At 68.4% G+C, this 56,267-nt stretch carries 48 protein-coding genes and 4 tRNA genes (1 of these 52 running past the window's edge); 29 read left to right on the top strand and 23 right to left on the bottom strand.

Features of this window, described 5'->3' with window-relative positions; all coding sequences use genetic code 11:
• A protein-coding gene (locus CVH10_RS12395) for an NADPH:quinone reductase (protein ID WP_106488844.1) crosses the window boundary here: on the top strand, nt 1-21 show its 3' portion. 957 nt of this gene lie to the left of the window's left edge; 21 of the gene's 978 nt are visible here — the last part of the coding sequence; the start codon falls outside the window, past its left edge; its stop codon occupies nt 19-21.
• 103 nt (nt 22-124) lie between these two features.
• Here the strand turns inward: CVH10_RS12395 and CVH10_RS12390 are convergent, their stop codons facing one another.
• Complete coding sequence (locus CVH10_RS12390) at nt 125-1,042, bottom strand: MurR/RpiR family transcriptional regulator (protein WP_106488843.1); 918 nt, start codon at nt 1,040-1,042, stop codon at nt 125-127.
• A gap of 152 nt (nt 1,043-1,194) precedes the next feature.
• Between CVH10_RS12390 and CVH10_RS12385 the strand changes: the two genes are divergently transcribed.
• The 3 genes from CVH10_RS12385 to CVH10_RS12375 all read left to right on the top strand — a co-directional run bounded on the left by CVH10_RS12385 (nt 1,195) and on the right by CVH10_RS12375 (nt 5,125).
• Nucleotides 1,195-2,523 carry an aspartate aminotransferase family protein gene (locus tag CVH10_RS12385; protein ID WP_106488842.1) on the top strand — a complete coding sequence of 443 codons (1,329 nt, stop codon included), beginning with the start codon at nt 1,195-1,197 and terminating at the stop codon, nt 2,521-2,523.
• 28 nt (nt 2,524-2,551) lie between these two features.
• A complete protein-coding gene (locus CVH10_RS12380) occupies nt 2,552-3,136 on the top strand; it encodes a carboxymuconolactone decarboxylase family protein (RefSeq protein WP_106488841.1) in 585 nt (194 codons plus the stop codon).
• 111 nt (nt 3,137-3,247) lie between these two features.
• Nucleotides 3,248-5,125: an SLC13 family permease gene (locus CVH10_RS12375; RefSeq protein WP_106488840.1), complete on the top strand. Its 1,878-nt coding sequence runs from the start codon at nt 3,248-3,250 to the stop codon at nt 5,123-5,125.
• 218 nt (nt 5,126-5,343) lie between these two features.
• Here CVH10_RS12375 and CVH10_RS12370 read toward each other — a convergent pair whose 3' ends face one another.
• The 4 genes from CVH10_RS12370 to betI all read right to left on the bottom strand — a co-directional run bounded on the left by CVH10_RS12370 (nt 5,344) and on the right by betI (nt 12,141).
• Nucleotides 5,344-7,791 (bottom strand): acyl-CoA dehydrogenase, encoded by a 2,448-nt coding sequence (locus CVH10_RS12370; protein ID WP_106488839.1) that lies wholly within the window; start codon nt 7,789-7,791, stop codon nt 5,344-5,346.
• 277 nt (nt 7,792-8,068) lie between these two features.
• A complete protein-coding gene (betA, locus tag CVH10_RS12365; RefSeq protein WP_106488838.1) occupies nt 8,069-9,760 on the bottom strand; it encodes a choline dehydrogenase in 1,692 nt (563 codons plus the stop codon).
• A 272-nt stretch (nt 9,761-10,032) separates the two neighbouring features.
• Nucleotides 10,033-11,499, bottom strand: coding sequence for a betaine-aldehyde dehydrogenase (betB, locus tag CVH10_RS12360; RefSeq protein ID WP_106488837.1), 1,467 nt, complete (start codon nt 11,497-11,499; stop codon nt 10,033-10,035).
• A 12-nt stretch (nt 11,500-11,511) separates the two neighbouring features.
• Nucleotides 11,512-12,141: a transcriptional regulator BetI gene (gene betI, locus CVH10_RS12355; RefSeq protein ID WP_181244406.1), complete on the bottom strand. Its 630-nt coding sequence runs from the start codon at nt 12,139-12,141 to the stop codon at nt 11,512-11,514.
• Between the two features lie 161 nt (nt 12,142-12,302).
• On the opposite strand from betI, the gene CVH10_RS12350 reads away from it, so the two are divergent.
• The 3 genes from CVH10_RS12350 to CVH10_RS12340 all read left to right on the top strand — a co-directional run bounded on the left by CVH10_RS12350 (nt 12,303) and on the right by CVH10_RS12340 (nt 13,621).
• Nucleotides 12,303-13,241, top strand: a complete 939-nt coding sequence (locus CVH10_RS12350) for a choline ABC transporter substrate-binding protein (RefSeq protein WP_106488836.1) — start codon at nt 12,303-12,305, stop codon at nt 13,239-13,241.
• A gap of 92 nt (nt 13,242-13,333) precedes the next feature.
• A tRNA-Met gene (locus CVH10_RS12345) sits at nt 13,334-13,410 on the top strand.
• 135 nt (nt 13,411-13,545) lie between these two features.
• Nucleotides 13,546-13,621: transfer RNA gene (locus tag CVH10_RS12340), tRNA-Asn, on the top strand.
• A 195-nt stretch (nt 13,622-13,816) separates the two neighbouring features.
• Here the strand turns inward: CVH10_RS12340 and CVH10_RS12335 are convergent.
• Nucleotides 13,817-15,871, bottom strand: coding sequence for a carboxy terminal-processing peptidase (locus CVH10_RS12335; protein WP_035597076.1), 2,055 nt, complete (start codon nt 15,869-15,871; stop codon nt 13,817-13,819).
• A gap of 137 nt (nt 15,872-16,008) precedes the next feature.
• Here CVH10_RS12335 and CVH10_RS12330 point away from each other — a divergent pair, with 137 nt between their 5' ends.
• Nucleotides 16,009-17,307, top strand: coding sequence for a M18 family aminopeptidase (locus CVH10_RS12330; protein ID WP_106488835.1), 1,299 nt, complete (start codon nt 16,009-16,011; stop codon nt 17,305-17,307).
• A 108-nt stretch (nt 17,308-17,415) separates the two neighbouring features.
• Here CVH10_RS12330 and CVH10_RS12325 read toward each other — a convergent pair.
• From CVH10_RS12325 to CVH10_RS12285, 9 genes are all read right to left on the bottom strand, one after another.
• Nucleotides 17,416-17,492: transfer RNA gene (locus tag CVH10_RS12325), tRNA-Met, on the bottom strand.
• A gap of 56 nt (nt 17,493-17,548) precedes the next feature.
• Entirely contained in the window at nt 17,549-18,640 is a 1,092-nt protein-coding gene (ychF, locus tag CVH10_RS12320) for a redox-regulated ATPase YchF (protein WP_035597802.1), read from the bottom strand.
• A 94-nt stretch (nt 18,641-18,734) separates the two neighbouring features.
• Nucleotides 18,735-19,319 carry an aminoacyl-tRNA hydrolase gene (gene pth / locus CVH10_RS12315; protein ID WP_035597805.1) on the bottom strand — a complete coding sequence of 195 codons (585 nt, stop codon included), beginning with the start codon at nt 19,317-19,319 and terminating at the stop codon, nt 18,735-18,737.
• A gap of 154 nt (nt 19,320-19,473) precedes the next feature.
• On the bottom strand, nt 19,474-20,142 hold the full coding sequence (locus tag CVH10_RS12310; RefSeq protein WP_035597807.1) for a 50S ribosomal protein L25/general stress protein Ctc: 669 nt from the start codon (nt 20,140-20,142) through the stop codon (nt 19,474-19,476).
• A 121-nt stretch (nt 20,143-20,263) separates the two neighbouring features.
• A complete protein-coding gene (locus tag CVH10_RS12305) occupies nt 20,264-21,205 on the bottom strand; it encodes a ribose-phosphate pyrophosphokinase (RefSeq protein ID WP_173834965.1) in 942 nt (313 codons plus the stop codon).
• A 61-nt stretch (nt 21,206-21,266) separates the two neighbouring features.
• Nucleotides 21,267-21,341 (bottom strand) — tRNA-Gln (locus tag CVH10_RS12300).
• A 50-nt stretch (nt 21,342-21,391) separates the two neighbouring features.
• Nucleotides 21,392-22,249, bottom strand: a complete 858-nt coding sequence (gene ispE, locus CVH10_RS12295) for a 4-(cytidine 5'-diphospho)-2-C-methyl-D-erythritol kinase (protein ID WP_035597813.1) — start codon at nt 22,247-22,249, stop codon at nt 21,392-21,394.
• The gene (lolB, locus tag CVH10_RS12290) at nt 22,242-22,862 is read right to left on the bottom strand and encodes a lipoprotein insertase outer membrane protein LolB (protein WP_035597815.1); all 621 of its coding nucleotides are present in this window, start codon (nt 22,860-22,862) and stop codon (nt 22,242-22,244) included. Before lolB ends, ispE begins: the two co-directional genes overlap by 8 nt.
• A gap of 29 nt (nt 22,863-22,891) precedes the next feature.
• Complete coding sequence (locus tag CVH10_RS12285; protein ID WP_106488834.1) at nt 22,892-24,634, bottom strand: tetratricopeptide repeat protein; 1,743 nt, start codon at nt 24,632-24,634, stop codon at nt 22,892-22,894.
• Nucleotides 24,635-24,870: 236 nt separating this feature from the next.
• Between CVH10_RS12285 and hemA the strand changes: the two genes are divergently transcribed.
• From hemA to CVH10_RS12260, 5 genes are all read left to right on the top strand, one after another.
• Nucleotides 24,871-26,139 carry a glutamyl-tRNA reductase gene (gene hemA, locus CVH10_RS12280; RefSeq protein WP_035597820.1) on the top strand — a complete coding sequence of 423 codons (1,269 nt, stop codon included), beginning with the start codon at nt 24,871-24,873 and terminating at the stop codon, nt 26,137-26,139.
• Nucleotides 26,140-26,149: 10 nt separating this feature from the next.
• Nucleotides 26,150-27,241 (top strand): peptide chain release factor 1, encoded by a 1,092-nt coding sequence (prfA, locus tag CVH10_RS12275; RefSeq protein ID WP_035597824.1) that lies wholly within the window; start codon nt 26,150-26,152, stop codon nt 27,239-27,241.
• The gene (gene prmC / locus CVH10_RS12270) at nt 27,241-28,083 is read left to right on the top strand and encodes a peptide chain release factor N(5)-glutamine methyltransferase (RefSeq protein WP_106488833.1); all 843 of its coding nucleotides are present in this window, start codon (nt 27,241-27,243) and stop codon (nt 28,081-28,083) included. The genes prfA and prmC overlap by 1 nt, the downstream gene beginning before the upstream one ends.
• A gap of 230 nt (nt 28,084-28,313) precedes the next feature.
• Entirely contained in the window at nt 28,314-28,814 is a 501-nt protein-coding gene (locus CVH10_RS12265; RefSeq protein WP_016854482.1) for an Lrp/AsnC ligand binding domain-containing protein, read from the top strand.
• A gap of 5 nt (nt 28,815-28,819) precedes the next feature.
• Entirely contained in the window at nt 28,820-29,566 is a 747-nt protein-coding gene (locus CVH10_RS12260; RefSeq protein WP_106488832.1) for a molybdopterin-synthase adenylyltransferase MoeB, read from the top strand.
• A 57-nt stretch (nt 29,567-29,623) separates the two neighbouring features.
• Here CVH10_RS12260 and CVH10_RS12255 read toward each other — a convergent pair whose 3' ends face one another.
• A complete protein-coding gene (locus tag CVH10_RS12255) occupies nt 29,624-30,235 on the bottom strand; it encodes a helix-turn-helix domain-containing protein (protein WP_369335794.1) in 612 nt (203 codons plus the stop codon).
• 156 nt (nt 30,236-30,391) lie between these two features.
• Here CVH10_RS12255 and tdh point away from each other — a divergent pair, with 156 nt between their 5' ends.
• The 12 genes from tdh to CVH10_RS12200 all read left to right on the top strand — a co-directional run bounded on the left by tdh (nt 30,392) and on the right by CVH10_RS12200 (nt 43,282).
• Nucleotides 30,392-31,417: an L-threonine 3-dehydrogenase gene (gene tdh, locus CVH10_RS12250; RefSeq protein ID WP_106488831.1), complete on the top strand. Its 1,026-nt coding sequence runs from the start codon at nt 30,392-30,394 to the stop codon at nt 31,415-31,417.
• 99 nt (nt 31,418-31,516) lie between these two features.
• Nucleotides 31,517-32,722, top strand: coding sequence for a glycine C-acetyltransferase (gene kbl, locus CVH10_RS12245; protein ID WP_106488830.1), 1,206 nt, complete (start codon nt 31,517-31,519; stop codon nt 32,720-32,722).
• Between the two features lie 79 nt (nt 32,723-32,801).
• Nucleotides 32,802-33,086 carry a hypothetical protein gene (locus tag CVH10_RS25330; RefSeq protein WP_146142932.1) on the top strand — a complete coding sequence of 95 codons (285 nt, stop codon included), beginning with the start codon at nt 32,802-32,804 and terminating at the stop codon, nt 33,084-33,086.
• A gap of 112 nt (nt 33,087-33,198) precedes the next feature.
• Nucleotides 33,199-34,488 carry an FAD-binding oxidoreductase gene (locus CVH10_RS12240; protein ID WP_106488829.1) on the top strand — a complete coding sequence of 430 codons (1,290 nt, stop codon included), beginning with the start codon at nt 33,199-33,201 and terminating at the stop codon, nt 34,486-34,488.
• 31 nt (nt 34,489-34,519) lie between these two features.
• The gene (locus CVH10_RS12235) at nt 34,520-35,644 is read left to right on the top strand and encodes an ABC transporter ATP-binding protein (protein WP_106488828.1); all 1,125 of its coding nucleotides are present in this window, start codon (nt 34,520-34,522) and stop codon (nt 35,642-35,644) included.
• A 10-nt stretch (nt 35,645-35,654) separates the two neighbouring features.
• Nucleotides 35,655-36,578, top strand: coding sequence for an ABC transporter permease (locus tag CVH10_RS12230; RefSeq protein ID WP_035597840.1), 924 nt, complete (start codon nt 35,655-35,657; stop codon nt 36,576-36,578).
• The gene (locus CVH10_RS12225; RefSeq protein ID WP_035597845.1) at nt 36,575-37,372 is read left to right on the top strand and encodes an ABC transporter permease; all 798 of its coding nucleotides are present in this window, start codon (nt 36,575-36,577) and stop codon (nt 37,370-37,372) included. The genes CVH10_RS12230 and CVH10_RS12225 overlap by 4 nt, the downstream gene beginning before the upstream one ends.
• Nucleotides 37,373-37,410: 38 nt before the next feature.
• The gene (locus CVH10_RS12220; RefSeq protein ID WP_035597848.1) at nt 37,411-38,475 is read left to right on the top strand and encodes a PotD/PotF family extracellular solute-binding protein; all 1,065 of its coding nucleotides are present in this window, start codon (nt 37,411-37,413) and stop codon (nt 38,473-38,475) included.
• A gap of 55 nt (nt 38,476-38,530) precedes the next feature.
• Nucleotides 38,531-39,895 carry a glutamine synthetase family protein gene (locus CVH10_RS12215; RefSeq protein ID WP_035597851.1) on the top strand — a complete coding sequence of 455 codons (1,365 nt, stop codon included), beginning with the start codon at nt 38,531-38,533 and terminating at the stop codon, nt 39,893-39,895.
• A 60-nt stretch (nt 39,896-39,955) separates the two neighbouring features.
• Entirely contained in the window at nt 39,956-41,029 is a 1,074-nt protein-coding gene (locus CVH10_RS12210; RefSeq protein WP_106488827.1) for a PotD/PotF family extracellular solute-binding protein, read from the top strand.
• Nucleotides 41,030-41,197: 168 nt separating this feature from the next.
• Nucleotides 41,198-42,490 carry an FAD-binding oxidoreductase gene (locus CVH10_RS12205; protein ID WP_046079806.1) on the top strand — a complete coding sequence of 431 codons (1,293 nt, stop codon included), beginning with the start codon at nt 41,198-41,200 and terminating at the stop codon, nt 42,488-42,490.
• Between the two features lie 243 nt (nt 42,491-42,733).
• Nucleotides 42,734-43,282 (top strand): glycine zipper 2TM domain-containing protein, encoded by a 549-nt coding sequence (locus tag CVH10_RS12200; protein ID WP_035597858.1) that lies wholly within the window; start codon nt 42,734-42,736, stop codon nt 43,280-43,282.
• A 127-nt stretch (nt 43,283-43,409) separates the two neighbouring features.
• On the opposite strand, the gene CVH10_RS12195 is transcribed toward CVH10_RS12200, so the two are convergent.
• Genes CVH10_RS12195 through CVH10_RS12175 form a run of 5 tightly spaced genes read right to left on the bottom strand, consistent with a single transcriptional unit; the run spans nt 43,410 to nt 49,440 of the window.
• Nucleotides 43,410-43,655 (bottom strand): formate dehydrogenase subunit delta, encoded by a 246-nt coding sequence (locus CVH10_RS12195; protein WP_035597861.1) that lies wholly within the window; start codon nt 43,653-43,655, stop codon nt 43,410-43,412.
• A 10-nt stretch (nt 43,656-43,665) separates the two neighbouring features.
• The gene (fdhD, locus tag CVH10_RS12190; protein WP_035597864.1) at nt 43,666-44,520 is read right to left on the bottom strand and encodes a formate dehydrogenase accessory sulfurtransferase FdhD; all 855 of its coding nucleotides are present in this window, start codon (nt 44,518-44,520) and stop codon (nt 43,666-43,668) included.
• Nucleotides 44,517-47,396 carry a formate dehydrogenase subunit alpha gene (gene fdhF / locus CVH10_RS12185; protein WP_035597867.1) on the bottom strand — a complete coding sequence of 960 codons (2,880 nt, stop codon included), beginning with the start codon at nt 47,394-47,396 and terminating at the stop codon, nt 44,517-44,519. The genes fdhD and fdhF overlap by 4 nt, the downstream gene beginning before the upstream one ends.
• Nucleotides 47,393-48,949, bottom strand: a complete 1,557-nt coding sequence (locus CVH10_RS12180; protein WP_106488826.1) for an NADH-quinone oxidoreductase subunit NuoF — start codon at nt 48,947-48,949, stop codon at nt 47,393-47,395. The genes fdhF and CVH10_RS12180 overlap by 4 nt, the downstream gene beginning before the upstream one ends.
• Nucleotides 48,946-49,440, bottom strand: a complete 495-nt coding sequence (locus CVH10_RS12175) for a formate dehydrogenase subunit gamma (protein WP_035597873.1) — start codon at nt 49,438-49,440, stop codon at nt 48,946-48,948. The genes CVH10_RS12180 and CVH10_RS12175 overlap by 4 nt, the downstream gene beginning before the upstream one ends.
• Before the next feature lie 133 nt (nt 49,441-49,573).
• Here CVH10_RS12175 and CVH10_RS12170 point away from each other — a divergent pair, with 133 nt between their 5' ends.
• Entirely contained in the window at nt 49,574-50,635 is a 1,062-nt protein-coding gene (locus CVH10_RS12170) for a substrate-binding domain-containing protein (RefSeq protein WP_035597874.1), read from the top strand.
• Between the two features lie 50 nt (nt 50,636-50,685).
• On the opposite strand, the gene CVH10_RS12165 is transcribed toward CVH10_RS12170, so the two are convergent.
• Complete coding sequence (locus tag CVH10_RS12165) at nt 50,686-52,164, bottom strand: Na+/H+ antiporter NhaC family protein (RefSeq protein WP_035597875.1); 1,479 nt, start codon at nt 52,162-52,164, stop codon at nt 50,686-50,688.
• 145 nt (nt 52,165-52,309) lie between these two features.
• Nucleotides 52,310-53,686 carry a glutamine synthetase family protein gene (locus CVH10_RS12160; RefSeq protein WP_106488825.1) on the bottom strand — a complete coding sequence of 459 codons (1,377 nt, stop codon included), beginning with the start codon at nt 53,684-53,686 and terminating at the stop codon, nt 52,310-52,312.
• A gap of 27 nt (nt 53,687-53,713) precedes the next feature.
• Between CVH10_RS12160 and CVH10_RS25325 the strand changes: the two genes are divergently transcribed.
• Genes CVH10_RS25325 through CVH10_RS12150 form a run of 3 tightly spaced genes read left to right on the top strand, consistent with a single transcriptional unit; the run spans nt 53,714 to nt 56,145 of the window.
• Nucleotides 53,714-53,908, top strand: coding sequence for a hypothetical protein (locus CVH10_RS25325; RefSeq protein ID WP_146142931.1), 195 nt, complete (start codon nt 53,714-53,716; stop codon nt 53,906-53,908).
• A 34-nt stretch (nt 53,909-53,942) separates the two neighbouring features.
• Nucleotides 53,943-54,716, top strand: coding sequence for a gamma-glutamyl-gamma-aminobutyrate hydrolase family protein (locus CVH10_RS12155; RefSeq protein ID WP_106488824.1), 774 nt, complete (start codon nt 53,943-53,945; stop codon nt 54,714-54,716).
• Nucleotides 54,717-54,747: 31 nt separating this feature from the next.
• Complete coding sequence (locus CVH10_RS12150; protein ID WP_106488823.1) at nt 54,748-56,145, top strand: aspartate aminotransferase family protein; 1,398 nt, start codon at nt 54,748-54,750, stop codon at nt 56,143-56,145.
• Nucleotides 56,146-56,267: the final 122 nt, after the last annotated feature.

Here is a 56,267-nt window from a genome sequence, read left to right as displayed (position 1 = left end):
TCGACCGTGCTGATTCCGTAGCGTCTGCGCTTCTGACGACGGCCCCGCGTCTTGCCGGACGCGGGGCCGTCGTCGTTCTGGGGAGAGCGTGCGGGGAGAGCGTGCGAGGAAAGCGTCCGGGGCGCTACAGCGCGTCGCCGAGCTCGTCGATCATCCGCTCGCGGCGCTCGAGCGAGGCCAGCCCGGCCTCGCCCAGCAGGCCTGCTGCCTCGCTCAGCAGCCCTTCGGTCAGCAGCATGAAGGCGCACATGGCGTTGCTGAAGAACAGGCTGTGGTTGGGCACCGCGAAGCGCTCGTCGGCGGCGCGAGCCAGCGGCGAGCTGGCGGCATCGGTCAGCGCGATCACCGGTACGCCCTGGCGGGCCGCCACCTGGGCGGCGGTCAGCACGCTCGGCGTGTAGGGGAAGGCGCTCATCACCACCAGCACGTCGTTGTCGTCGAGTTGGGCCAGGGCGTCCGCGATGCCGTGGCCGGCGGCGTCCAGCGTGGCCGCATCGGGTCGCAGCATGCCGAGCCCGTAGGCCATGAACGAGGCCAGTGAGGCGAACTGGCGGCGGCCATGGATTCTCACCCGTCGGGCATCCGCCAGCCGTCGTGCGGCACGGGTCAAGGCCTCGCCGTCCATCCCCGCCACCAGATCGCCGAGGTTGGCGCTCTCCTGGCGGCCCAGCCGGGTCAGCCGGCCGAGGGCGTCGTCGTCCTGCTCGCCCTCCAGCAGCCGCGAGACCTGCTCGCTGTAGAAGTGGGCGCCCTCGGTGACGTGGCGGCGGAACACCGCCTGCAGGCCGGCGAAGCCGTCGAAGCCGAGACGCTGGGCCAGCCGCGAGAGCGTCGAGGGGCTGACGCCGAGGCGCTCCGCCAGATCGCTGATCGACGACATCGCGGCCTGCTGGGGCATGCCGACCAGCGCCGAGAGCACCTGCCGCGAGCGCCGGCCCAGGCGCAGCTGGGCGTCTCCCGCCTCGAGGTCGGCGAGCAGACGCTCGAGGTCGTCGAGGGTCGCGAGGCGTGCGTCCGGTCGAGAAGGTGAGGTGGCGGTCATGAAGGGCGTGGGCTCCGGTCGCGGGGAAGAACGGCAGGGCATTGTAGCGGCCGCGGCACCTGACGTCAGGGCGGTGACGGCACTTGTTGCAAATATCTTTGCTATTAAACAGAATGGCAAATGTGTTTGCGATATGGCCCGAGGAGGGTCGCATGAGCCACGTCTTCCATCGTCACCTCTCCCACGCCTATCCCACTGCCGTCGGCGGCGACGGGGCCTATCTGATCGACGCCGAGGGACGGCGGTACCTGGACGCCTGCGGCGGCGCCGCGGTCTCCTGCCTGGGGCACAGTGACGCCGAGGTGATCGAGGCGGTGCGCGAGCAGGTGGGCCAGCTGGCCTACGCCCACAGCGCCTTCTTCACCACCGAGCCGATGGAGGCGCTGGCCGACTTCCTGATCGAGCGCGCGCCGGAGGGGCTGTCCTCGGTCTATTTCGTTTCGGGCGGCTCCGAGGCGGTGGAGGCGGCACTGAAGCTGGCCCGCCAGTACGTCATCGAGCGCGGCGAGCCCGAGCGCCGTCACCTGATCGCGCGGCGCCAGAGCTACCACGGCAACACCCTCGGGGCGCTGGCCACCGGCGGCAATGCCTGGCGGCGGCGGCAGTTCGAGCCGCTGCTGGTGGGAGTCAGTCACGTCAGCCCCTGCTATGCCTACCGCGGCCAGGCCGAGGGCGAGACGCCGGAGGCCTACGGCGAGCGGCTGGCGCGGGAGCTGGAGGACGAGATCCAGCGCCTGGGGCCGGAGACGGTGATGGCCTTCGTCGCCGAGCCGGTGGTGGGCGCGACGCTCGGCGCGGTGCCCGCCGTGCCGGGCTATTTCCGGCGCGTGCGCGAGATCTGTGATCGCCACGGCATCCTCTTGATCCTCGACGAGGTGATGTGCGGCATGGGCCGTACCGGCAGCCTGTTCGCCGCCGAGCAGGAGGGCGTGGCGCCGGACCTGGTGACCATCGCCAAGGGGCTGGGCGCGGGCTACCAGCCGATCGGCGCGACCCTGGTCAGCGAGCGCATCCGTTCGGCCATCGCCGAGGGCTCGGGCTTCTTCCAGCACGGCCACACCTATATCGGCCATGCCACCGCCTGCGCCGCGGCCCTGGCCGTGCAGCGCGCCATCGAGTCCCGCGACCTGCTGCCCCGCGTGCGGCAATTGGGCGACGGTCTCCAGCGGCGTCTCGAGGCCCGCTTCGGCGACCATCCCCGCGTCGGCGACATTCGTGGCCGGGGGCTGTTCCGCGGGCTCGAGCTGGTCTCCGATCGGGCCGACAAGACCCCGTTCGATCCCGAGCGCCAGCTGCACGCCGCCATCAAGCGCACGGCCATGGATCACGGCCTGATGTGCTATCCGATGGGTGGCACTCTCGACGGCCGTCGGGGCGACCATATCCTGCTGGCGCCGCCCTTCATCCTCGAGGACGGCCAGCTCGACGAGATCGTCGACAAGCTCGACGCGACCCTCCGGTCCGTCCTTGGGCCTTCTTGATCAGGACCTCATGAAACAGGAGCTCGACATGTCGATCACTTCGCGTCTGCCGGCGCTCGATGACGCCACCGCCTCGCCCGAGCAGCGCCGCGTGCTGGACGCCATTCTCGGCGGCCCGCGCGGCAACCTCGACGGCCCCTTCCTGGCCTGGATTCACAGCCCGGCGCTGGCCGACCACGCCCAGCGCCTGGGCGCCTTCTGTCGCTACGGCACGCGGCTCGAGCTGCGGCTCACCGAACTGGCGATCCTGTTCACCGCGTCCTGGTGGCAGTCCCAGGCGGAGTGGCAGATCCACGAGCCGATCGCCCGGGAGGCCGGCGTCTCCGCCTCGCTGATCGAGGCGCTGCGGGAAGGCCTGACAGAGGATCAGGAACCGGACTGCGAGCGCGACGACGAGGCGCTGGTGGTGCGCCTGGGGCGCTCGCTCTACACCACCCGGCGCGTCAGTGAGGCGCTCTACGCCGAGGCGGTGGAGGCCCTCGGCGAGCCGGCGGTGGTCGAACTGGTCGGCGTGTTCGGCTACTACGCCCTGGTGGCCATGACCCTCAACGTCTTCGAGGTGCGACGCGGCGACGGGCCGTTGCCGTTTCCCGAGCCGCCGACGCCGGGCTGAAGGGGCGGGCGTCTCACCGCTCGCTGGTATCCGCACGCGTTAGCGACGATGCTGAAGACAGCGCGTTGCGAGCCTCGACGCGCCTGTTCCAGCACAGGGAGGTGAGCCGTCATGGCCGACAGCACCCAGGTCTTTCTCCTGCTTGGCGCGACCCTGGCGGCCTTCGTCTGGGGCCGCTTCCGCTACGACCTGGTGGCGCTGGCGGCGCTGCTGGCGGCGGTGGGGCTGGGCCTGGTGCCCGCCGAGGGCGCCTTCGCCGGCTTCGGCCATCCGGCGGTGATCACCGTGGCCGCGGTGCTGGTACTCAGCCGCGGCTTCGAACGCTCGGGGCTGGTCGACCTGATCGCCGAGCAGGCGCTGCGCGTCGGCGACCGGATCATGCTGCAGACCCTGGTGCTGTCCGGCACCGTGCTGGTGCTCTCCGGCATCATGAACAACGTCGGCGCCCTGGCGCTGATGCTGCCGGTGGCGCTGCGTCTGGCACGAGAGCACGATACCCCGCCGTCGCTGCTGCTGATGCCGCTGGCCTTCGGCTCGCTGCTCGGCGGGCTGACCACCCTGATCGGCACGCCGCCCAACATCATCATTTCCGCCTATCGTCGCTCGCTGACCGGCGAGGGCTTCGGCATGTTCGACTTCTTCCCCGTCGGCGCCAGCGTGGCGCTGGCGGGTCTCGTCGTGATCGTGCTGGCCGGCCGCTACCTGGTGCCCCAGCGGGCCGGCCAGGCGTCGATGGACGCGATGTTCGACACCGCCCACTACCTGGTCGAGCTGCGCGTGCCGGAGGACGGCAAGGCGGTGGGCTGGTCGCTGCGCGACCTTCACCAGGCCGTCGAAGAGCCGATCCCGGTGCTGGCGGTGGTGCGCGACGAGCGGCGCCATCCCGGCCATACCTTCCTCGGCGCGCTGCGTGAACATGACATCCTGCTGGTGGAGGCCGGCCCCGAGGAAATGGCGCTGCTCGAGGACAAGGCCGGACTGGCGGTGGGCGCCGAAGCGGAGCGGGAGGCCGAAGACGCCGAGGAGAGCGGTCGAGCCGACAGGGAAGGCGAGGAAGGAGGGAACGGCGAGGACGGAAAGGGTGGCAAGAGCAAGACGCATGACAAGGCCACGACCGACACCGAGGGCCTGCAGCTGGTGGAGGCGGTGGTACGCAACGACTCGCTGATGCAGGGCCGCACGGTCGGCCAGCTGCGCCTGCTCAACCAGTTCGGCCTGCATCTGGTGGCGGTGGCCCGTGACGGCGGCCGGCTCAGGCAGCGGCTGCGGGACATCCGCTTCCGCGCCGGCGACGTGCTGCTGCTGCAGGGTGGCGAGGAGGAAATCGGCGAGAGCCTGACGACCCTGGGCTGCCTGCCTCTTGCCAGCCGCGACCTGGCCCTGGGCCAGCCGCGTCGGCTGGCGCTGTCGGTGGCGATCTTCGCCGCGGCGATCGTGGCGATGCTGTTCGACTGGCTGCCCGCCGCGGTGGCGCTGAGCGGCGCCGCCCTGGCCTCGCTGCTGGCCGGTGTGCTGAGCCTGCGCGAGGCCTATCAGGCCATCGACGGGCCGGTGATCGTGTTGCTCGGCGCGATGATCCCGGTGGGCCAGGCGCTGGAGACCAGCGGCGGGGCGGCGCTCATCGCCGAGACGCTGCTGGCGCTGGGCGGCGACTGGCCGGTGGCGATGACGCTGGCGGGGCTGTTCGCGCTCGGCCTGCTGCTCTCCAACGTGATCAACAACGCCGCGGCGGCGCTGCTGATGGCGCCCATCGCGGCGAGCCTGGCCGAAGGCTTCGAGGCCTCGGTGGACCCCTTCCTGATGGCGGTGGCGGTCAGCGCCTCCTGCGCCTTCCTGACGCCGATCGGGCATCAGTCCAACACCCTGGTGATGGGCCCCGGCGGCTATCGCTTCGGCGACTACTGGCGGCTGGGCCTGCCGCTGTCGCTGGCCGTGATGGCGGTGGCGATCCCGTTGATCCTGATCATCTGGCCGCTTACTCCTTCCTGACGCGTGTTGTTGGTGGCCATGGGCAGGCGCGAGGGGAAGGTCAAAGAGAGGGTCCGATGCCATGGATGGCATCGGTAGCGTACAGGGAGGTATTCACAGCGCCCTCTCGGTGACCTGCCCCGATGCCCACAGAAACCGGCAGGCAAGGCAAAGTGCGATGAATCAAAAAAGACGCCCCGGCGGATGCCGGGGCGTGGTCGTGGGCGAGCGAGAGGGCGTCAGGCCGGATGGTGGCGCAGCACCTTGCTCTTGTCGGTGACGAAGGCGTCGTAGTCGAAGTCGTCGACGGTGAGCATGTCCAGCACCTCGGCCTCGCGCTGGCGCATGAAGGTGGCATCGTCCTCGCTGATCAGGCCGGCGGCGAGGGCGGCATCGACCTGCTGCTCGGGATGCAGCGCCTCGGCCGGGATCTCGCCCTTGGCGTGGGCCTTGCCGACGGTGCGATACAGCGCCTCGGCGCGCTCCTGGGTGGCCAGCAGGGCGTTGTAGCGGGCCAGCGGGTTGTCCTGGGGACCGTCGTCGGCGTCCCAGGTGTTGGTCAGCAGGCGCTGGCGCAGGATGCTGTCGCGGGTCACGGCCTGGGCGATGGTGCGCGTCAGGTCGTCGGTCGGGCGCGCCCAGCGGCGGCCGCGGGGCATCACCACGATGCGCAGCATGCGGCCCAGGGCGCGGTTCGGCAGGTTGTCGAACAGCTCATCGAAGGCCTGCTCGGCGCGGCCCAGCAGGAAGCGGGCGGCGTAGTGGAGCAGGGCATCTTCCTGCTCGACCTTCTCGCCCTCGTGCCACTGCTTGAGCATCAGGCTGGCCAGATAGAGGTTGGACAGCACGTCGCCGAGGCGCGCGGAGAGCATTTCGCGCTGCTTGAGCTTCGAGCCGAGGCTCGCCATGGCGGCATCGGCGGTCAGCGAGAAGCCGGCGGAGAGCCGTGCGATCTCCTTGGCGTAGGGGGCGGCGACGTCGTCGAAGGGCGAGTCCGGCTGGCCGATGCCAAGGCCCTGGGTCAGGGCGCGGGCGGCGTTGCCGAGGATAAGGCCGGCATGGCCGAAGAAGGCCGTATCGAAGGCCTTGACGTCGTCGGCGTCCTTGGCGGCCAGTTCCTCCAGCACGTAGGGATGGCAGCGGATCGCCCCCTGGCCGAAGATCATCAGGTTGCGGGTCATGATGTTGGCGCCCTCGACGGTGATCGCCACCGGGTTGGCGCTGTAGCCGATGCCGAGGTAGTTGCGCGGCCCGAGGGTCACCGCCTTGCCGCCGTGGATGTCCATGGCGTCGGCCAGGATCACGCGCTGGAACTCGGTGAGCTGGCTCTTGAGGATCGCCGAGGGCACCGCCGGCTTCTCGCCGTGGTCGATGGTGTTGGCGGTCTGGTAGACCGCGGCCTGGGCGATGTAGCCGAGCGCCGCCATGCGGGCCAGCGGCTCCTGGACGCCCTCCATCTCGGCCACCGGGACGTTGAACTGGCGGCGGATGCGGGCGAAGCCGCCGCTCCAGCCCAGGGCGTAGCGCGCGGTGCCGGTGGCGCCGGAGGGCAGGGTGATGCAGCGGCCCACCGACAGGCACTCGACCAGCATGCGCCAGCCCTGGCCGATCATGGCCTCGCCGCCGATGATGGTGGACAGCGGCACGAAGACGTTCTCGCCCTTGATCGGGCCGTTGAGGAAGGGACTGCCGATGGGATGGTGGCGGCGGCCGATCTGCATGCCTTCGGTATCGCGCGGCACCAGCGCCAGGGTGATGCCGCGGTCTTCCTCCTCGCCGAGCAGGTGGTCGGGATCGAACAGGCGGAAGGCCAGGCCGACCACGCTGGCGATCGGCGCCAGGGTGATCCAGCGCTTCTCGAAGGTCAGCTCCAGGCCCAGCACCGTCTCGCCGTCGATCTCGCGGCGCACCACGGTGCCGACGTCGGGCAGCGAGGTGGCATCACTGCCGGCGCGGGGGCCGGTCAGGCCGAAGCAGGGGATCTCGCGACCGTCGGCCAGCCGCGGCAGGTAGTGATTCTTCTGCTCCTCGGTGCCGTACTTGAGCAGCAGCTCGCCCGGGCCGAGGGAGTTGGGTACGCCGACGGTGACCATCAGCGTCTCGTTGACCGAGAGTTTCTGCAGCACCATCGACTGGGCCTTGGCGGAGAAGCCGAGGCCGCCGTATTCCTGCGGGATGATCATGCCGAAGAAGCGCTCGCGCTTGAGGTAGTCCCACAGCTCCTGGGGCAGGTCGGCGCGCTCGCGGGCGATGTCCCAGTCGTTGCACATGCCGGCGGCCACGCCGCACTGGTGATCGAGGAAGGCGCGTTCCGAGTCGGACAGGCCGTCGTCGCGATAGTCGAGCAGCCGCTGCCAGTCGGGGCGGCCGGTGAACAGCTCGCCGTCCCAGGCCACGCTGCCGGCCTCCAGGGCGGTGCGCTCGGTGGCCGAGACCTTCGGCGCGACGCGCTTGAACATGGCGAACAGCTTCGGCGTCAGCCAGCGGCGGCGTAGCGCCGGCAGGCCGCAGGCGGCGATCGCCGCGGTGGCGACCAGCAGCAGCACGCCGATCACCGTGGCGCCGGTGGCCAGGCCGACGAGGCCGAGCAGGCCGGTGACGCCGAGGGCGGGCAGGGCGCCGGCCTCCCGGCGCATCACGATGAGCAGGCCGGCAACGGCCAGCAGCAGCAGGATCAGGGTCAGCATGGTGGACGGCTCCGTGATATTTAAACACTTGTTTGAATGTATTCAGCCTAGCCCATCAGATGCCTCGCAGCCAATACCCTATCGACCAACGCAGTACTCGTTCGATCCAGGGCTACGGAGGCAAGCCGACGAGGCGTTCCTTCGCCATGGGGGAGGAGCATGTCGCCGAACGGGCTGGCCAAGGATGGCCAGCACCGGACCTGCCCTATTCTTTGTGATTGCCAATGCAAGACGCCCCGCTCGAAGGCGGGGCGTCTCGGTGCTGTCGGTGGCGCGATCAGGCCGTGCGGCGCTGTGGCTCCTGCTGGGCGGGGGCGCCGTTGGCCACGTAGTAGGGCGCGTCGCTCTTCGGCAGGGCCTCGCGGCCGCGGATCTTGTCGGCCATCTTCTCGGCCAGCATGATCGTCGGCGCGTTGAGGTTGCCGGTGGGAATGACCGGGAACAGCGAGGCGTCGACCACGCGCAGCGCCTCCACGCCGTGCACCCGGCCGGCGCCGTCGACCACCGCGTCGTCGCCGTCGCCCATGCGGCAGCTGCCGCAGGGGTGGTAGGCGGTCTCGGCGTGTTCGCGGACGAAGGCATCGAGTTCGGCATCGGTCTGCACGTCCGGCCCCGGGGAGATCTCGCGGCCGCGGTATTCGTCCATGGCCGGCTGCTCGATGATCTCGCGGGTCAGGCGGATGGCGTCGCGGAACTCCTGCCAGTCCTTCTCGGTGGACATGTAGTTGAACAGGATCGAGGGCGCGGCCTTGGGGTCGAGAGAGGTCAATCGCACCCGGCCCTCGCTCTCCGAGCGCATGGAGCCGACGTGGGCCTGAAAGCCGTGGGCCTGCACCGCGCTCTTGCCGTTGTAGCTGATGGCGATCGGCAGGAAGTGGTACTGCAGGTTCGGCCATTCCTCCTCGTCGCGGGTGCGGATGAAGCCGGCGGCCTCGAACTGGTTGCTGGCGCCCACGCCGGTGCCGAACAGCATCCACTCGGCGCCGATCTTCGGCTGGTTGTACCACTTCAGCGCCGGATACAGCGAAATTGGCTTCTTGCACTCGTACTGGATGTACATCTCCAGGTGGTCCTGGAGGTGCTGGCCGACGTTCTCGTTGACCTGCACCGGGGTGATGCCGAGTTCATCGAGCAGGTCCTGCGGGCCGATGCCGGAGCGCTGCAGGATCTGCGGCGAGGCGATGGCGCCGGCGCACAGCAGCACCTCGCGACGCGCCTTGACCTGCTGGGACTGGCCGCCGCGCTCGTAGCGCACGCCGGTGGCGCGCTTGCCGTCGAAGGTGATGACGTCGGTGGTGGCGCGGGTCTCGATGGTCAGGTTGGGGCGCGGCTTGGCCAGATCGAGGTAGCCCCGGGCGGTGGAGGCGCGGCGCCCGTTCGGCGTGACGAAGCGGTCCATGGGGCCGAAGCCTTCCTGCTGATAGCCGTTGACGTCCTCGGTGGCCGGATAGCCGGCCTGCTGGCCCGCCTCGATGAAGGCATGATACAGCGGGTTGTTGCCGTCCTTCGGCGTGGTCACGCTGACCGGGCCGTCGCCGCCGTGGTAGTCGTCGGGACCGATGTCGCGGGTCTCGGCCTTGCGGAAGTAGGGCAGGCAGTCGGCGTAGGTCCAGTCCTCCAGGCCGGCGCGTTTGGCCCAGTTGTCGTAGTCCAGGGCGTTGCCGCGGATGTAGCACATGCCGTTGATCAGCGAGGAGCCGCCCAGGCCCTTGCCGCGGCCGCACTCCATGCGTCGGCCGTCCATGTGCGGTTCGGGGTCGGTCTCGAAGGCCCAGTTGTAGCGCTTGCCCTGCAGCGGATAGGCCAGCGCCGCCGGCATCTGGGTGCGGAAGTCGAAGCGGTGGTCCTTGCCGCCGGCCTCGAGCAGCAGCACGCTGACGCCCGGGTCCTCGGTCAGGCGGGTGGCCAGGACGTTGCCGGCCGAGCCGGCGCCGATGATGACGTAATCGAACTCACGGGACTGCGACATGGAGCCTCCCTGAAACAGTCAAAAGGGTCTCGTGGCGAGGCGTCGGGTCTCGCCGATCAGGCCAGGCGCGTGTAGAGAGGGCGCGCCTGAGAAAGCGGTCGTGCAGCGGCACCGGCGAGATGAGCGTCGGGGATGAGGCGTAGCGAGGGTCTTTTGACCATGGACGGCAAAAGTCGCGCCCATGGATGGGTTCACAGCGCCCTCGCGATGGCCCGGCATTCCGGGGCTCGTCGCCGAATCAGCTCATCTCGCTCGGCGGTCCAGAGCAGGCCTTAGAACACCGATTCGAAGGCGCCCATCTCGACCTGCACCGACTTGGTCTGGGTGTAGTGGGCCAGGGTCTCGACGCCGTTCTCGCGGCCGACGCCGGACTGCTTGTAGCCACCCACCGGCATCTCGGCGGGGGAGTCGCCCCAGGTGTTCACCCAGCAGATGCCGGCTTCCAGTCGATGGATGACCCGATGGGCGCGGTTCAGTCCCTCGGTGAACACGCCGGCGGCCAGGCCGTAGTCGGTGTCGTTGGCGCGGCGGATCACTTCTTCCTCGTCGTCGAAGGCGAGGATCGACATCACCGGGCCGAAGATCTCCTCGCGGACGATGCGCATCTCGTCGTGGCAGTCGGTGAACACCGTGGGCGCGGCCCAGGCACCCTTCGCCCAGTCGCCCTGGCTCCAGGCCTCGCCGCCGGCCAGGACGCGGGCGCCTTCCTGCTTGCCCAGCGCGATGTAGGACAGCACCTTCTCCTGGTGCTCGAAGCTCACCAGCGGGCCGAAGTTCACCGTCGGGTCCTGCGGGTCGCCGGCCTTGATACGGGCCACGCGCTCGGCGATCTTGCCCTCGAAGGCCTCCTTGACGGCGCTGGCCACGAACACCCGGGTGCCGTTGGTGCAGACCTGCCCGCTGGAGTAGAAGTTGGCCATCATGGCGGCGTCGGCGGCGCGGTCCAGGTCGGCGTCGTCGAACACGATCAGCGGCGACTTGCCGCCCAGCTCCATGGTCACGTCCTTGAGGCTGGACGCGGCGGAGGCGGACATCACCTTCTTGCCGGTGCCCACCTCGCCGGTGAAGGAGACCTTGTCGATGTCGCCGTGGCCGGTGATCAGCTGGCCGACCCGGGCGTCGCCGTGGACCACGTTGAACACGCCGTCGGGCAGGCCGGCCTCGGTGAAGATCTCGGCCAGCACCATGGCGGTCAGCGGGGTGACCTCGCTGGGCTTGAAGACCACGGCGTTGCCGGCGGCCAGCGCCGGGGCGGACTTCCAGCAGGCGATCTGGATCGGGTAGTTCCAGGCGCCGATGCTGCCGATCACGCCCAGCGGCTCGCGACGGGTATAGACGAATGAGCTCTCGCGCAGCGGGATCTGGCTGCCCTCGATGGCCGGGGCCAGGCCGGCGTAGTACTCGAGCGCGTCGGCGCCGGTGACGATGTCGACCTCGCGGGTCTCGCTCACCGGCTTGCCGGTGTTGCGGCTCTCCAGCTCGGCGATCTCGTCGTTGCGCTCGCGAAGCAGCGCCACGGCGCGCTGCATCACCCGGCCGCGCTCCATGCCGCTCATGGCGGCCCAGTCGCGCTGTCCGCGGCGGGCGGCGGCGACGGCGGCGTCCACGTCGGCCTCGCTGGCCTGCTGGACCTCGGCCAGGATGCTGCCGTCATAGGGGTTGATGACCGGGAAGGTCTCGCCGGAGGAGGCCTCCACCCGGCGGCCGTCGATGTACAGGGATTCGATTGCGTGGGTCATGGAAGCCTCCAGTCAGGACTCGAGTGACAGGGATTCGGAAGAGGGTGCGCCGAGGCCGTGGGCCTTGAGCAGCTGCTCCAGGTAGTCGCGGGCCAGGTGCCGGGCGTGGTCGCTGTCCAGGCCCTCGGGGGCGAGAGCCCCGCGCAGCCACAGGCCGTCGATCATGGCGGCCAGGGCGCGGGCCGCGTCGCGGGCCTTGTCCTTGGGCAGCAGGCGCCGGAACTCGTGGCTGAGGTTGGCGTACAGGCGCCGGTCGTTGACCGTCTGCAGCCGCGCCAGGGCAGGGCGATGCATGCTGCTGGCCCAGAAGGCCAGCCAGGTCTTGGCCACCGGGCCGGAGACCTGGGTGCGATCGAAGTTGCCGTCGATGATCGCCGCCAGGTGGGCCTCCGGGGCATCGGTGGTCAGCGCCTTGCGTCGGCGTGATACCGCCTCGCCCAGATCGTTGAGGATCTGGCGCATGGTCGCTTCGAGCAGGCCGTCCTTGCCGCCGAAGTAGTGACTGATGATGCCGGCCGAGACGCCTGCATGGCGGGCGATGCGCGCCACGGTGGCGTCGGCCAGGCCGACTTCGTCGATGGCCGCCATGGTGGCCGTGATCAGCTGCTGGCGACGAATGGGTTCCATTCCGACCTTGGGCACTGCGTTGACTCCTCTCCCGAGAGCATCTTGCTACCATGCCACCCGACATGGTTAAGATAGCGACAGCTTGCCATTTTTTTATTGAACGTTCAATCAATAAAAATAGGCAGGCACGATGTTTCCTCGAATCATACGCGTGATCCACGCAAGGGAGCGATGCAATGAACAAGATGACCATGGGCCTGGCCACCACCGCGCTGGCGCTTTCCGCCTCGCCGCTGATGGCCGCCGAAGAGGGCTGCCAGCCCGTCCGCTTCGCCGAAGTGGGTTGGACCGACATCACCGCGACCACGGCCCTGACCACCGAGGTGATCGAGGCGCTCGGCTACGATACCCGGATCGATACCGTCTCGGTGCCCATCGCCTATTCCGGCATGAAGAACGGCGATTTCGATGTCTTTCTCGGCAACTGGATGCCGTCCATGGCGTCGATCAGCGACCCCTACGTCGAGCGGGGCCAGGTCGACCGCTTGGGCGCCAACCTGGAGGGGGCCAAGTACACCCTGGCGGTGCCTCAGTACGTTCATGACGCCGGCGTCACCTCGGTGGCCGACCTGAACGACCACGCCGACCGCTTCGAGGCCACGCTGCACGGCATCGAGGCCGGCAACGACGGCAACCTGCTGATCCAGGACATGATCGACGACGATGCCTTCGGCCTGGGCGACTGGCGGCTGGTGGACTCCAGCGAGGCGGGCATGCTGGCCGAGCTGCGTGCGCGTGAGCCCAACGAGCAGTGGATGGTGTTCCTCGGCTGGGAGCCGCATCCCATGAACACCAACTTCGACATCGCCTATCTGGAAGGCGCCGACGACTACTTCGGCCCCAACCTGGGCGGTGCCACCGTGTACACCAATACCCGTGCCGGCTACGCCGAGGCCTGCCCCAACGTCGGGGCACTGCTGAACAATCTCTCCTTCACCCTGGAGATGGAGAACCAGCTGATGGGCGAGATCATGGACGAGGGCACCGATCCGCGCGATGCCGCCCGGGACTATCTCCAGGCGCATCCCGACGTGCTCGAGGGCTGGCTCGATGGCGTGACCACCGCCGACGGCGAGCCGGGGCTGCCGGCGGTCGAGAAGGCGCTGTCCCTCTGATGCTGCCTGTCGCATGGCGGGCTTGCCTTGGGGCGGGCCGCCGTGCATAATCTGCATCCGTCGTCGGGGGCATCCATTCCGAGACGAAAAATGGCTACGTAGCTCAGCTGGTTAGAGCACATCACTCATAATGATGGGGTCCCCTGTTCGAATCAGGGCGTAGCCACCAGGACAGCATGAGACGCCCGCCCGGCACATCGCCCGGCGGGCGTCTTGCTTTCCGGAGGTGCGAGCGGCGAGTGACGGTTTTGGCCCTTGACGTTCACAAGCGGATCCGTATACTACGCACCGTGCTCGAGGCCATTCCCCGATAGCTCAGTTGGTAGAGCAAATGACTGTTAATCATTGGGTCACAGGTTCGAGTCCTGTTCGGGGAGCCAATGCTTGTTATCCAGCCGTCTCCGCTGACTCCCTGAATTCCCCGTTCTGACGTCTTTCCCGATGTCATCGTGATGCTACCGGCCTCCTGCCGGCATTCGTCGTGTCTGTCCGTTTCGTTCGCGTGATGTGTTCCGTGCCAAACGGCGACGCCGGGCGCAGGGCCCGGCGTCGTGCGTGGCGAGGGTGGGAAGGGCTCAGTCGCCGTAGTCGGCGAGCCGCAGGCCGTGGTCGAGACGGGCGTAGTCGAGCAGGATCTCGGCGCTCTCCATCACCTGGGCGCGATCGATCGGCTCGGCCTGTTCGGTATCCTCGTCGCGGGCGTCCGTCCACTCCTCCAGCGGCTCCAGGCCCAGGGCCTCACGGCGCTGGTTCTCCAGGGCCAGCTGTTCGGCCTCCTGGGCCTCGGCCTCGCGCTGACGCTGTTCGCGATTGAGGCTGACGCTGGTGTGCTGCTCGCGCAGCCGCTCGGCGAGCTCGGCCTCGCGCTCCAGGTAGTGGAAGTTGGGGTGCAGGTCGGCACGCTGTTGATGCCGTTGGCGAAGGGTCTCCAGATAGCGCTCCGGCTGGCCGTAGCGGCGGTACTGGACCTTGCGCACCTGATCCCAGGCCAGGGCGTTGTCGAGGCTGCTCTCGCCGATGAGCTCCGGGTCGATCAGGCTCGGGAAGCTGATGTCGGGCGTGACGCCGCGATGCTGGGTGCTCTCGCCGGAGATGCGGTAGAACTTGGCGCGGGTCAGCTTGAGCTGGCCGTGGTTGAGTTCGTCGAGGGTCTGCACGGTGCCCTTGCCGAAGGTGTCGCCGCCGACCACCAGGCCGCGCCCGTAATCCTGAATGGCGCCGGCGAAGATTTCCGAGGCCGAGGCCGAGAGCCGGTTGACCAGCACCGCCAGCGGACCGTCGTAGAGGGTGCCGCTGTCGGTATCGCCGTAGAGGCTGATGCGGCCCTGGGCGTCGCGCACCTGAACGGTGGGGCCGCGATCGATGAACAGGCCGATCAGCGAGTTGGCCTCCTGAAGGGCGCCGCCCCCGTTGTTGCGCAGGTCGAGCACGATGCCTTCCACGTTCTCGTCCTTGAGCCGTTCGACTTCCTTGGCCACGTCGCGGGTGGTGCTGCGGTAGTCCGGCTCGCCGGCCTGCCAGGCATCGAAGTCGACGTAGAAGGCCGGCACCTCGATGACGCCCAGGCGATGCATGCCGTCCTCGCGCTCGACCTCGATGACCTCGCTCTGGGCGGCCTGGTCCTCGAGCTTGACGGTGTCGCGGGTGATCTCGACCACCTTGGAACGGGTGGTATCGACGGCCTGGGCGGGCACCACGTCGAGGCGCACCACCGAGCCCTTGGGGCCGCGGATCATGTCGACCACGTCGTCGAGGCGCATGCCGACCACGTTGACCACCTCCTCGTCTTCCTGGCCGACGCCGATGATGCGATCGGCGGGCTTGAGCACGCCGGCTTTCTCGGCGGGGCCGCCGGGCACCAGGCTCGCGACCTTGACGTACTCGCCATCGGCCTGGAGCAGGGCGCCGATGCCTTCCAGGGACAGGCGCATCTGGATGTCGAAGGACTCGCTCTGGCGCGGCGACAGGTACTCGCTGTGCGGGTCGATGCTGCCGGTCACGGCGGCCATCATCAGGCCGAAGACGTCCTCGGCGTTGGCCTGGCGCAGGCGGTTCAGCTGGTTCTCGTAGCGATCGTGGAGGGTTTCTTCGACCTCTTCCGGGCTCTGGTCGCTGAGCGACAGCGTCAGGGCGGCATTCTGCAGGCGCTTCTGCCACAGCTCGTCCAGCGATGCGGTGCGGCGGGGCCAGGGGGCGTCCTTGCGATCCAGGACCATCCGCTGGTTGCCGTCGAAGTCGAAGTCGAGGCCTGCATCGACGCGCTCGAGCAGCCACTCCAGGCGTGCTTCGGCGCGCTCGTGGTAGCGCTGGTAGAGCGCGTAGGGGCGGTCGAGATCGCCGTCGAGGACGGCATCGTCCATGGCGGTCGACAGGTCCGCGAACTCGTCGACGTCATCGGCGAGCAGGTAGGCCCGCTGGCCGTCGAGCAGTTCCAGATAGCGCTCGAAGGCCTGCTTCGACCACTCGTCGTCGAAGCGGATATCCGCGTAGTGGCCGTAGCGCAGCGATTCGGCCACCTCCACGGCGGCCTCGCGCTGGGCGTCGGTGGCGGTGATCGCCGCCTGGGCCGGGACGCTGCCCAGCAGCAGGGCCAGGGCCGCGGCACGACCCAGGGTCACAAACAGGCTCATCGATGAAGCACTCCCGGATTCATGTACACTCTAGCGTCCAGACCGTGATTCGGCTCACGAGTTGCACGGACAGAACCGCCATTGTAGCAGCTCGGTCGAGTCCCATGCCCCCAAGATGCGACACCGAGAGGAGTCCCATGCCCCAGGATGCCCCGCTCGAGCGACTGCTCGACTTCCTGCGCCGTTCGCCCACGCCCTGGCACGCCACGGCCAACATGGCCGAGCGCCTCGAGGCCGAAGGCTTCCGGCGCCTCGACGAGACACAGGCCTGGCAGCTGACGCCCGGCGAGCGGGTCTACGTGACGCGCAACGAATCCTCGATCATTGCCCTGCAGCTGCCGAGCGAACCGCTCACGGCGCTGCGCATGATCGGCGCCCACACCGACAGTCCCGGACTGCGCCTCAAGCCTCATGCGCCGCAGACCGCCGCCGGCTGGCTGCAGCTCGGCGTCGAGGTGTACGGCGGGGCGCTGCTGGCGCCCTGGTACGACCGCGATCTGGGGCTCGCCGGCCGGGTTCACGTGCGTCATCCCGACGGCCGCCTGGAAGGCGTGCTGCTCAACGTCGATCGCGCCGTGGCGATCATTCCGAGCCTGGCGATCCACCTTGACCGCGAGGCCAACAGCGGCCGGGCGATCAATGCCCAGACCCAGATGGCGCCGGTCTTCCTTCAGGGCGGCGAGTCGGCCGATCTGGATCGTCTGCTGCGAACCTGGCTGGCGGCCGAACATGACCTCGGCGATGTGGAGATCGTCGACTTCGAGCTCGGCTTCCACGACATGCAGCCGCCGGCCCGGGTCGGCGTGGAAGGCGAGCTGATCGCCTCGGCGCGGCTCGACAACCTGCTGTCGTGCTTCATCGGCCTTGAGGCCCTCCTCGATTCAGACGGGACGCAGGGGGCGGTGCTGGTGGCCAACGATCACGAGGAAGTGGGCAGCGCCAGCGCCTGCGGCGCCCAGGGGCCCTTCCTGGGCGACGTGCTGCGGCGGGTCAGTGCCCAGCTGGGTGACGGCAGCGAGGAAGAATTCATCCGTCTGATTCAGGCCTCGCGGATGATCTCCTGCGACAATGCCCACGCCTTGCACCCGAACTTCCTCGACAAGCACGACGCCGCTCACGGTCCGGCGCTCAACGAGGGGCCGGTGATCAAGGTCAACGCCAATCAGCGCTACGCCACCAACAGCGCCACCGCGGCGCTGTTCCGCACGCTGTGCCAGGAGGCCGAGGTGCCGGTGCAGACCTTCGTGACCCGTGCCGACATGGGCTGCGGCAGCACCATTGGTCCGATCACCGCCACCGAGCTCGGCGTGCCGACCCTGGACGTGGGCGTGCCCCAGTGGGCCATGCACTCGATCCGCGAGACCGCGGGCGCCAGGGATGTGGCGCACCTGACCCGGGTGCTGACCGCCTTCCTGAATCGCCGCGAGCTGCCCTGAGGCCCCGTGACCGCCGGCGCCTTCGGGCGCCGGTGGGAGGGTGGTCGGCCAAGCCGGCTCACCAACGAAAAAAGCCCGCCTGGCGAACCAGGCGGGCTTTTCGATATCTGGTGGCTACGCCCTGACTCGAACAGGGGACCCCATCATTATGAGTGATGTGCTCTAACCAACTGAGCTACGTAGCCGGACAACGAGGGCATATAATACGGATAAGGCCCCGTATCGTCAACTATTTTTTGTCTCAGACGTTGAAGCGGAAGTGCACCACGTCGCCGTCCTTGAGCACGTAGTCCTTGCCTTCCAGGCGCCACTTACCGGCGTCCTTGGCGCCCTGCTCGCCGCCCAGCGAGACGAAGTCGTCGTAGGCGATCACTTCGGCGCGGATGAAGCCCTTCTGGAAGTCGGTGTGGATCACGCCGGCGCCCTCGGGGGCGGTGGCACCGATCTTGACGGTCCAGGCGCGGACTTCCTTCACGCCGGCGGTGAAGTAGGTCTGCAGGCCCAGCAGTTCGTAGCCGGCGCGAATCACGCGGTCCAGGCCGGGCTCTTCCATGCCCATCTCGTCGAGGAACATGGCGCGCTCCTCGTCGTCGAGCTCGGCGATCTCGGCCTCGATCTGGTTGCACACTGGGACCACGACGGCGCCTTCCTCGGCGGCGATCTGCTTGACCACCTCGAGGTAGGGGTTGTCGTCGAAGCCGTCCTCGTTGACGTTGGCGATGTACATGGTCGGCTTGAGGGTCAGGAAGCCGAAGCTCTTGAGCTGCTGCTTCTCGTCGTCGTCGAGGCCGAAGCTGCGCAGCGGCTGGCCCTCGGCCAGGTGCGGCTGGATGCGGTCGAGGATCGCCTTGGTGGCGATGGCTTCCTTGTCGCCGCCCTTGACCACGCGCACCAGGCGCTGGATGGCGCGGTCGACGGTGTCCAGGTCGGCCAGGGCCAGCTCGAGGTTGATGGTCTCGATGTCGGCGCGCGGATCGACCTCGTTGGCCACGTGGATGACGTTGTCGTTATCGAAGCAGCGCACCACGTGGGCGATGGCCTGGGTCTCGCGGATGTTGGCCAGGAACTGGTTGCCGAGGCCCTCGCCCTTGGAGGCGCCCGCCACCAGTCCGGCGATGTCGACGAACTCCATGGTGGTGGGGATGGTCTTCTCGGGCTTCACGATCTCCGCCAGCCGGTCGAGGCGCGGGTCCGGCATCGGCACGATGCCGACGTTGGGCTCGATGGTGCAGAAGGGGAAGTTCTCGGCGTCGATGCCCGACTTGGTCAGGGCATTGAAGAGGGTGGACTTGCCGACGTTGGGCAGGCCGACGATACCGCAGTTGAAACCCATGGGATCTTCCTGGAAAGAGAGTTCGAGGCGTGTGATTGGCCAGTATTCTACGAGATAACGGTGCGGCTGTAAGCCGGCACCCTTCGGGCAATGCCTAGGGCTTGAAGCTGTGCAGCCGCTGCATGGCCTTCGTCCAGTCGCCGCTCACGGCCTGGGGCAGGGTGGCCAGGCACTCGTCGATGGCGGCATCGATGGCGCCGCGCTCGGCCTTGCCGGGGCGCCCCAGCACGTAGTTGGTCACCTGGCGGGCGTCGCCGGGGTGGCCGATGCCGATGCGCAGGCGATGGAAGCCCTTGTCGTTGCCCAGGGCCTGGATGATGTCGCGCAGTCCGTTGTGGCCGCCGTGGCCGCCGCCGGTCTTGTAGCGGGCGGTGCCGGGATCCAGGTCGAGCTCGTCGTGGGCCACCAGCAGCTCGTCGGGGGCGAGCTTGAAGAACTTCGCCATCGCCGCCACGGCGCCGCCGCTGCGATTCATGAAGGTGGTGGGCTCGAGCAGGTGCAGCTCCTGCCCGTCGAGATGGATGCGGGCGTAGCGGCCGAGGAACTTCTTCTCCGCGCGCAGTTCGCCGCCGGCCCGTCGCAGCAGGGCCTCCAGCAGCCAGGCCCCGGCGTTGTGGCGGGTGGCCTCGTACTCGGCGCCGGGGTTGGCCAGTCCGATGATGGCTTTGACCTGACTCATCTTCACTGCCTCCAAACAGTCATCCGGAACGGTGTGGCGCGGCTCCGCGTGGGGCTTGCAGCGGCTGGCGGGCCACAAAAAAAATCAAGCGCCGGAGCGCTTGATCGGAAGGACGCGGGCCGCGCCGATGGCGCGGCCCTGAACAGTGCCGGACTTACTCGGCGCTGTCCTCGCCTTCGGCGGACTCGCCCTTGTCGGCCTGGCCTTCTTCGGCCTCTTCGCCTTCCTCGGCCTCGCTGCTGACCTTGGCGGCGGTGATGCTCAGGATGGCCTGGTCATGGTCTTCGCCGTGAGACAGCTCGACCGAGGTGACGCCGGCCGGCAGGCTCAGGTCGGAGAGGTGCAGGGTGGTACCCAGGGCGACGTCGGCGACGTCGATTTCCAGGTAGTCCGGCAGGTCCTTCGGCAGGCAGCTCACTTCGACCTCGTTGGCCAGGACGTGCAGTTCGCCGTCCTGGTCCTTGATGCTCGGCGCGGTCTCGGCGTTCACCACGTGCAGCGGCACGCGCATGGTGATGGCGTGAGTCGCGTCGACGCGCATGAAGTCGGCGTGGGTCACCAGCGGCTTGTACGGGTGACGCTGCAGGTCGCGGACCACGACCTGGTGCGGCTTGCCGTCCAGCTCGAGGTTGATCACGGACGCGAAGAACGCCTCGTCCTCGAGCGCCTTGTAGAAGGCGGTCTTGTCGACGGCGATCGGCTGCGGGGCCTGCTCACCACCGTAGATGATGGCCGGCACCTGCTCGTTCGCACGACGCAGGCGGCGGCTCGCACCTTTCCCCAGGTCGTTGCGGACGTTGGCTGTGAGAGTGTATTCGGACATGATGTTGCCTCTTGATAGAAAGTGAGGAAACCACCGGTGCCCGCGACCAGGCTGACGGTGGTTCCCATCGCCCCGGCGAACCGGGGAGCGTTATCCGCGCGATGCGCTGACGACGGTGTCGTCAGTGGAACATGGCGCTGACGGATTCCTCGTTGCTGACCCGGCGGATCGCCTCGGCGATGAGGCCGGCCACGCTCAGCTGGCGGATCTTGCCGCTGCGGCGTGCGGTTTCGGTCAGCGGGATGGTGTCGGTGACGACCAGTTCGTCGAGCACCGAGCCGGTGATGTTGTCGACGGCCGGGCCGGACAGGATCGGGTGAGTGGCGTAGGCCACCACGCGGCGGGCGCCGTGTTCCTTGAGCGCCTCGCCGGCCTTGCACAGGGTGCCGGCGGTATCGATCATGTCGTCGACCACCACGCAGGTGCGGTCCTGGATATCGCCGATGATGTGCATCACCTGGGCCTGGTTGGCCTGGGGGCGACGCTTGTCGATGATCGCCAGGTCGGCGTTGAGCTGCTTGGCGATGGCACGGGCGCGAACCACGCCGCCCACGTCGGGCGAGACCACCACCAGGTCGTCGTAGTTCTGGCGCTCGATGTCGTCGAGCAGGATCGGCGAGCCGTAGACGTTGTCCACCGGCACGTCGAAGAAGCCCTGGATCTGGTCGGCATGGAGATCCATGGTCATGACGCGGTCGACGCCGGCCTTGACCATGATGTCGGCGACCAGCTTGGCCGAGATCGGCACGCGGGCGGAGCGGACGCGACGGTCCTGACGGGCATAGCCGAAGTAGGGCACCACGGCGGTGACACGCGTGGCGGAGGCCCGGCGCAGGGCGTCCACCATCAGCACCATTTCCATCAGGTTGTCGTTGGTCGGGGCACAGGTGGGCTGCAGGACGAAAACGTCCTTGCCGCGCACGTTCTCGTTGATCTCGACCGCAACTTCGCCGTCACTGAACTGGCCGACCGTTGCGTTGCCGAGCCGGGTATCCAGGCTCTCGGCAACCTTCTGGGCGAGTTCGGGATTGGCGTTCCCGGCGAAAACCATCAATTTAGACACGCGCAGCCACCTTTGCAGTGTTGGGTCATCAGGGTTTGGGTCGGATGTTCGGGAAGGGATATGGCTGGGGTAGCAGGATTCGAACCTGCGCATGCCGATACCAAAAACCGGTGCCTTACCGCTTGGCTATACCCCAGCAACCTTTGCCGTACCGGATCGATGCATGATGCTGCCATGGCCTGGCGATCATCGATCCAGTGCATCATGGAGAGGAGAGCGATTCAGCCCTTGGGCCTTGAAGGATGTCCAGCGGCCGGAGATGTCGTCCAGCAGCGCCGTGGCATCGGCTTCATGGTCCAAACGGGCGAATACACAGGCGCCGGTGCCGGTCAGCATGGCCGGTGCCCTGTCGCTCAACCAGTCGAGCGCACCCGCGACCTCGGGATACAGTTCCCGGACCGTGAGCTCGCAGTCGTTGCGCCAGCTCGCCGTTCCCCCCTGAAGTGCGCGCGCCATAGTAATGGGAGGCGTGCCTCGTGTCAATTCCGGCGCCTGGAACACGGCCGGCGTGGAGACGCTCACGCCGGGATGGACGACCACGAACCAGGGGGTGTCGAGCGCCACCGGCGTCAGGCGTTCGCCGATGCCCTCGGCCCAGGCGGCATGGCCGCGCACGAACACCGGGACATCGGCGCCCAGGCGCAGCCCCAGTTCGGCCAGCACCTCTATAGAGAGGTGGAGCCCCCACAGACGGTTCAGACCGAGCAGGGCGGTGGCGGCATCGCTGCTGCCGCCGCCGAGGCCGCCGCCCATGGGCAGGCGCTTGTCGAGGTGGATGTCGGCGCCCTGGCGGCTGCCGGTGGCCTCGCGCAGCGCCGCGGCGGCGCGCAGGATCAGGTTGTCCGCCGGCGCGACGCCGGACAGCGTCGGCGTCAGGCGCAGCTCGCCGTCGTCGCGCGGGGCCAGGGTCAGGGTGTCGCCGTGGTCGAGGAACTGGAACAGCGTCTGCAGCTCGTGGTAGCCATCGGGGCGCCGGCCGGTGATATGCAGCATCCGGTTGAGCTTGGCCGGCGCCGGCAGGATCAGGCGGCCGGCGTCAGACATCGGTGGTCTCCGGCTGCCAGCGAGTCACCACCAGGGTGACGTTGAGGTCGCCGTACTGCATCTTCATGCGGCGCGGCAGCCACAGGTCCTCGACGCGCATCCAGTCCTGATAGTCGATGGTCCAGCCGTCCTGCTCCAGACGCTCCGGAAAGCCGCGCGCATCGCGGCTCATCCGATGGGGGCTGTCGTCGGCGGGCAGGCCACGCACCCAGTCGCCGAGCGCGGCCACCGGCAGCGACCAGCCGAGCTGCTGGTTCATCAGTGCCTCGGGGCTCTCGGCCTCGAAGCGGCCTTCGCCGGTGGTCAACGACACGCGACCCTCGCGGCCTTCCAGCACGCTGCGGCCGCTGCCGAAGGGGCCGCTGAGCAGCATGCGGAAATGGTAGGGGGTCTGGTTCCAGTCGAGATTGGCGCTGGTGCTGTCCTCGGGGGTGCGCAGGCCGGCCTTGCCGGTCAGCTCCCAGGTCTGCATGGCCTCGAGGCGCACTTTCTGGGCCTGCCAGTCATCGGCGGCACGAGGCGCCTCGGGTGCCTGGCCTCGGGTAGCGCAGCCGCCGATCAGCAGCAGGGTGAGGGCCAGGCTTGGCAGCAGGGAGCGGATGGGGCGTCGCATGATCGGGATTCCTTCTCCGTCGCGGGGCGTCAGGGGGCGAGCGCGGGCAGGCGCTCGAGCAGCTCGTCGATTCGGGGGCGCGGCGAGAAGCGTTCCACGGCGGTGGCGGTCAGTGCCCGGGCCCGCTCGCGTTCGCCGGCCATCCACAGCACCTCGATCAGGTGGGCGGCGATCTCCTGGTCGGGCATGGCGGCCCAGGCGCGTTCCAGCCACGGCAGGGCGGCCTCGATGTTGCCGAGGCGATAGGCGACCCAGCCGCGGCTGTCGAGGATCGCCGGGTTGTTCGGCTCGAGCTCCAAGGCGCGATCGATCAGTCGGCGGGCTTCCTTCAGTCGTCCTTCTATATTCTCGTCGGCCAGGGTGTAGCCCAGGGCGTTGAGGGCGTTGGCGTTGTCCGGGTCGCGCTCGAAGATGGCGCGCAGGTCGCGTTCCATGGCCACCAGGTCGCCGTCGGCATAGGCCCGCATGGCACGCTGGTAACGCAGCCGGGCGTCGTCGGGATGGCTCGCGAGGTAGCTGTCGAGCAGGGCGTCGGCCTGGGCGTGGGCGCCGGCCTCGTCGAGCAGCTCGACCTCCAGGCCGGTGAGCGGGGAGGCCTCGCCGGGATGCGCCAGGCGTTCGTTGCGCAGGAAGGTGCGCGCGTCGACCAGCCGGTCGTCCTCGATCAGCATGCGGGCGGCGCTGAGCCGGGCGAGCAGGAAGCTGTCGCCCTCGGGGACCTGGCGGTAATAGAGGAGGGCGTTGTCCACCTCGCCCTGCTGTTCGGCAATGCTGCCGAGCAGCAGGAAGGCCAGCACGGGCGTGTCGTCGTCCTCGAGCATCGGCAGCAGCAGGCGCCGGGCCGGCTGCGGATGCGCCTCCTCGAGATAGAGGCGCGCCAGGGCCAGGCGCAGCGATGGCCGATCGCCGCGGTCCTCGAGCAGCGCATCGGTGCTGGCCTCGGCGGCGTCGAGCCGGCCGAGGCGGATCTGGGCCCGGGCCAGCAGCAGCTGCAGGCGTGCGTCGTCCGGTGATATCTCGAGGCCGCGCCGGGCGGCGGCCGCGGCGCGTTCGGGGGCGTCCATCTCCAGTGCCAGGGCGGCATCGATGCGTTGGACGGCAGGCTCCTGCGGATATTCGGCGCTCAGCCGATCGAGGCGGTGCCGGGCCGAGATCGTCTGGCCCGCGCTGGCCTCCAGCAGCGCCAGGCTCAGTGCGCGGTCGACCGAGGCGCCCGTCGCTGCGCTGTCTTGTCGCAGGCGTTGCAGCAGCGGCTCGGCCGGTGTGCCGGCGTCCAGGGCGCCTTCCACGAAACGCAGCAGCTCGGCGTCCTCATTCCCGTCCAGCAGCGCCAGGCGTTGTTCCAGGGCGCTGGTCCAGTCGCCCCGCTGCACGGCCAGGCTGGAGAGCAGCCGGGCCGGGGCGTCGCTCGCGGGATCCAGCGAGCGCCAGCGGCGGGCGGCTTCCTCGAGCAGCGCCGGGTCGTCGTCGAAGCGGGCCGCCAGGGTGGCGCGCTCGGCGAGCTCGGGAGCCTGATAGCGTTCGGCGGTGGCCAGGTAGCCGCGGGTGGCGCGACGATAGTCGCCGCGCTGGCCGGCGATCTCCGCCACCAGCAGCGTCGACAGGCCTTCGGCGTCGAGACCCCGGGTGACCGGTGGGGCATCGGCCAATGGATCCTGCGGCGGCGGGGCCGACACGGCGGACAGGCTCTGGCAGCCGCCGAGCGCCAGGGCCAGGCCGATGACGGCGAGGGGGCGGCGACGGAACAGCGTCGTGGGGAATCCTCGGGGCATGCCGGTCTCGTGGTGTCGGGCGAGTCGTCAGCATAACGGCTTGATCGCGTGGGGCAAAGGCGCAATGGAAGAGGGGGCGCGGCGCGCCGATGGTCTGCGTCGATGCCCCCGATAGTGCCGGCGGGCGCCGTGCGGCCATGGGCTGTGATAGAATGTGGCGCCGTGGAGTGGCAGGCGCGCGCTCGCCGCGCCGCCCTCGATACCGCCGAAACTCGATCGCGAAGACGCCGACACGCATGACGCTTCTTGCCCTGGGAATCAACCATCGGACCGCCGCCGTCGAGGTGCGCGAGCAGGTCGCCTTCACGCCTGCGCAGCTCGAGACCGCGCTGACCGAACTGCGTGGCCTGCCCGAAGTGCAGGAGGCCGCGGTGCTGTCCACCTGCAATCGCACCGAGCTGTACTGCGTCACCGGCGAGTCGGGGGAGCGCGCGGTCCTCGACTGGCTGGGCCGCTTCCACGGCCTCGCCGTCGAGGAGCTGACCCGCTGCGCCTACCACTATATGGACGACGAGGCCGCCCGCCACCTGATGCGGGTGGCCGTCGGCCTCGACTCCATGGTGCTCGGTGAGCCGCAGATTCTCGGCCAGCTCAAGGAGGCCTATCAGGTCGCGCGCCAGGCCCGCGGCATGGGCGGCGAGCTGGAGAGCCTCTTCCAGCAGACCTTCGCCGTGGCCAAGCGGGTGCGCACCGAGACCGGCATCGGCCGCAATCCGGTCTCCGTGGCCTATGCGGCCGTTAGCCTGGCCAGCCGCATCTTCGATGACTTCTCGCGCTCGCCGGCCCTGCTGATCGGCGCCGGCGAGACCATCGAGCTGGTGGCGCGCCACCTCCACGAGGCCGGTGTGCGCCACCTGACGGTGGCCAACCGCACCCGCGAACGGGCCGAGCAGCTGGCCGCACCGCTGGGCGGCCAGGCCATCACCCTCGACGAGATTCCCGAGGCGCTGATCGAGGCGGACATCGTGATCTCCTCCACCGCCGCGCCGCTGCCGATTCTCGGCAAGGGCATGATGGAGCGGGCGCTCAAGAAGCGCCGCCACCGGCCGGTGTTCATGGTCGACATCGCCGTGCCCCGCGACATCGAGCCCGAGGTCGGCGAGCTCTCCGACGTCTTCCTCTATACGGTCGACGACCTGGAGGAGGTGATCGAGGAGAATCGCCGCCACCGCCAGGTGGCCGCCGACGAGGCCGAATCGCTGATCGAGCACGGCGTGGGCTGCTGGCAGCACGATCGCCGGCTGCGCAGCGGCGGCGAGCTGATCCGCGACGTGCGCGCCCGGGGCGAGACCCTGCGCGACGAGGCCCGCGACCAGGCCCTGGCGCGCCTGGCGCGCGGCGAGAACCCCGAGGAGGTGGTGGCGCGGTTGGCCCACCAGCTCACCAACCGTCTGCTGCATCGTCCCACCGTGGCCCTGCGCGAGGCGGCTGCCGACGAACAGCGCGAGCTGCTGGAAGCGGCCGCGTCACTGCTGCTCGACGACTCTTCCGACACTTCCCGATAGGACATCCTTGATGAAAGCTTCCCTGCGTCAGCGTCTCGACGCCTTTGCCGAGCGCTTCGAGGAGCTCGCCGCCCTGCTGGCGGACCCCGAGGTGATCACCGACCAGGCCCGCTTCCGCGACTACTCCCGCGAATACACCGAGCTCGAGCCTCTGGTGGAAGCCTGGCGCGAGCATCGCGGCGTGGAAGGCGACATCGCGGCCGCCGAGGCCATGGCCGACGACGCCGACGCCGAGATGCGCGAGCTGGCCGAGATGGAGCGCGAGGAAGGCCGGGAGCGGCTGGTCGAGCTCGAGGCGCGCCTCAAGCAGCTGCTGATCCCCCGCGACCCGGACGATGCCGGCAACGTCTTCCTCGAGGTTCGCGCCGGCACCGGCGGCGACGAGGCGGCGCTGTTCGCCGGCGACCTGTTCCGCATGTATTCCCGCTACGCCGAGCAGCACGGCTGGAAGGTCGAGGTGGTCAGCGCCAGCCACGGCGACATGGGCGGCTACAAGGAGATCATCTCGCGCATCAAGGGCGAGGGCGTCTACGGGCGGCTCAAGTTCGAGTCCGGCGCCCACCGGGTGCAGCGCGTGCCGGCCACCGAGTCCCAGGGGCGCATCCATACCTCGGCCTGCACCGTGGCGGTGATGCCCGAGGCCGATGAGGTCGGTGACGTCGACATCAACCAGAACGATCTGCGCGTCGACACCTTTCGCTCCAGCGGCGCCGGCGGCCAGCACGTCAACACCACCGACTCCGCGATCCGCATCACCCACCTGCCCACCGGGGTGGTGGTGGAATGTCAGGAGGAGCGCAGCCAGCACAAGAACCGCGCCAAGGCCATGTCGCTGCTGGCCGCCCGCCTCAAGCAGGCCGCCCAGGACAGCCAGCGCCAGCAGCAGGCCGACGAGCGTCGCTCGCTGGTGGGCTCGGGCGATCGCAGCGAGCGCATCCGCACCTACAACTTCCCCCAGGGCCGGGTGACCGACCACCGCATCAACCTGACCCTCTACAAGCTCGGCGAGGTGATCGGCGGCGAGCAGCTCGACGAGGTGATCGAGCCGCTGATCCAGGAGCACCAGGCCGACCAGCTCGCCGCCCTGCAGCAGGAGGCCTGATGCGCCTCGACCTGCTGCTGGCCCGGGCCGCCCAGCGGCTGCTGAACGCCGGCTCGCCGAGCGCAAGGCTCGACGCCGAGGTGCTGCTGTGCCACGTGCTCGAGGTCGATCGCACCTGGCTCTACACCTGGGGCGACCGCGAGGCCGACGCCGAGACCGAGGCGCGTTTCGAGGCGCTGGTCGCCGAGCGTGAGGCCGGTCATCCGGTCGCGCATCTGACCGGCGAGCGCGAGTTCTGGGGCCTGCGGCTCGCCACCTCGCCGGCCACCCTGATTCCGCGCCCGGACACCGAGACCCTGGTGGAGGCGGCGCTGGCGGTGGCCGGCGCCAGCGGCCGGCTGCTCGATCTCGGCACCGGCACCGGCGCGGTGGCTCTGGCCTTCGCCAGCGAGCGGCCGGGCTGGGCGGTGACCGGCGTCGACCTGCGCCCCGAGGCAGTGGCCCTGGCGCGGGACAACGCCGCCCGCCACGGCCTCGGCAACGCCCGCTTCCTGGTCAGCGACTGGTTTGCGGCGCTGGACGAGGAGGGCGGTGACGCGCGCTTCGAGCTGATCGTCTCCAACCCGCCCTACATCGCCGACGACGATCCGCACCTCGCCCGCGGTGACGTGCGCTTCGAACCGCGCAGCGCCCTGGTGGCCGCCGATGACGGCCTGGCCGACCTGCGCCATCTGGTCGAGGCGGCGCGCGACCATCTGGCCCTCGGCGGCTGGCTGATGCTGGAACACGGTGCCGGCCAGGCCGCGGCGGTGTGCGAGGCCCTGGCCGCAGCCGGCTATCGCGAGGTGTCGAGCCGCCGCGATCTCGGCGGGCACGAGCGGATCAGTCTAGGGCGGCGCTGAGCGGCCCCGGGCTTGCGTGGCGGCGCCGGTCGGCCGCCCGTGAGCGACATCCCGGGGCATCTTTCCGCCGCCGGGACTGGAGCCGATACCGGGCCTTGTGGTACACGTTGAAGCAGAAAAAAACGCCACTCACCGCCGGTTATTCATGTGTGAATCCCGAAAGCGCGCCGTTTGACGGTGGTTTTCAGTAGAAGATTCGGCGGTGGCCCGTTCGACGTGCCAGGACCACAATGAAAACCAAGACCCGTTCGCTCGACCGCATCGACCTCAAGATCCTGCGCTGCCTGCAGGACAATGCCCGCATCTCCTACGTCGACCTGGCCTCCCAGGTCGGCCTGTCCACCACGCCCTGCCTGGAGCGCGTCAAGCGCCTCGAGCGCGCCGGGGTGATCCGCGGCTACAAGGCCCTGCTCGACCCGCGGGCGCTGAAGGCCAACCTGCTGGTGTTCGTCGAGATCAGCCTGGAGACCCAGTCGCCCTCGGTGTTCGACGAGTTCCGCCGGGCGGTGGCCAAGCTGCCGCAGATCCAGGAATGTCATCTGGTGTCGGGGCAGTTCGACTACATCCTCAAGTGCCGGATTCCCGAGATGTCGGCCTATCGCCAGCTGCTCGGCGAAGTGGTGCTGACCCTGCCCGGGGTCAAGGAGTCCAAGAGCTACGTGGTGATGGAAGAGGTCAAGGAGGAGTTCTCCCTCCACGTGCCCGACATCGAGGAATTCGAGGACAAGTGAGCGCCATGAACGACGACGCGCTGCTGCGCTATAGCCGCCAGATCATGCTCGAGCAGGTCGACATCGCCGGCCAGGAGCGCCTGCTCGCCGGCCATGCCCTGGTGATCGGCGCCGGCGGGCTGGGGTCGCCGGTGGCGCTGTATCTGGCCGCGGCCGGCATGGGGCGGCTGACGCTGGCCGACGACGACGCGGTGGAGCTCTCCAACCTGCAGCGCCAGATCGCCCACGGCACCGCTGACCTGGGGCGTGCCAAGGCCGAGTCCGCGCGGGAGGCGGCGCTGGCGCTCAATCCCGACGCCGAGATTCGCGCCATCACCGAGCGCCTCGAGGGCGAGGCGCTGGCCGCGGCGGTGGCCGAGGCCGACGTGGTACTCGACTGCACCGACCGCTTCACGAGCCGCTACGCCATCAACGCCGCCTGCCGGGCCGCCGGCGTGCCGCTGGTCTCCGGGGCGGCGATCCGCTTCTCCGGCCAGCTCGCGGTGTTCGATCCGCGCGATGCCGAGAGCCCCTGCTATGCCTGCCTCTATCCGCCGGACGACGGCGGCGACGAGGCGTTGAGCTGCGCCGAGAGCGGCGTGGTGGCGCCGCTGGTCGGGCTGATCGGCAGCTTCCAGGCGCTCGAGGCGATCAAGCTGGTCGCCCACGCCGGGCAGGTGCACCAGGGGCTCTCCACCTTCGACGGCCTCCGCGGCCAGTGGCGTCATTTCCGCGTGCCGCGCGACCCCGCCTGCCCGGTCTGCGGCGGCTGATCTCGATCTCCCCGCGAGACGCCGCATCGGGCGCCTCCTGCCTGTCGATGCTTCAGGTCACTCGTAGGTCACCACCAGAAAGGCCAGCAGCTCGTCGTCGCTCTCGTTCTCGATGACGTGCTCCTGGTCGGCGTGATAGTGCGCCGAATCTCCCACCGCCAGCCGGCAGTCGCTGTCGCCCGCCACTACCCGGGCGCTGCCACTCGTGATGGTTAATAATTCCCGTGTGCCCTCGAAGTGCGGCGCGCTGCGCAGGCTCGCCCGCGGTGCGATGCGCAGCTCGTAGAACTCCACGTGCTTCTCGAGGTGTAGCGGCGAGAGGGTGCGGATGCGGCATTCCCGATCGTCGCGGAACAGGTGCGTGGCGTCGTCGCCGCGCACCACCTCGATGGTGGAGGCGGTCCAGGGCTGATCGACGAGATCGCCGATGCTGAGCCCGAAGGCCTGGGCGATGCGCAGCGTCACCGCCAGGGTCGGGTTGGCGCGGCCGCGCTCGATCTGGCTCAGCATCGAGCGGCTGACGCCGCAGGCCGAGGCCAGCTGATCCAGCGTCAGGCCGCGTCGCTTGCGCAGCTCGATGACGCGGTCGCAGAGCAGCTGGCCGCCCTGGGAGGGCGTTTTCGCCGGCGCCTCCAAGGGCGACGGCGCGTCGGGGGGCGTGGTGGTCACCGGGCACTCCTGGTGTTCAGTATGCTGGAATTTATTCTTGCATAGAGGATTTCGTCCACTATGCTGGAATTAATTCCTTCATGGTAATCATCCCGTCAGGGATTGCCAGCATGGAGGTCATTCAGGGAAGCCATTCACAACCGTCAGGAGACGCTCATGAAGGCGCTGGTCAAGCGGGAGGCGGCCCCCGGGCTCTGGCTCGAGGACGTGCCCGAGCCGGAAGTCGGCATCAACGACGTGCTGGTGCGGGTCAAGCGCACCGCCATCTGCGGCACCGATCTGCATATCTACAACTGGGATGCCTGGGCGCAGCAGACCATCCCGGTGCCGATGGTGGTCGGCCACGAGTTCGTCGGCGAGATCGTCGCGGTGGGCGACAACGTCAACGACTTCCATCCCGGCCAGATCGTCTCCGGCGAGGGGCACGTGGTGTGCGGGCGCTGCCGCAACTGCCTGGCGGGGCGCCGCCACCTGTGCGCCCATACCCGCGGCATCGGGGTCAATCGTCCCGGCGCCTTCGCCGAGTACGTGGCGCTGCCGATGTCCAACGTCTGGGAGCATCGCCCGGGCATCGACCTGGACGTGGCGGCGCTGTTCGACCCGCTCGGCAACGCCGTGCACACCGCCCTGCAGTTCGACGTGCTGGGCGAGGACGTGCTGATCACCGGCGCCGGTCCGATCGGCGCCATGGCCGCGGCGGTGTGCCGCCATGCCGGGGCGCGCCACGTGGTGGTCACCGACCTCAATCCGAACCGGCTGGCGCTGGCGGAGACGCTGGGCGCGACGCGTACCGTCAACGCCGCGGAGGAAAGCCTGGCCGACGTGCAGGCCGAGCTCGGCATGGCCGAGGGCTTCGACGTGGGGCTGGAGATGTCCGGCAGTCCGGCGGCCTTCAAGGATCTGCTGGCCAGCATGTGCCACGGCGGCAAGGTGGCGATGCTCGGCATTCCCACCGAGGAGACGGCCATCGACTGGAACACGGTGATCTTCAACATGCTGACCATCAAGGGCGTCTACGGCCGGGAGATGTACGAGACCTGGTACAAGATGTCGGTGCTGGTGGAATCGGGGATGGATATCTCGCCGGTGATCACCCACCGTCTGCCCTATACCGACTTCGAGCAGGGCTTCCAGGCCATGCTGGCCGGCGAGGCCAGCAAGGTGATTCTGGACTGGGAGTGAGAATGCCCGGCCGCGATGCGCGCCCGAGTCCGGGCGCACGGCGCGTGCCGACGCTTCGGGCACTGGTAACACTCAGCGTAAAATGAAGGGAAAGACACCATGTACGGCGACTTTCAGCGGCATCTGCGCGACGAGCTCGCGGCCATCGAGCAGGCCGGCCTGACCAAGCACGAACGCGAGCTGGCGACCCCTCAGGGCGCCCACGTGGGCGTGGCGAACGATGGTGAGGTATTGAACCTCTGCGCCAACAACTACCTGGGGCTGGCCCAGCACCCCGAGGTCCAGGCGGCCGCCAGGCAGGGGTTGGACGAGTGGGGCTACGGCCTGGCCTCGGTGCGCTTCATCTGCGGCACCCAGACCCTGCACAAGACCCTGGAGGCGAGGCTCAGCGAGTTCCTGGGCACCGAGGACACCATCCTCTATCCGTCCTGCTTCGACGCCAACGGCGGGCTGTTCGAGACCCTGCTGGGCCCCGAGGACGCGGTGATCTCCGACGAGCTCAACCACGCCAGCATCATCGACGGCGTGCGGCTGTGCAAGGCGAGCCGCTATCGCTACCGCAACAGCGACATGGCCGACCTGGAGGCCCAGCTCCAGGCCGCCGACGCCGCCGGCGCGCGCTTCAAGCTGATCACCACCGACGGCGTCTTCTCCATGGATGGCTATATCGCCAAGCTCGACGAGATCTGCGACCTGGCCGAGCGCTACGGCGCCCTGGTCCACGTCGACGACTGCCACGCCACCGGCTTCCTGGGGGAGGGCGGCCGCGGCAGCCACGAGTACCGCGGCTGCCTGGGACGGGTCGATATTCTCACCGGCACCCTGGGCAAGGCCCTGGGCGGGGCCAGCGGCGGCTACACCAGCGCCCGGCGCGAGATCGTCGAACTGCTGCGTCAGCGCTCGCGGCCCTACCTGTTCTCCAATACCGTGGCGCCGCCGGTGGTGGCCGGCGCGCTCAAGGCGCTGGAGCTGGCCGGCGAGTCTCGCGAACTGCGCGACCGGCTGCGCGACAACACCGCCTACTTCCGTCGCGGGCTCGAGGGCCTGGGCTTCGAGCTGCTCCCGGGCGAGCATCCCATCGTGCCGGTGATGCTGCACGATGCGGCCCTGGCGGCGCGTTTCGCCGACGAGATGCTGAAGGAAGGCATCTACGTGATCGCCTTTTCCTACCCGGTAGTGCCCAAGGGCCGCGCGCGCATCCGCACCCAGGTCTCGGCGGCGCTGACCCGCGAGGACCTGGACGCTGCCCTGGCCGCCTTCGGGCGGGTCAAGACCCGCCTGGAAGATGCCGCTCCGATGGCCTGATCCGCCTCGCCTCCAGGCGCCTCCCCGGAAGCGGAGGCGCTCGGCTTGCCCGGCCTCCGCGTCGTCGGAGGCTTTTTTCGTGGCGCTTGCCGCCACGCCCTTCACCGCGGAAAATCTTTCCGCCACCCGTTTTTTCGAAGTGCAACAAGGCTTTGGGTATCATGCCGGATGGCGTCACAGGGGAATGGTAGCGTTGGTCGACTTATTTCAACGCCGTGGAGGCGCCGGAAATAAAGTGTGCATGCGCGGGCGGGGGGATTTTTGCGGCGTTATTTTCTTGACGAAATTCCATCCTGTTTTTTTTAAAATATTGATTTTATTAATATTATTTTCAACGTTTAATATGCCGTTGTTGAATACTTGACATTCATGTGGCCGATGACGTCAGAATGGATGCCATGGGTCATGCGACGTCTCCTGAAACGTGAGCGACCTTTAGGTATGAAGTATTCAACAACAATAACAGGATGCAATGTATGAGCAGTTCCGTCTCCGACGGCCCGGCCTCGTGGTATCGCGCCTCGGTCGCCGTCGAGCTCGAGCCCTGTCGACCGCTGGAAGGGGAGGCACGGGCGGACGTGTGCGTGATCGGTGGCGGTGTCACCGGCTGTTCGACCGCTCTGCACCTGGCCGAACAGGGCTACTCGGTGGTGCTGCTGGAGGCCGGCGACGTCGGTCATGGCGCTTCTGGCCGTAGCGGCGGGCAGATCCTGCCGGGATTGGGCACCGATATCACCACCGTCCAGCAAGCCATGGGCCTGACCCGCGCGCGGGAGGTGTGGGAAATGAGCCGCGAGGCGGTGCGTCTCACCGCCGAGCTGGTCGAGCGCCACGCCATTCCCTGCGAGCTGGCCTGGGGGTATCTGCATGCCGCGGTGAAGCCGCGACATGTTCGTGAGCTCGAGGCCTTCCGTGAACAGCTGTCTCGGGACTACGGCTACGAGGCCCTCGAATGGCTCGAGGGCGATGCCCTGCGCGAGCACGTGGTCACCGATGCCTACCCGGCCGCCCTTCATGACCGCGAGGGCGGCCACCTTCACCCTCTCAACTACACCCTGGGACTGGCCCGGGCCGCGCAGCGCGCGGGAGTGCGTCTCCACCCCCGCAGTGCCGCCGTCGAGATCCGGCGTGGCCGGCCGGCCACCGTCCTCACCGAGCATGGTCGCGTGAGCGCGGACTTCGTGGTGCTGGCGGCCAATGCCTACCACCGCGACCTGGTGCCGGAGCTTTCCGGGCGCATCATGCGCGCCGCGAACTACATGATCGCCACCGCTCCGCTGAGCGAGGCCCAGGCGGCGCAGGTGCTGCCCAGAAACGATGCCCTGTCCGACGCCAACTTCGTGCTCGACTACTATCGGCTCAGCGCCGACCGTCGCCTGATTTACGGCGGTGAGGTCAGCTACGACGGTCGCGAACCTCCGCGGCTCCAATCGCGCATGGACGCCAAGATCGCCCGGCTGTTCCCGGTGCTCGAGGGCGTGCCGATCGAATATCGCTGGGGCGGCGACGTGGCGATCACCCTGAACCGGGCCCCGGATTTCGGTCGCCTGGGCGACAATCTCTACTATGCCCAGGGCTATTCCGGCCATGGCATGGCCCTGGCGGGACTGGCCGGCAAGCTGATGGCCGAGGCGATCCGCGGTCAGAGCGAGCGTTTCGATGTCTTCGCCGCCATGCCGCACCGCCAGTTCCCGGGCGGGCGAGCCCTGCGAAAGCCGCTGCTGGTGCTGGCCACCAATTTCTACAAACTGCGCGACCGGCTCTGAGGGGCCGCCGACAAGTGAAGAGGGTATCCCCATGAGCGAGACCATCACGGCGGAGATCGCCGACGAGCCGGGGCTGCGCCCGGCCGTCGAGGAACGGGATCGGGTCAGCCGCAAGGCGTCCTCGATCGAGATGCAGAGCCTGCACAAGCGCTTCGGGCGCGATACCGTGGCCCTCGACGGCGTCGACCTGGACATCCAGGCCGGCGAGTTCTTCACCCTGCTGGGGCCGTCCGGCTGTGGCAAGACGACCCTGCTGCGGATCCTCGCCGGCCTCGAGGAGCCGGATGACGGCTCACTGGTCGTGGGCGGCAAGAACGTCACCGAGGTGCCGCCCCACCGGCGTAGCGTCAACACCGTCTTTCAGTCCTACGCGTTGTTTCCGCATCTTTCGGTGCGCGAGAACCTGGCCTTCGGGCTGAAGATGCGCGGCCTGTCGGCCCACGAGCGCAACGCCAAGGTCGACGAGATCGCCCGCTTCATCAAGCTCGGCGACCTGGTCGAGCGGCGTGTCGATCAGCTCTCCGGAGGCCAGCGCCAGCGCATCGCCCTGGCCCGGGCGCTGGTCTGCGAGCCCGATGTGCTGCTGCTCGACGAGCCGCTTTCGGCGCTGGACGCCGGCCTGCGCAGCCAGCTGCAGGTGGAGTTGCTGCGGGTGCAGAAGCGTCTCGGCATGACCTTCGTGTTCGTCACCCACGACCAGGACGAGGCGATGGTCATGTCCGACCGCATCGCCGTGCTCAACGGTGGCAACATCCAGCAGGTCGGGGCGCCGCGTGACGTCTACGAACGACCGGTGAACGCCTTCGTGGCCCGGTTCATGGGACATGACAATCTCTACCCGATCAGCGCCCGCGAGGGGGAACGCCTGACCACGGCGCTGGGGACGCTCACCGTCGAGGACGCCGGTGACGGCGATCTGCTGTTGATCCGCCCCGAGACGCTCGATCTGTTGCCCGGAGAAGCCGCGGGCGACAACCACCTGACGGCGACGGTGGCCGAGCGTCTCTATCGCGGCAGCCACGCCGAGTTCCGTCTGGAGATCGGCGACACCTCCCTGCAGGCCACGGTCAGCAACCGCGGCCGTCACCTGCCCGAAGTGGGCGATACGGTGACGGTAACGGTGGCGCCGGAAGACCTGGTCACCCTGAGCGAGTGAGGAGGTGGATATGTCCTATTCCGGCGTAATGCCCTCGGCGCGCAGCCGGGCCATGGTCCGCGAGACCCGCCACCTGCTGTTCACGGTGACCCCGGGGGCGTTCTGGATCCTGCTGTTCCTGGTACTGCCGAGTGCCTATCTGATGGGCGTGGCCTTCATGACCAACGGGCCCTATGGCCTGCCGCAGATGCCGCTGTCGCTGGCGTCTTTCGAGCGCCTGGCGGGGTTCGGCTTCCTGGGCTGGAGCCCGGGCAACCTCTATACCCTGCTGCGCTCGCTGTGGCAGACCCTGGTGTCCACAGCCCTGGTGGTGGTGGTGGCCTATCCCATCGCTTACTACATCACCACCTGCCGCGAGAAGTGGCGGCCGATCCTGCTGCTCGCCGTGGTGGTGCCGTCCTGGACCAACCAGGTGATCCGCACCTTCGGCTGGATGAACCTGCTGGCGCCGGGGACTCCCCTGTCCGAGCTGGCCGAGGGGCTGGGGCTGGTCGCCCCCAACATGGGCCTGTATCCCTCCAACTTCGCGGTCACCCTGGGGCTGGTCTACAACTTCCTGCCCTTCATGGTGCTGCCGCTCTACGGCGCCTTCGAGAAGCTGGATACCGCCCAGGTGGAGGCCGCCCAGGACCTCTACGCCAGCCCGGTGCGCGCCTTCTGGCACGCCGTCTTCCCGCAGACCCTGCCGGGGCTGCTCGCGGGCATCGTGCTGGTGGCCATTCCGGCCTTCGGCATGTACGTGATCCCCGAGCTGCTGGGCGGTGGCAAGGGCATGATGCTCGGCAACCTGGTGGCCAACCAGTTCTCGGGCGGGGCCAACTGGCCGCTGGGCGCGGCCGGCGCGATCCTGATGCTGCTGGCGACCTTCATCGGGCTCTACGTCATGCGTCGTCTCGGCAAGCGTCTGGGCGGCGGCGAGGAGGTGGTGATATGAGAAAGCGGACCCTGCATCGTGGCCTGACCGGTTTCTGGTGGCTGACCCTGGCCTTTCTCTATCTGCCGCTGGCGGTCGTGGTACTGTTCTCCTTCAACTCCGCCAACAGCTCGGCCAACTTCGCCGACTTCTCGCTGCGCTGGTATTTCCAGCTGCTGGGCAACGAGGAGATCCTGTCGGCCTTCGGTAACAGCCTGGTGCTGGCCATCTGCTCCTCGGTGATCGCCCTGGGGATCGGCTGCGTGTTCGGCTACGGCATGTACCGTCACCGTCATCGCAAGCTCGGCTGGCTGATCGTGCTGATCTACCTGCCCATCGTGCTGCCCGACATCGTCTTCGGCATCTCCGAGATGGCCTTCTTCGTGCAGATCCACGAATGGACCGGGCTGCTGTCGCCGGGGCTTGGCACCATGATCATCGCCCACGTGACCTTCCAGATTCCCTTCGTCGCGCTGATCGTGTATTCGCGCTTCGTGGGACTGGACCCGACGCTGTTCGAGGCCGCCAAGGACCTCTATGCGACGCCGGTCAAGCGGGTGGTGCACTTCATGCTGCCGACCCTCAAGCCGGCGTTGATATCCGCCTTCTTCCTGTCGTTTACGCTGTCGGTGGATGACTTCGTCATCAGTTTCTTCACCGCCGGCCCGGAGAGCGCGACCCTGCCGATCTATATCTGGGGCGCGATCAAGAAGGGGGTCTCGCCGGAGATCAACGCCATCGCCGCGTTGATGATCTTTGCCGTGGCCGCGGCCGCCATCCTGAGTCTGGCATTCAGCCGTCGTCGGCCGTCCTGAGCCGGCATCATTACCTAGGGAACGAAGGAGAGCCACCCATGAAGTTCAACAAGATCGCCATGGCCCTGTCGCTGGGCGGGCTCGCGCTTGCCGGCCAAGCCCAGGCCGAGGAGGGCAAGCTTTACCTCTTCAACTGGACCGAGTACATGGACCCAGCCATCATCGAGGCGTTCGAGGACGAGTACGACGTCGAAGTGGTGCAGAACTACTTCAACTCGTTGCCGGAAATGTTCGCCAAGCTCAACGCTGGCGGGGCCTCGCAGTACGACATCATCGTGCCGTCCAACTACTACATTCCGCGCCTGATCAAGACCGGTCTGGTCCAGGAGCTCGACACGTCGAAACTGTCCCACCTCGACAACGTCATGTCGCAGTTCCAGGACCCGTCCTACGATCCCGGTAGCCGGTACTCGGCCCCCTACCAGTGGGGCACCACCGGTATCATCTACAACGCCGAGACCTTCCCGGACGCGCCCAAGAGCTGGTCGCTGCTGTTCGACCCCGAGGTCAACGGTGACTATCCCTTCGCCCTGATCGGCGACGGCCAGGTCGGCATGGGCGGGGCCTGCGCCTTCCTGGGTCACGGCTACGACTGCACCGGCCTGGACGCCTGGCGCGAGGCGGCGCAGCTGATGATCGAGACCAAGGGACGCAACACCTTCAGCGGCTTCTCCGATGGCACCCCGGCGCTGCAGCAGCTGTCCCGTGGCGTGATCCATGCCGGCATGTCCTACAACGGGGACTACTTCTTCTACAAGAGCGAGAACCCCGAGGCCTTCGAACACCTCGAGTTCATGATCCCCGACGAGGGCGCCGAGATGTGGGTCGACGCCATGATGATCCCGTCCGGAGCCCCCAATCCGGATCTGGCCCACAAGTTCATCGACTTCATCCTCGATGCCGAGATCGGTGCCCAGCTCTCCAACTACAACTACTACGCGAGCCCCAATGCCGCGGCCGAGCCCTATCTCGACAGCGTGTTGACCCAGCCGCCGATCATGCCGTCCGACGAGGACATGGATCGACTGCTGTTCACGCCGAGCCTCGAGGGCGAGCAGCTGCAGACCTTCCAGCAGCTGTGGTCCGAGGTCAAGGCGCGGTGAGACGACGGACCCCGGCCGGGTGGCCGGGGTCCCAGCTCCAGAGCAAGGAAACCCCATGAGTAACCGTCAGGAACACCCCAATTTCAACGACTGGTTCCAGACCCGCGGCATTACCGAGGTCGAATGCCTGGTCTCCGACCTCACCGGTATCCTCAAGGGCAAGATCATGCCCGCCGGCAAGTACCTGGGCGGCGGTCGCCCGCGATTGCCGGACTCGATCTTCATCCAGACCGTCACCGGTGGCTATCCCGACGACGAGGACAGCCACTTCTGGAATCCCGCCGAACGGGACATGGAGCTGGTGCCCGACCCCGGCGCCATCTACATGGTCCCCTGGGCAGACGATGCGACGGCCCAGATCATCCATGACTGCTACTATCTGACCGGCGAGCCGGTGGAACTGTCGCCGCGTCATGTGCTCAAGCGGGTGCTGTCGCTCTACGAGGACCGGGGCTGGAAACCGGTGGTGGCACCGGAGGTCGAGTTCTTCCTGGTCAAGACCAATACCGACTCCGACTATCCGCTGGAGCCGCCGGTGGGTCGCAACGGTCGCCAGGAGAGCAGCCGCCAGTCGTTCTCCATCGATGCGGTCAACGAGTTCGACCCGCTGTTCGAGGAGATGTACGACTACTGTGATGCCATGGACCTCGACCTGGACACCCTGATCCACGAGGAGGGGGCCGGCCAGATGGAGGTCAACTTCCAGCACGGCGACCCGCTGAAGCTGGCCGACCAGGTGGTGATGTTCAAGCGCACCCTGCGCGAGACCGCCCTGCGCCACGGCATGTACGCGACCTTCATGGCCAAGCCGATGGCCAATGAGCCGGGCAGCTCGATGCACCTGCACCAGAGTCTGGTGGGCATCGAGGGCGACAACCTGTTCGCCGGGGAAGACGGCAGGCCCAGCCGGCTGTTCCAGCAGTTCATCGGCGGCCTGCAGCGTTACCTGCCGGCGGCGATGCCGCTGATGGCGCCCAACGTCAACTCCTACCGCCGGCTGATGCGCACCGAGACCAGCGGTTCGGCGCCGATCAACGTCGAGTGGGGCACCGACAACCGCACCGTGGGCCTGCGGGTGCCGGTCTCGCCGCCCGAGGCGACTCGCGTCGAGAACCGCCTGGCCGGGGCCGACGCCAATCCCTACCTGGTGATGGCGGCGTCGCTGGCCTGCGGCTATCTCGGCATGCTCAACCAGCTCGAGCCTCGCCCGGCCGTGGTGGGTTCGGCCTGGGCCGGCGGGCACAAGCTGCCCGACGACATCGGGCCGGCGCTGGACCTGCTGCATGACTGTCCCGAGCTGGCCGAGATGCTCGGCGAGCGTTTCACCCACAGCTATCTGGCCGTCAAGCGGGCCGAGCATCGGGAATACTTCCAGGTGATCAGTTCCTGGGAGCGTGAGCATCTGCTGCTGCGCGTCTAGGGGGCCCCACAAGAAGGGCGGGTGACAGGCCCGCCCGATCCTATGGCAAGGAGGCGATTCATGAGGCACTTCATTCTGGCCGGCGTGACCGGCCTCGGTCTGCTGGTTGCCGGCCCTCTGGCCGTCGCCGAGGAGGGCAAGCTTCGCCTCTTCAACTGGACGGACTACATGGCGCCCTCGATCATCGAGGGGTTCGAAGCCGAAACGGGCATCGAGGTCGTCCAGAACTACTACAACTCGAATGCCGAGCTGTTATCGAAGCTGACCGCCGGGGGAGATGCCCAGTACGATCTGGTCGTGCCCTCGGACTATTTCGTGCCCCGGCTCATCGATGCCGGCCTCATCCAGCCACTGGTGCCGGAAGGGGAAGCCCTGGAGGGCCGCGACAACATCCTGGAGGAGTTCCGTACCCCGTCTTTCGACCCCGAAGGACGCTTCACCGTGCCTTATCAGTGGGGGGTGACGGGGGTGGTCTACAACGCCGAGACCTTCCCCGACCCCGCGCCCAGCTGGTCGCTGCTCTATGATCCGGAGGTCAACGACGCCTATCCCTTCGCCCTGCTCAAGGGCGACGCCCAGTTCACCTTCGGCACCCTCTGCGCTTTCCAGGGGGCGGGCTTCGACTGCGTGGGCGAGGCGCCCTGGGTGGCGGCGGCACATGGCCTGATCGAGACCCGCCGACGGGACAACTTCGTCGGCTTCGTCGATGCGACGGCGGCCATCGAGCAGGTGGCCTCCGGCGTGATCCATGCCGGCGTTGCCTATAACGGCGATGTCGCGGCCAAGCGTGCGGCGGATCCCGAGCTCTATGGCCATCTCGGCTTCTTCGTGCCCGAAGAGGGCTCCCAGCGATGGGTGGACGTGATGGCGGTGCCGGCACAAGCCCCCAACCCTCAGGCGGCCAGGGCCTTCATCGAGTATCTGCTGCGCCCCGAGGTGGCGGCTCGCCTGTCCAACCACAACTTCTACACCACACCCAACGAGGCGGCGCTGCCCCTGGTGGACCCGGCCTTGCGCGAGCCACCGGTCATGCCCGCGGCCGAGACGCGACAGCACCTGTCCTTCACTCCCTCGGTGAGCGGCGAGCAGCTGCAACTGCTTCAGCAGCTGTGGAGCGATGCCCGCAGCCGCTGACGTCATGCCTTGTCCCTCGTGTGCGTCCAGGCGCCGGTCATGCCGGCGCCTTCTTGCATTCTAGAGGGTCGGATGGAAAGAAAAGCATGGCTGGTGATTGGAATTTTACGCGGTTGCGCCGTAATATTGGCTCCAGTGTGTTAAATAAAATAACCATCTGGAGGCTCTATGCGCGTCTCGAACGAAACCGAACACGTCGGCTCCTGGTACGCCGCCACCGCCAATTCGGCCCCTGAGCGACCCGCCCTGGAGGGGGAAACGAGCTGTGACGTCTGCGTGGTGGGCGCGGGCTTCTCCGGCATCTCCGCGGCCCTTCACCTGGCCGAGAAGGGCCTCAAGGTGGTGGTACTGGAAGCCGCTCGGGTCGGCTTTGGCGCCTCCGGGCGCAACGGCGGCCAGATCGTCAACAGCTACAGCCGCGACATGGACGTCATCGAGGAGAAGTACGGCGACGGGACGGCACGGGCGCTGGGCGACATGGCCTTCGAGGGCAATCGCATCATCCGCGAGCGGATCGCGCGCTACGGCATCGACTGCGACCTGCGCGACGGTAACCTCTTCGCCGCCTGCAATGCCAAGCAGATGAAGGGGCTGGTGGAGCACAAGGCGCTGTGGGAGCGCTACGGCCATCGCGAGCTGGAACTGCTCGACGGTCAAGACGTGAAGCGCGAGGTGGGCACCGAGCGCTATGTGGGCGCGCTGGTCGATCACTCCGGCGGGCACCTCCATCCGCTCAACCTGGTGCTTGGCCAGGCCGCCGCCATCGAGTCCCTGGGCGGCGTGATCCACGAGCAGACGCCGGTGACGGCCATCGAGCATGGCCAGCCGGTGCGCCTGGCCACGCCCAGCGGCACGGTCATCGCCGAGCGCGTGGTGATGGCCGGCAATGCCTATCACCAGGGCATCATGCCGGCGCTGGAGGGCAAGTCGATGCCCTGCGGTACCCAGATCATCACCACCGAGCCGCTGGACGAGGCGCGCGCCCGGGCGCTGCTGCCCAATAACCTGGCGGTCGAGGACTGCAACTACCTGCTCGACTATTTCCGCCTGACCGCCGATAACCGGCTGATCTACGGTGGTGGCGTCAATTACGGTGGCCAGGACCCGGCCGACATCGAGGCGGTGATCCGGCCCAAGATGCTCAAGACCTTCCCGGGCCTGGCGGACGTGAGCGTCGACTATGCCTGGAGCGGCACCTTCCTGATGACGCTCAACCGGCTGCCGCAGTTCGGCGTGATCAACGACAACGTCTATTACGCCCAGGGTTATTCGGGCCACGGCGTGACCTGCACCCACCTGGCCGGTCGTCTGATCGCCGAGGCCATGACCGGACGCGAGGAGCGCTTCGATGCCTTCGCCGGACTGCCGCACCTGCCGTTCCCGGGCGGGCGGATGCTGCGCGTGCCGCTTTCGGCCATGGGCGCCTGGTACTACGAGACGCGCGATCGCCTGGGCATCTGAGGGGGCACCTGCGTCGCGATGACGCCATGGCAGGCATGCTACCCAGCCCGCTGTCGCCGCTCGCCGACGGTGGCGCAGCAAGTGTGAAACCTCTTCGACCGGTCTGGAGCCGCAGACGCGGACGGTCGATACTGTCGGGCACCGGTGCGGGGCGGGAAGCCCCGGCCGCCATCGCAACCGCTGGAGCAGTGTTCCAGGATTCCAGCGAGCGGCGTGACGAGCGCCCGACGAGAGGTAACGAACATGAGCAAGTCGATCGTGGTGGGCAGCGTCCTGGCGGTACTGGGCCTCGGCGGCATGGCCTTCGGCGCCTGGCAGGTCCAGGAAAGCCGTCAGCCCCAGTTCGCCGATATCACCGGCGTGGAACCCCTGACCCGCACCGTGGAGACCCCGCGCGAGGTGTGCGAGAACGTGGTGGTGCAGCGCCAGGCGCCGACCCGCGATCCGCACAGCGTGGTCGGCACGGCGGCCGGCGCCATCGTCGGCGGGCTGCTGGGCAATCAGGTCGGCGGCGGCAGCGGCAAGAAGATCGCCACCGTAGCCGGTGCCATCGGCGGCGGCCTCGCCGGCCGCGAGGTTCAGCAGCGGGTCGAGGCCGGCCAGACCGTCTCCACCACCGAGCAGCGCTGCCACACCGTCACCGATTCCCACCAGGAGACCACCGGTTACGAGGTCAGCTGGCGCTATGACGGCCAGTCGCACACCAGCCGGCTGGACCAGCGCCCCCAGGGCGAGACGGTGCGCGTCGTGAACGGCGAGCCGCAGTGGGGCGAGCCCCGCAGCCAGAGCTGATGGGGCTCCGACGTGCGGCAGGTGCCGGCACTAAGTCAAGAACGGCAGGAAACAACAGACAGAAGGGCCGCCCCATTGGGGCGGCCCTTCTGCGTTGTGCCTGCTCCGCGGAGCGGGGCGACCCGTGTCAGCCCGCCTTGCGGGCCTGTTGCTCGGCCAGCCGCTCCACGGCCTGGCGGGCCACCGGTTCCAGGCCGCCGGCGTCGGGCTCGTCGAGGCAGGCGACGATGCGCTGCTTCATGGCTCGGGCCCAGAACTTCTCCAGGTGGCTGCAGACGCCCTCCACGGCCTCGGCTTCCTCGCGGCCGCCGCTCAGGTTGGTGGCGATCTGATTGACCATATGCACCAGGGTCTCGCCTTGATCGTGCGACATGCTCTGCTCCTCAACAACCTTGGGCCCGCGCCGACGAGGCGTCGACGGGGCGATGATAGATCAGGTGGCGGCCGGGACGGGCGAAGCCGACCAGCAGCAGCCCGGCCTGCTCGGCCTGTTCCACCGCCAGCGAGGTGGCCGCCGAGACGGCCACCAGGGCGCCGATGCCGGCGCTGGCGCTCTTGTGCACCATCTCGTAGCTGGCGCGACTCGAGACCAGGGCGAAGCCGCCGTCGCTGGGGCCGCCCTCCCGGGCCAGGGCGCCGATCAGCTTGTCGAGGGCGTTGTGGCGCCCGACATCCTCGCGTGCCAGCCGCACCCGGCCGTCGGCCTCGCACCAGGCGGCGGCATGGGTGGCCCCGGTAGCCGCCTGCAGCGCCTGGTGGTCGGCAAGGGCCCCGAGGGCGTGCTGGATGGCGTCGTCGTCGAGCGCCGGCGCCTTGACCCTCGGGATCGGGCGGATCGCCTGATCCAGCGCCTCGGTGCCGCACAGGCCACAGCCGGTGCGGCCGGCCAGGCTGCGGCGGCGTTCCTTGAGCTCCGCCAGCCGCTGGCTGGCGATGCTCAGCTGTACCGTCAGCCCGCCGGGCGCCTCGTGCACCTCCAGGTCGTAGCACTCATGGGGGTGCGCGAGGATGCCCTCGGTGAGGCTGAAGCCCAGCGCGAACTCCTCGAGGTCGGCGGGGCTGGCCATCATCACCGCGTGGGAGATGCCGTTGTAGACCAGCGCCACCGGCACCTCCAGTGCCAGGGCGTCGTCGACCGCGTCGGCGTCCCGGCCCGACGCACCGCGGTGGACCTCCACGCGCCGGTGCGTCAGGGGAGGGGCGCCGTCGCCGGGCGAGGGCGTCCCTCGACGGCTCATGAGGCGGCGTCCCTGGCCGTGGCCAGGTATTCGCGCTGCTGACGGTCGACCTCATCGAAGCGGCGCTGCCACTGCGACGGCTGGCTGACCTTCTCGACCTGCACCGCGGTCACCTTGTACTCGGGGCAGTTGGTGGCCCAGTCGGAGCTGCTGGTGGTGATCACGTTGGCGCCGCTGCCCGGGTGGTGGAAGGTGGTGTAGACCACGCCCGGCTGCATGCGCTCGCTGAGCCGCGCCCGCAGCACCGTCTGGCCGGAGCGGCTGGTGATGCCCAGCCAGTCGCCGTCCTGGATGCCGCGCACCTCGGCGTCGGAGGGGTGCAGCTCCAGCACGTCCTCGTCATGCCACACCTGGTTGTCGGTGCGCCGGGTCTGGGCGCCGACGTTGTACTGGGACAGGATCCGCCCGGTGGTCAGCAGCAGCGGGAAGCGGCGATTGGCGCGCTCCTCGGTGGCCACGTACTCGGTGATCGCGAAGCGGCCGCGGCCGATCGGGAAGTCCACCTCGTGCATGGTCGGGGTGCCCTCGGGATGCTCGTCGTTGCACGGCCACTGCAGGCTGCCGAGCTCGTCGAGCTTGTCGTAGCTGACCCCGGAGAAGGTCGGCGTGAGCCGCGCGATCTCGTCCATGATCTCGGACGGATGCGTGTACTCCATCGGGTAGCCGAGTGCACGCGCCAGGTCGACGGTGACCTCCCAGTCGGCCTTGCCGGCCACCGGCGGCATCACCTTGCGCACGCGGTTGATGCGGCGCTCGGCGTTGGTGAAGGTGCCGTCCTTCTCCAGGAAGCTCGAGCCCGGCAGGAGCACGTGGGCGTACTTGGCGGTCTCGTTGAGGAAGATGTCCTGGACGATCAGGCAGTCCAGCGAGCGCAGCGCCGCCTCCACGTGCTGGGTGTCGGGGTCCGACTGGGCGATGTCCTCGCCCTGCACGTAGAGCGCCTTGAAGCTGCCCTCGATGGCGGCGTCGAACATGTTGGGGATGCGCAGGCCCGGCTCGTCGTCGAGCTTGACGCCCCAGGCATCCTCGAAGCGGCCGCGCGCCGCGACGTCGGCGACGTGCTGGTAGCCCGGCAGCTCATGGGGGAAGGAGCCCATGTCGCAGGAGCCCTGCACGTTGTTCTGGCCGCGCAGCGGGTTCACGCCCACGCCCTCGCGGCCGATGTTGCCGGTGGCCAGCGCCAGGTTGGCGATGCCCATCACCATGGTCGAGCCCTGGCTGTGCTCGGTGACGCCCAGACCATAGTAGATGGCGCCGTTGCCGGCGGTGGCGTAGGTGCGCGCGGCGCGGCGCACGGCCTCGGCGGACACGCCGGTGATGGCTTCGGTGGCCTCCGGGGAGTGGCGCTCCTCACCGATGAAATCGCGCCAGGCGCGATACGCCTCGGTGTCGCAGCGCTTGGCGATGAAGTCGTGATCCTCGAGGCCCTCGGTGACGACCACGTGGGCCAGGGCGTTGACCAGCGCCACGTTGGTGCCCGGGCGCAGCGGCAGGTGCTGGGCATCCTCGAGGTGCGGCGTCTTGAGCAGGTCGATGCGGCGCGGATCGGCGACGATCAGCGAAGCGCCCTGGCGCAGGCGCTTGCGCATCAGCGAGCCGAACACCGGGTGGGCATCGGTGGGATTGGCGCCGATCACGATGATGGCGTCGGCTTCCATCACCGAGTCGAAGGTCTGGGTGCCGGCGGACTCGCCCAGGGTGGTCTTCAGGCCGTAGCCGGTGGGCGAGTGGCAGACCCGGGCGCAGGTATCGGTGTTGTTGTTGCCGAAGGCCGCGCGGATCAGCTTCTGCACCAGGTAGGTTTCCTCGTTGGTGCAGCGCGAGGAGGTGATGCCGCCGATGCTCTCGCGGCCGTGCTCGTCCTGGATCGCCGTGAGGCGCTTGGCGGCGAAGGAGATCGCCTCGTCCCATTCGACCGGGCGCCAGGGCTGGTCGATGGCATCGCGGATCATCGGCGAGGTGATGCGGTCCGGGTGGGTCGCGTAGCCGAAGGCGAAGCGGCCCTTGACGCAGGAGTGGCCGTGGTTCGCGTCGCCGCCCTTGTAGGGCACCATGCGCACCAGCTGGTCGCCCTTCATCTGGGCCTCGAAGGAGCAGCCGACGCCGCAGTAGGCACAGGTGGTGATCACGCTGTGCTCGGGCTGGCCGGCGTCGATGACGCTCTTCTCCATCAGCGTCGAGGTCGGGCAGGCCTGGACACAGGCGCCGCAGGACACGCACTCGGAGTCCATGAAGGCCTCGTCCTGTCCGGCGGCCACCGTCGAGTCGAAGCCGCGGCCGTCGATGGTCAGCGCGAAGGTGCCCTGCACCTCCTCGCAGGCCCGCACGCAGCGCGAGCAGACGATGCACTTGCTGGGATCGAAGCTGAAGTAGGGGTTGGAGTGGTCGGTCTCGGCGGCCAGGTGGTTCTCGCCCTCGAAGCCGTAGCGCACCTCGCGCAGGCCCACCGCGCCGGCCATGTCCTGCAGCTCGCAGTCGCCGTTGGCCGGACAGGTCAGGCAGTCCAGCGGGTGGTCGGAGATGTAGAGCTCCATGATGTTGCGGCGCAGCCGGGCCAGGCGGTCGTTCTGGGTGGTGACCTTCATGCCCTCGGCCACCGGGGTGGTGCAGGCCGCCGGCGTGCCGCGCCGGCCCTCGACCTGGACGGCGCACAGTCGGCAGGAGCCGAAGGCTTCCAGGCTGTCGGTGGCGCACAGCTTGGGAATGTTGATATCGGCCAGGGCCGCGGCGCGCAGCACCGAGGTGCCCTCGGGCACGGTGATCTCGACGCCGTCGATCTCGACGCTCACCGGGGCCGCGTCGGCGGCCGGTGCCGGGGTGCCCAGGTCCTTGGCCAGTGCCTTGTCGTGCTGGCTGGGATCGAAGTGCTGAATCATGAGCGGTCTCCTTCCGGCGCGCGCTGGAAGTCGTCGGGGAAGTGTTTCAGGGCGCTCTGCACCGGGAAGGGCGTCATGCCGCCCATGGCGCACAGCGAACCGTCTTCCATGGTCTCGCAGAGCTCACCGAGGAGCTCGAGGTTGGCGTCGCGGTTCTCGCCGGCACGGATGCGGTCGATGACCTCCACCCCGCGGGTCGAGCCGATGCGGCAGGGCGTGCACTTGCCACAGGACTCTTCCTTGCAGAACTCCATCGAGAAGCGGGCCTGCTCGGCCATGTCGACGCTGTCGTCGAACATCACCACGCCGCCGTGGCCGACGCCCGCGCCGACCTCGGCGAAGGTCTCGTAGTCCAGCGGCATGTCCCACTGGCTCTCGGGCAGATAGGCGCACAGCGGACCGCCGACCTGCACGGCGCGCAGCGGACGACCGCTGGCGGTGCCGCCGCCGAAGTCTTCCATCAGGGTGCGCAGGGTGGTGCCGAAGGCCAGCTCGATCAGGCCGCCGCGCTTGACGTTGCCGGCCAGCTGCAGCGCCAGGGTGCCGCGGGAGCGCCCCATGCCATGGTTGGCGTAGGCCTCGGCGCCCTCGGCGAGGATGAAGGGCACGGCGGCCAGCGACAGTACGTTGTTGACCACGGTGGGGCGGCCGAACAGGCCCTCGATGGCCGGCAGCGGCGGCTTGAAGCGCACCAGGCCGCGCTTGCCCTCGAGGCTCTCCAGCAGCGAGGTCTCCTCGCCGCAGATGTAGGCGCCGGCGCCCATGCGCACTTCCAGATGGAAGGTCCGGCCGCTGCCCTGGAGGTCGTCGCCCAGGTAGCCGGCGGCCTCGGCGCGCGCGATGGCGTCGTCGAGGATCTCCTTGGCCAGCGGGTACTCGGAGCGCAGGTAGATGTAGCCCTGGGTGGCGTTCACGGCGAGCCCGGCGATGGCCATGCCCTCGATCAGCACGTACGGGTCGCACTCCATCACCAGGCGGTCGGCGAAGGTGCCGGAGTCGCCCTCGTCGGCGTTGCAGACGATGTATTTCTGGTCCGCCGGGGCGTCGAGCACGGTCTGCCACTTGATGCCGGTGGGGAAGGCCGCGCCGCCGCGGCCGCGCAGGCCGGAGGCCTTGACCTCCTCGACGATGTCCTGGGGCTCGAGCGCCAGCGCGGCCTCGAGGCCGCGGAAGCCGTCGTGGGCCTTGTAGTCATCGACCGACAGCGGATCGGTCACGCCGATGCGGGCGAAGGTCAGGCGCTGCTGTCGGGCGAGATAGGGGATCGACTCGGTCGGCCCCTGGGCCAGCGCGTGGCCGTCACGCCCCTCGAGCAGGCCCTCATCGAGCAGCGACGGCACGTCGGCGGGCGTCACCGGGCCATAGGCGACGCGGCCGGCGGGGGTCTCGACCTCGACCAGCGGCTCGAGCCAGGCCAGGCCGCGGGAGCCGTTGCGCACCACGGTCAGCTCGAGGCCGCGGCGTTCGGCCTCGCGCTCCAGGCGCGTGGCGACGGCGTCGGCGCCCAGCGAGAGGGCGGTGGTATCACGGGGAACGAAGACGCGGACACTCATCCGAGCACCTCCAGCGGCTGGGTGCGGAGTTCATCGACCAGGGCATCGAAGCTCTCGGGCGTCACGCGGCCGAGGATCTGGTCGTCGACGCGAACCGAGGGGCCGCAGGCGCAGTTGCCCAGGCAGTAGACGGCCTCGAGGGTGATCTCGCGGTCGGCGGTGGTCTGGTGGTAGCCGACGCCGAGGGTGGCCTGGGCATGGGCTTCCAGGGTGCGGGCACCGCGGGCCTGACAGGCCTCGGCGCGGCACACCTGGACCACATGGCGGCCCGGCGGCGAGGTGCGGAAATGGTGGTAGAAGCTGATCACCCCGTGCACCTCGGCGCGGGTGAGGCCCAGCGATTCGGCGATGATCGGCACCGCGCCCTCGGGCACATGGTCGAAGCGGTCCTGAAGGGCGTGCAGGATCGGCAGCAGGGCGCCGGGCTTGTGCTTCAGGGCGTCGATCTCGGCCTGGACCGCCTGGGGCGTCCACTCTCGGGAATCGTTCATCGAGTACCCCTGGTTATCATTGTAGCTGGCTTTTAAATATGCACGCTTCTTCATATTTTGGGCGGGGCGTGCGTCACGGTCGCGGTAAAGCTAGCATTGGTGTTTCCACGGCGAAATATGAAACTTACTTCACATGAAGCGTATCCGCATCACGCCGGCCTGGTACTTCAGCGACGAGGCCGGTAACCAGCTCGATCCCAAGCTGTTCGGCCTGCTCGAGGCGGTGCATCGCCACGGCAAGCTCACCCAGGCCGCCGAGGCTGTCGGTATCTCCTATCGCCATGCCTGGAACCTGCTCAACAAGTGGGGCGAGTTCTTCGGCATCGCCCTGGTCGACCTCGAGCGTGGCAAGGGGGCACGACTGTCGCCACTGGGCGAGAAGCTGCTGTGGGCCGAGCAGCGGGTGATTGCCCGACTGGGGCCGCAGCTGGAGAGCCTGGGCTCCGAGCTCAACCTCGCCATCCAGCAGACCCTCGAGGGCGTCAAGCCGGTGCTGCGGCTCTATGCCACCCACGGCTATGCCGTGGAGCTGCTCCCGGCCTATCTCGATGAGCTGCGCCTCGATCTGCAATATTGTAGTTCCCGTGAGGCCCTCTCGGCGCTGCATCGCGGGGCCTGCGATCTGGCCGGTTTCCACCTGCCGCGGGGGGAGGTCGGCAAGCGGGTGAGCCGCGGCTATCGAGACCTGCTCAAGCCGCGCAGCTATCGCGTCATCCGCTTCATCACCCGACGCCAGGGATTGATCGTGGCGCCGGGAAATCCATTGGGTGTCAAAGGGTTGAACGATCTGGCCAAGGGCGAGGTGCGCTTCATCAATCGCCAGGTGGGGTCGGGCACCCGGGCGCTGCTGGACGGCCTCCTCGAGGGCGAAGGGCTCGCGACGCGGCGCATCCGCGGCTATGAACTCGAGGAATACACCCACTCGGCGGTGGCGGCCTATGTCGCTGCCGGCATGGCAGAGGTCGGTTTCGGGGTGGAGGCGGCGGCGCGGCGCTTCGGTCTCGACTTCGTGCCGCTGGCGCTGGAGGACTATCTGCTGGTCGGTCATCGGCGCAGCCTGGCGGAGCCCAAGCTGCAGTCGCTGTGTCAGGTGATCGCCGGCGAGGCGTTCCAGGCGGCGGTGGCGGAGCTGCCGGGCTACCGGCCGGATCGCTGCGGCCAGGTGGAGGGCATCGAGTCGCTGCTGCCGGATTGACGCACGCGGCGCCGGACGGCGCCGCGTGACAGGCCTGGTTCAGGTCAGGCTCAGGTCAGGACATGGCCCAGCGCCAGGAAGCCGCCGGCGGTGATCAGGGCGCCGATCAGCGCGTAGGGGAACTGGGTCAGGCCGTGCTGCATCGGCAGGCAGCCGCTGCCCTGTGAGGACAGCACCGAGGAGTCGGAGAAGAAGCAGGCGTGGCTGCCGAAGCTCGAGGCCGACAGCAGGGCACCCACCACCAGCGGCATCGGGGCATCCATGTGCTGGGCCATGGGGACCACGATGGGGATCGAGATCACGAACACGCCCCAGGAAGAGCCCGTGGCGAACACCACCACCGCCATGGACACGAACACCAGGACGGGCAGCAGCGCCGGCGTCAGATAGGGGGCGAGGGCATCGATCATGAACTGGGTCATGCCCAGCTGGTCGTTGACCTCGCGCAGCACGAAGCCCACGGCGACGATGGCCAGCGGCAGCATCATGGTACGGAAGCCGTCCATGATGCCGTCCATCAGGCTGGCGAAGGTCGCCAGGCGCTGGATGAGGTAAAGCACCAGGGTGAACAGGGTGGCGACCATCACGCCCTTGAGCAGGTCGATCTCGAAGTAGGCGCTGGCACCGATCAGCACCGCCATGGGGGCGAGGAAGTTGAACACGCCGCGCCACGGCGACTGGTTGGGCGTCGTCTCCCCCAGGGCTTCGTCCGGAGCGCCGTCGGGGATCGGCTGGCCGGCCCGGGCGCGGGCTTCGGCGGCCTTCATCGGGCCGATGTCGGGCAGCTTGCCGCTGGCCACCAGCACCACCAGGCCCATGGCCACCCAGCCGTAGAGCATGAACGGGATAGAGGCGATGTAGAGTCCCATGCCGGGGCCGTCGGTGGCGCCGTTGGTTTTCAGCAGTTCGGCGAAGTACACCGCCCAGGTGGAGATCGGCACCAGGATGCAGATCGGCGCCGCCGTGGAGTCGACGATATAGGCCAGCTTCTCGCGCGAGACGCCGAAGCGGTCGGTGAGACGCTTCATGGCCGCCGAGGTCGCCAGGGCGTTCAAGTAGTCGTCGATGAAGATCAGCACGCCCAGCAGCGCGGTGCTGAGCATCGACTGACGGCGCGTCTTGACCAGTCGGGTCATGACGTGACTGAAACTCAGGGTGCAGCCGGACTTCTCGAGCATGGCGATGAAGCCGCCCATCAGGCCGCAGACCAGGATCAGCCAGGCGATGGTCTCGTTCATCATCACCGACAGCGAGATGTCGGCCAGCTCGCCGACGAAGTCCTCCGGCTGCAGCATGATCAGGCCGGACAGCGCGCCGATGGCCAGCGCCTCGAGGGTACGGTGCGTGGCAATGGCCACCACCAGCACGATCAGCGAGGGGACCAGGCTGGCCCAGCCGTAGTCGCTGCCTGCCTCGTGGGTCAGCGTCAGCGCGGTGACCGTGCCCAGCACGGCCAGCACCAGCAGCAGGGTGCGGCCGGTACCGTCCCGGGCCGGCAGCGAGGGTGAGAAGGGGTGGGTGGTGCTCATGACGACCTCCATCTTGTGGTGTTGTGAGGTTCGGCAGGCGCGAGGCGAGCCTTGGGTCGTTGTGATCGTTGCCGGCGCGACCGTGCCGCGTCCCCGCGGGCGGTGATGCCGCCCACGGTCGAAGGTGGAAGGATGGCTTTCCTGCTCAGACGTGGCGCAGGTACCAGTCGTATTCCAGCTTGCTGACCGCCTGCATGGCCTGGTCGCGCTCGGCACGGCGGTTGGCGAGGAAGACGCGCAGGAACTGTGGTCCCAGGGCTTCGGTGAGCGCCTTGCTCTCCTCGAGCAGGTCCAGGGCCTGGCTCCAGCTGTTGGTCAGGCTGGGGGCGACCTGGTCGTAGGCATTGCCGGTGATCGCCGGCGGAGGCGTCATCTGCTGGTGCAGGCCGTGTTCGATGGCCGCCAGCAGGGTGGCGACCAGCAGGTAGGGGTTGGCGTCGGCGCCGGCCACGCGGTGCTCCAGGCGCCGTGCGGCGTTGGGGCCGGAAGGAATGCGCACCGCCACCGAGCGGTTGTCGAAGCCCCAGGTCGGCGACATGGGCACGTAGAGGCCGGGCTGGAAGCGGCGGAAGGAGTTGAGGTTGGGCGCGAACAGGGCCATCGAGGCCGGCATCATCGCCAGCAGCCCGGCCACCGCCTGCTTGAGCCGGGGGGTGCCCAGCGGGTCGCCGTCTTCGGCGGCAAAGACGTTGTGCCCGCTCTCGTCGAGCAGGCTGATATGCACGTGGGTGCCGTTGCCGGCCTCGTCGCCGTATGGCTTGGCCATGAAGGTGGCCTCGAAGCCGTGCCGCAGGGCGATGCCCTTGATCAGGCGCTTGAGCAGCACGGCGCTGTCGCAGGCCGCCAGGGCATCGTCGCAGTGAATCAGGTTGATCTCGAACTGACCGGGGGCGCATTCCTTCAGGGCGGTATCCAGCGGGAGGGCCTGGGTCTCGGCGGCGGTGTGCACCTCCTCCAGGAAGTCCGCGTATTCGTCGAGCTCGCTGATCGAGTAGAGCTGGCTATGCGTGGCGCGCTCGCCCGTCGCCGGTGAACAGGGCGGCTGCACCATGCCCAGTTCGTTTCGGCTGCGATCCACCAGGTAGAACTCCATTTCCACCGCCACCACCGGGGTGAGGCCTTCCCGCTTCAGCCGTTCGAGCACGCCGGCGAGCAGCTGACGCGGGTCGACGGGGTACGGGCCGCCGTTGCTGTCTTCCATGGTCATCAGCAGCTGCGCCTGGCGGCCATCGCGCAGCCAGGGCGTCGGCATCAGGGTGCCCGGCACGGGGCGGCAGACGCGGTCGCCGTCGCCGGTGTCCAGTCCCAGTCCCGTGGCTTCCACCGTGTTGCCGAGAATGTCCAGAGCGAAGACCGAGGCCGGCAGGTTGATGCCGTGCTCGAAGGCCTTTTCCAGGTTGTCGCGGGGGATGCGCTTGCCGCGCATCACGCCGTTGAGGTCGCTGATCAGCAGATCGATGCTGGTGACCTCGGGGTGGCGGGCCAGAAAGTCGCGGGCTTCGTCGACGGGGTGAGAGGGCATGATGACACCTGTTTTTAGGATGTTGGCATGGTCGTCATCATTGGTGTTCTTCGCTTTTGTTGTCAAATTTTTTACGCTGATGGCGCTTTTGACAATGTGGTGACTTCCGTATTTTTGATTGTTATTTCAATAATATCATTGGCTTGTGCTTTGCCAGCCGGTGCTGGTGCTTTCGTCGGGTTGGCAAGATTAAGCAACCAAGATATGTTGAGCAAACCATAACAACTTTCTGTCCTGTCGTTTCGAGGAGGCTGCCATGCAGAGCCGACCCCTGGTGGGAGTGATCGCCTGTCGCCGTGAGGTGGAAGGACATCCCGCCCATATGGTGACCGACAAGTACCTGAGCGCGCTGCGCGACTACGGGCTCGAGCCGGTGATACTGCCGGTCTGGGAGGGGGGCGACGCCGCCGCTGTGACACCGCTGCTGTCACGGCTGGACGGCCTGCTGCTGACCGGGAGTTACACCAACGTCGAGCCAGCCCGCTATGGCGCCGAGCGGGCGCCCGAGAACACCCGTGGCGATCGTCATCGCGACGCCGCGGCCATGGCCTGGGTGCCGGCGGCGCTGGACCTCGGTCTGCCGCTGCTGGGGATCTGCCGCGGTTTCCAGGAACTCAACGTGGCCTTCGGCGGCAGTCTTCACCAGGCGGTTCAGACCGTGCCCGGCATGCTCGATCATCGCGAGCCGGCGGGCGAGCGGGCGGCCCAGTATGCGCCGGCCCACGAGCTTTCGATTCGCCCGGGCGGACGCCTGGCGGCGCTGTATCCCGAGCCTCTCTCTCGGGTCAACTCCCTGCACCAGCAGGGCATCGACCGCCTCGGCGAGGGTCTGACCGCCGAGGCCCAGGCGCCGGACGGCCTGGTCGAGGCCATCTCGGTGACCGATGCGCCGGGCTTCACCCTGGCCGTGCAGTGGCATCCCGAATGGCAGCCTCGGGAGCATCCGCTCTACGACGCCATCTTCCGCGGCTTCGCCGAGGCCTGTGGCGACCATGCTCGCGTCGCCGCCCCGGTCGCGACCCCGGCCTGATCGGCCGCGCGTGTCATCAAGGAGAATCATCATGCAGACATCGCAATATCAGGCCCGCGACCGCGCGCATCATCTTCATCCGTTCACCGATTTCAAGGCGCTGGGCGAGGAGGGCAGCCGCGTCGTGACCCATGCCGAGGGCGTCTACATCCACGACAGCGAGGGGCACCGTATCCTCGACGGCATGGCGGGACTGTGGTGCGTGAACCTGGGTTACGGCCGTCGCGAGCTGGTCGAGGCGGCGACCGTTCAGCTCGAGCGGCTGCCCTACTACAACACCTTCTTCAAGACCACGCACCCGCCGGCCCTGCAGCTGGCCGAGAAGCTCTGTGAGCTCGCCCCGGCACACGTCAATCATGTCTTCTTCACCGGCTCGGGCTCCGAGGCCAACGACACCGTGCTGCGCATGGTGCGCCGCTACTGGGCGCTGAAGGGGCGCCCCGGCAAGCGCTGGGTCATCGGCCGCGAGAACGGCTATCACGGTTCCACCCTGGCCGGCATGAGTCTCGGCGGCATGGCGCCCATGCACGACCAGGGTGGGCCCTGCGTGCCGGAGATCGCTCATGTCGCGCAGCCCTATTGGTTTGGCGAGGGCCGTGACCTGTCGCCGGAGGCCTTCGGCCGCCGCTGCGCCGAGGCGCTGGAGGACAAGATCCTCGAGCTCGGCGAGGAGAACGTCGCCGCCTTCATCGCCGAGCCGGTCCAGGGAGCCGGCGGCGCCATCATGCCGCCGGCGAGCTACTGGCCGGCGGTGAAGGCCGTGCTGGCCAAGTACGATATCCTGCTGGTCGCCGATGAGGTGATCTGTGGCTTCGGCCGCCTCGGCGAGTGGTTCGGCAGTCAGCACTTCGGCCTCGAGCCGGACCTGATGCCGATCGCCAAGGGGCTTTCCTCGGGCTACCTGCCGATCGGCGGCGTGCTGGTCGGCGATCGGGTGGCCGAGGCCCTGATCGAGGAGGGGGGCGAGTTCTTCCACGGCTTCACCTACTCGGGGCATCCCACCTGCGCCGCCGTGGCGCTGAAGAACCTGGAGCTGCTGGAGGCCGAGGGCGTGGTCGATCGCGTGCGCGATGATCTGGGGCCCTATCTGGCCCGGCGCTGGGCCGAGCTGGGCAAGCATCCCATCGTCGGCGAGGCGCGCTCGCTGGGGCTGATGGGCGCCCTGGAGCTGGTCGCCGACAAGGCCTCGGGTACGCGCTTCGACAAGTCGCTGGGCGCCGGCAACCTGTGCCGCGATCTGTGCTTCGAGGCGGGGCTGGTGATGCGCTCGGTGGGCGATACCATGATCATCTCGCCGCCCCTGGTGATCACCCGCGACGAGATCGATGAACTGGTGCGCCTGGCCCGCCAGGCGCTCGACGAGACCGCGGCTCGCCTGGCCGAGCATGCGGTGACCGACAACGCCCCGCGAGAGGAGATTCGCGCATGAGCCCCGCCCCGACGACCCGTGACGACTGGCAGGCGCTGGCCGCCTCGCTGGTCGAGCAAGGCTTCGAGACCCGCGCCTACGTCGACGATGCCTTCGTCGACGCCGTCGATGGCGCGACCCTG

The sequence above is a fragment of the Halomonas sp. ND22Bw genome (assembly GCF_003011945.1).
Taxonomy (GTDB): domain Bacteria; phylum Pseudomonadota; class Gammaproteobacteria; order Pseudomonadales; family Halomonadaceae; genus Halomonas; species Halomonas halophila.
Note: the sequence above shows the minus strand (reverse complement) of the source record. Positions and strands in the feature narration are given on the sequence as shown.

Coding starts and splice junctions, on each gene's coding strand:
- CVH10_RS12390 (WP_106488843.1), bottom strand. CDS start 1,042: ATGACCGCCACCTCACCTTCTCGACCGGACGCACGCCTCGCGACCCTC.
- CVH10_RS12385 (WP_106488842.1), top strand. CDS start 1,195: ATGAGCCACGTCTTCCATCGTCACCTCTCCCACGCCTATCCCACTGCC.
- CVH10_RS12380 (WP_106488841.1), top strand. CDS start 2,552: ATGTCGATCACTTCGCGTCTGCCGGCGCTCGATGACGCCACCGCCTCG.
- CVH10_RS12375 (WP_106488840.1), top strand. CDS start 3,248: ATGGCCGACAGCACCCAGGTCTTTCTCCTGCTTGGCGCGACCCTGGCG.
- CVH10_RS12370 (WP_106488839.1), bottom strand. CDS start 7,791: ATGCTGACCCTGATCCTGCTGCTGCTGGCCGTTGCCGGCCTGCTCATC.
- betA (WP_106488838.1), bottom strand. CDS start 9,760: ATGTCGCAGTCCCGTGAGTTCGATTACGTCATCATCGGCGCCGGCTCG.
- betB (WP_106488837.1), bottom strand. CDS start 11,499: ATGACCCACGCAATCGAATCCCTGTACATCGACGGCCGCCGGGTGGAG.
- CVH10_RS12350 (WP_106488836.1), top strand. CDS start 12,303: ATGAACAAGATGACCATGGGCCTGGCCACCACCGCGCTGGCGCTTTCC.
- CVH10_RS12335 (WP_035597076.1), bottom strand. CDS start 15,871: ATGAGCCTGTTTGTGACCCTGGGTCGTGCCGCGGCCCTGGCCCTGCTG.
- CVH10_RS12330 (WP_106488835.1), top strand. CDS start 16,009: ATGCCCCAGGATGCCCCGCTCGAGCGACTGCTCGACTTCCTGCGCCGT.
- ychF (WP_035597802.1), bottom strand. CDS start 18,640: ATGGGTTTCAACTGCGGTATCGTCGGCCTGCCCAACGTCGGCAAGTCC.
- pth (WP_035597805.1), bottom strand. CDS start 19,319: ATGAGTCAGGTCAAAGCCATCATCGGACTGGCCAACCCCGGCGCCGAG.
- CVH10_RS12310 (WP_035597807.1), bottom strand. CDS start 20,142: ATGTCCGAATACACTCTCACAGCCAACGTCCGCAACGACCTGGGGAAA.
- ispE (WP_035597813.1), bottom strand. CDS start 22,249: ATGTCTGACGCCGGCCGCCTGATCCTGCCGGCGCCGGCCAAGCTCAAC.
- lolB (WP_035597815.1), bottom strand. CDS start 22,862: ATGCGACGCCCCATCCGCTCCCTGCTGCCAAGCCTGGCCCTCACCCTG.
- CVH10_RS12285 (WP_106488834.1), bottom strand. CDS start 24,634: ATGCCCCGAGGATTCCCCACGACGCTGTTCCGTCGCCGCCCCCTCGCC.
- hemA (WP_035597820.1), top strand. CDS start 24,871: ATGACGCTTCTTGCCCTGGGAATCAACCATCGGACCGCCGCCGTCGAG.
- prfA (WP_035597824.1), top strand. CDS start 26,150: ATGAAAGCTTCCCTGCGTCAGCGTCTCGACGCCTTTGCCGAGCGCTTC.
- prmC (WP_106488833.1), top strand. CDS start 27,241: ATGCGCCTCGACCTGCTGCTGGCCCGGGCCGCCCAGCGGCTGCTGAAC.
- CVH10_RS12265 (WP_016854482.1), top strand. CDS start 28,314: ATGAAAACCAAGACCCGTTCGCTCGACCGCATCGACCTCAAGATCCTG.
- CVH10_RS12260 (WP_106488832.1), top strand. CDS start 28,820: ATGAACGACGACGCGCTGCTGCGCTATAGCCGCCAGATCATGCTCGAG.
- tdh (WP_106488831.1), top strand. CDS start 30,392: ATGAAGGCGCTGGTCAAGCGGGAGGCGGCCCCCGGGCTCTGGCTCGAG.
- kbl (WP_106488830.1), top strand. CDS start 31,517: ATGTACGGCGACTTTCAGCGGCATCTGCGCGACGAGCTCGCGGCCATC.
- CVH10_RS12240 (WP_106488829.1), top strand. CDS start 33,199: ATGAGCAGTTCCGTCTCCGACGGCCCGGCCTCGTGGTATCGCGCCTCG.
- CVH10_RS12235 (WP_106488828.1), top strand. CDS start 34,520: ATGAGCGAGACCATCACGGCGGAGATCGCCGACGAGCCGGGGCTGCGC.
- CVH10_RS12230 (WP_035597840.1), top strand. CDS start 35,655: ATGTCCTATTCCGGCGTAATGCCCTCGGCGCGCAGCCGGGCCATGGTC.
- CVH10_RS12225 (WP_035597845.1), top strand. CDS start 36,575: ATGAGAAAGCGGACCCTGCATCGTGGCCTGACCGGTTTCTGGTGGCTG.
- CVH10_RS12220 (WP_035597848.1), top strand. CDS start 37,411: ATGAAGTTCAACAAGATCGCCATGGCCCTGTCGCTGGGCGGGCTCGCG.
- CVH10_RS12215 (WP_035597851.1), top strand. CDS start 38,531: ATGAGTAACCGTCAGGAACACCCCAATTTCAACGACTGGTTCCAGACC.
- CVH10_RS12210 (WP_106488827.1), top strand. CDS start 39,956: ATGAGGCACTTCATTCTGGCCGGCGTGACCGGCCTCGGTCTGCTGGTT.
- CVH10_RS12205 (WP_046079806.1), top strand. CDS start 41,198: ATGCGCGTCTCGAACGAAACCGAACACGTCGGCTCCTGGTACGCCGCC.
- CVH10_RS12200 (WP_035597858.1), top strand. CDS start 42,734: ATGAGCAAGTCGATCGTGGTGGGCAGCGTCCTGGCGGTACTGGGCCTC.
- CVH10_RS12195 (WP_035597861.1), bottom strand. CDS start 43,655: ATGTCGCACGATCAAGGCGAGACCCTGGTGCATATGGTCAATCAGATC.
- fdhD (WP_035597864.1), bottom strand. CDS start 44,520: ATGAGCCGTCGAGGGACGCCCTCGCCCGGCGACGGCGCCCCTCCCCTG.
- fdhF (WP_035597867.1), bottom strand. CDS start 47,396: ATGATTCAGCACTTCGATCCCAGCCAGCACGACAAGGCACTGGCCAAG.
- CVH10_RS12180 (WP_106488826.1), bottom strand. CDS start 48,949: ATGAGTGTCCGCGTCTTCGTTCCCCGTGATACCACCGCCCTCTCGCTG.
- CVH10_RS12175 (WP_035597873.1), bottom strand. CDS start 49,440: ATGAACGATTCCCGAGAGTGGACGCCCCAGGCGGTCCAGGCCGAGATC.
- CVH10_RS12170 (WP_035597874.1), top strand. CDS start 49,574: ATGAAGCGTATCCGCATCACGCCGGCCTGGTACTTCAGCGACGAGGCC.
- CVH10_RS12165 (WP_035597875.1), bottom strand. CDS start 52,164: ATGAGCACCACCCACCCCTTCTCACCCTCGCTGCCGGCCCGGGACGGT.
- CVH10_RS12160 (WP_106488825.1), bottom strand. CDS start 53,686: ATGCCCTCTCACCCCGTCGACGAAGCCCGCGACTTTCTGGCCCGCCAC.
- CVH10_RS25325 (WP_146142931.1), top strand. CDS start 53,714: ATGGTCGTCATCATTGGTGTTCTTCGCTTTTGTTGTCAAATTTTTTAC.
- CVH10_RS12155 (WP_106488824.1), top strand. CDS start 53,943: ATGCAGAGCCGACCCCTGGTGGGAGTGATCGCCTGTCGCCGTGAGGTG.
- CVH10_RS12150 (WP_106488823.1), top strand. CDS start 54,748: ATGCAGACATCGCAATATCAGGCCCGCGACCGCGCGCATCATCTTCAT.